Annotated in this window: 42 protein-coding genes, 2 tRNA genes and 1 pseudogene; 33 read left to right on the top strand and 12 right to left on the bottom strand. The window is 57.8% G+C overall.

The features are described from left to right. The first annotated feature begins 410 nt into the window (after window positions 1-410). The 4 genes from VC35_RS16845 to VC35_RS16830 are packed head-to-tail and all read left to right on the top strand — an operon-like array spanning window position 411 to window position 5,988. The gene (locus VC35_RS16845) at window positions 411-3,242 is read left to right on the top strand and encodes a xanthine dehydrogenase family protein molybdopterin-binding subunit (RefSeq protein WP_046041605.1); all 2,832 of its coding nucleotides are present in this window, start codon (window positions 411-413) and stop codon (window positions 3,240-3,242) included. Beyond that, window positions 3,235-3,774: a (2Fe-2S)-binding protein gene (locus tag VC35_RS16840; RefSeq protein WP_007982256.1), complete on the top strand. Its 540-nt coding sequence runs from the start codon at window positions 3,235-3,237 to the stop codon at window positions 3,772-3,774. The genes VC35_RS16845 and VC35_RS16840 overlap by 8 nt, the downstream gene beginning before the upstream one ends. Before the next feature lie 2 nt (window positions 3,775-3,776). After that, on the top strand, window positions 3,777-5,015 hold the full coding sequence (locus tag VC35_RS16835; protein ID WP_046041604.1) for a cytochrome c: 1,239 nt from the start codon (window positions 3,777-3,779) through the stop codon (window positions 5,013-5,015). Window position 5,016: 1 nt separating this feature from the next. After that, complete coding sequence (locus tag VC35_RS16830) at window positions 5,017-5,988, top strand: XdhC family protein (protein ID WP_046041603.1); 972 nt, start codon at window positions 5,017-5,019, stop codon at window positions 5,986-5,988. A gap of 118 nt (window positions 5,989-6,106) precedes the next feature. Here the strand turns inward: VC35_RS16830 and VC35_RS16825 are convergent, their stop codons facing one another. Continuing rightward, complete coding sequence (locus tag VC35_RS16825; RefSeq protein WP_046041602.1) at window positions 6,107-7,390, bottom strand: NAD(P)/FAD-dependent oxidoreductase; 1,284 nt, start codon at window positions 7,388-7,390, stop codon at window positions 6,107-6,109. A gap of 184 nt (window positions 7,391-7,574) precedes the next feature. Between VC35_RS16825 and VC35_RS16820 the strand changes: the two genes are divergently transcribed. Then, a tRNA-Val gene (locus tag VC35_RS16820) sits at window positions 7,575-7,651 on the top strand. 160 nt (window positions 7,652-7,811) lie between these two features. On the opposite strand, the gene VC35_RS16815 is transcribed toward VC35_RS16820, so the two are convergent. Both VC35_RS16815 and VC35_RS16810 read right to left on the bottom strand, forming a co-directional pair. Next, window positions 7,812-9,236 (bottom strand): DUF1254 domain-containing protein, encoded by a 1,425-nt coding sequence (locus VC35_RS16815; protein ID WP_052960568.1) that lies wholly within the window; start codon window positions 9,234-9,236, stop codon window positions 7,812-7,814. Window positions 9,237-9,716: 480 nt separating this feature from the next. Beyond that, on the bottom strand, window positions 9,717-9,923 hold the full coding sequence (locus VC35_RS16810) for a hypothetical protein (protein ID WP_046041601.1): 207 nt from the start codon (window positions 9,921-9,923) through the stop codon (window positions 9,717-9,719). Window positions 9,924-10,174: 251 nt separating this feature from the next. On the opposite strand from VC35_RS16810, the gene VC35_RS16805 reads away from it, so the two are divergent. Further along, on the top strand, window positions 10,175-10,369 hold the full coding sequence (locus VC35_RS16805; protein WP_046041600.1) for a hypothetical protein: 195 nt from the start codon (window positions 10,175-10,177) through the stop codon (window positions 10,367-10,369). A 76-nt stretch (window positions 10,370-10,445) separates the two neighbouring features. On the opposite strand, the gene VC35_RS16800 is transcribed toward VC35_RS16805, so the two are convergent. Then, window positions 10,446-11,198: a carbonic anhydrase gene (locus VC35_RS16800; protein ID WP_046041599.1), complete on the bottom strand. Its 753-nt coding sequence runs from the start codon at window positions 11,196-11,198 to the stop codon at window positions 10,446-10,448. Between the two features lie 203 nt (window positions 11,199-11,401). On the opposite strand from VC35_RS16800, the gene VC35_RS16795 reads away from it, so the two are divergent. Next, window positions 11,402-11,857 carry a DUF2214 family protein gene (locus VC35_RS16795; RefSeq protein WP_046041598.1) on the top strand — a complete coding sequence of 152 codons (456 nt, stop codon included), beginning with the start codon at window positions 11,402-11,404 and terminating at the stop codon, window positions 11,855-11,857. Between the two features lie 185 nt (window positions 11,858-12,042). On the opposite strand, the gene csrA is transcribed toward VC35_RS16795, so the two are convergent. Then, on the bottom strand, window positions 12,043-12,234 hold the full coding sequence (gene csrA, locus VC35_RS16790; protein WP_007975691.1) for a carbon storage regulator CsrA: 192 nt from the start codon (window positions 12,232-12,234) through the stop codon (window positions 12,043-12,045). A 250-nt stretch (window positions 12,235-12,484) separates the two neighbouring features. On the opposite strand from csrA, the gene VC35_RS16785 reads away from it, so the two are divergent. Further along, a complete protein-coding gene (locus VC35_RS16785) occupies window positions 12,485-12,850 on the top strand; it encodes a hypothetical protein (protein ID WP_046041597.1) in 366 nt (121 codons plus the stop codon). 84 nt (window positions 12,851-12,934) lie between these two features. On the opposite strand, the gene VC35_RS16780 is transcribed toward VC35_RS16785, so the two are convergent. From VC35_RS16780 to VC35_RS16770, 3 genes are all read right to left on the bottom strand, one after another. After that, the gene (locus VC35_RS16780; protein ID WP_046041596.1) at window positions 12,935-13,624 is read right to left on the bottom strand and encodes an endonuclease; all 690 of its coding nucleotides are present in this window, start codon (window positions 13,622-13,624) and stop codon (window positions 12,935-12,937) included. A 4-nt stretch (window positions 13,625-13,628) separates the two neighbouring features. Next, complete coding sequence (locus VC35_RS16775; RefSeq protein WP_046041595.1) at window positions 13,629-13,898, bottom strand: DUF1654 domain-containing protein; 270 nt, start codon at window positions 13,896-13,898, stop codon at window positions 13,629-13,631. Between the two features lie 182 nt (window positions 13,899-14,080). Continuing rightward, window positions 14,081-15,169, bottom strand: a complete 1,089-nt coding sequence (locus tag VC35_RS16770) for an asparaginase (protein ID WP_046041594.1) — start codon at window positions 15,167-15,169, stop codon at window positions 14,081-14,083. 352 nt (window positions 15,170-15,521) lie between these two features. Here VC35_RS16770 and VC35_RS16765 point away from each other — a divergent pair, with 352 nt between their 5' ends. From VC35_RS16765 to VC35_RS16730, 8 genes are all read left to right on the top strand, one after another. Next, complete coding sequence (locus tag VC35_RS16765; protein ID WP_046041593.1) at window positions 15,522-15,983, top strand: hypothetical protein; 462 nt, start codon at window positions 15,522-15,524, stop codon at window positions 15,981-15,983. Window positions 15,984-16,176: 193 nt separating this feature from the next. Next, a complete protein-coding gene (locus tag VC35_RS16760) occupies window positions 16,177-17,133 on the top strand; it encodes a sugar ABC transporter substrate-binding protein (protein WP_046041592.1) in 957 nt (318 codons plus the stop codon). 55 nt (window positions 17,134-17,188) lie between these two features. Next, a complete protein-coding gene (locus tag VC35_RS16755) occupies window positions 17,189-18,742 on the top strand; it encodes a sugar ABC transporter ATP-binding protein (protein WP_046041591.1) in 1,554 nt (517 codons plus the stop codon). Next, window positions 18,739-19,716 carry an ABC transporter permease gene (locus VC35_RS16750; protein WP_046041590.1) on the top strand — a complete coding sequence of 326 codons (978 nt, stop codon included), beginning with the start codon at window positions 18,739-18,741 and terminating at the stop codon, window positions 19,714-19,716. The genes VC35_RS16755 and VC35_RS16750 overlap by 4 nt, the downstream gene beginning before the upstream one ends. A 3-nt stretch (window positions 19,717-19,719) precedes the next feature. Then, window positions 19,720-20,739 carry a LacI family DNA-binding transcriptional regulator gene (locus tag VC35_RS16745; RefSeq protein ID WP_046041589.1) on the top strand — a complete coding sequence of 340 codons (1,020 nt, stop codon included), beginning with the start codon at window positions 19,720-19,722 and terminating at the stop codon, window positions 20,737-20,739. A 92-nt stretch (window positions 20,740-20,831) separates the two neighbouring features. After that, window positions 20,832-21,749, top strand: coding sequence for a ribokinase (rbsK, locus tag VC35_RS16740; protein ID WP_046041588.1), 918 nt, complete (start codon window positions 20,832-20,834; stop codon window positions 21,747-21,749). Further along, on the top strand, window positions 21,746-22,150 hold the full coding sequence (gene rbsD, locus VC35_RS16735) for a D-ribose pyranase (RefSeq protein ID WP_046041587.1): 405 nt from the start codon (window positions 21,746-21,748) through the stop codon (window positions 22,148-22,150). The genes rbsK and rbsD overlap by 4 nt, the downstream gene beginning before the upstream one ends. A 43-nt stretch (window positions 22,151-22,193) precedes the next feature. Next, on the top strand, window positions 22,194-23,222 hold the full coding sequence (locus tag VC35_RS16730) for a nucleoside hydrolase (RefSeq protein ID WP_046041586.1): 1,029 nt from the start codon (window positions 22,194-22,196) through the stop codon (window positions 23,220-23,222). 54 nt (window positions 23,223-23,276) lie between these two features. On the opposite strand, the gene VC35_RS16725 is transcribed toward VC35_RS16730, so the two are convergent. Further along, window positions 23,277-23,468: a hypothetical protein gene (locus tag VC35_RS16725; RefSeq protein WP_046041585.1), complete on the bottom strand. Its 192-nt coding sequence runs from the start codon at window positions 23,466-23,468 to the stop codon at window positions 23,277-23,279. Between the two features lie 132 nt (window positions 23,469-23,600). Here VC35_RS16725 and VC35_RS16720 point away from each other — a divergent pair, with 132 nt between their 5' ends. Continuing rightward, window positions 23,601-23,906, top strand: a complete 306-nt coding sequence (locus VC35_RS16720; protein ID WP_007975706.1) for a hypothetical protein — start codon at window positions 23,601-23,603, stop codon at window positions 23,904-23,906. Window positions 23,907-24,339: 433 nt separating this feature from the next. Continuing rightward, window positions 24,340-24,660, top strand: a complete 321-nt coding sequence (locus VC35_RS16715) for an I78 family peptidase inhibitor (protein WP_046041584.1) — start codon at window positions 24,340-24,342, stop codon at window positions 24,658-24,660. A gap of 70 nt (window positions 24,661-24,730) precedes the next feature. Here the strand turns inward: VC35_RS16715 and VC35_RS16710 are convergent, their stop codons facing one another. Together VC35_RS16710 and VC35_RS16705 are read right to left on the bottom strand one after the other, a co-directional pair. Beyond that, window positions 24,731-24,943: a cold-shock protein gene (locus VC35_RS16710; protein ID WP_003179963.1), complete on the bottom strand. Its 213-nt coding sequence runs from the start codon at window positions 24,941-24,943 to the stop codon at window positions 24,731-24,733. A gap of 292 nt (window positions 24,944-25,235) precedes the next feature. Then, the gene (locus tag VC35_RS16705) at window positions 25,236-25,535 is read right to left on the bottom strand and encodes a hypothetical protein (protein ID WP_046041583.1); all 300 of its coding nucleotides are present in this window, start codon (window positions 25,533-25,535) and stop codon (window positions 25,236-25,238) included. Between the two features lie 383 nt (window positions 25,536-25,918). On the opposite strand from VC35_RS16705, the gene thrS reads away from it, so the two are divergent. From thrS to VC35_RS16660, 9 genes are all read left to right on the top strand, one after another. Continuing rightward, window positions 25,919-27,841, top strand: a complete 1,923-nt coding sequence (gene thrS, locus VC35_RS16700) for a threonine--tRNA ligase (RefSeq protein WP_046041582.1) — start codon at window positions 25,919-25,921, stop codon at window positions 27,839-27,841. Next, the gene (infC, locus tag VC35_RS16695; protein WP_172668659.1) at window positions 27,841-28,392 is read left to right on the top strand and encodes a translation initiation factor IF-3; all 552 of its coding nucleotides are present in this window, start codon (window positions 27,841-27,843) and stop codon (window positions 28,390-28,392) included. Before thrS ends, infC begins: the two co-directional genes overlap by 1 nt. Window positions 28,393-28,452: 60 nt before the next feature. Further along, window positions 28,453-28,647: a 50S ribosomal protein L35 gene (rpmI, locus tag VC35_RS16690; protein WP_002553160.1), complete on the top strand. Its 195-nt coding sequence runs from the start codon at window positions 28,453-28,455 to the stop codon at window positions 28,645-28,647. A 28-nt stretch (window positions 28,648-28,675) separates the two neighbouring features. Continuing rightward, the gene (gene rplT / locus VC35_RS16685; RefSeq protein ID WP_007905879.1) at window positions 28,676-29,032 is read left to right on the top strand and encodes a 50S ribosomal protein L20; all 357 of its coding nucleotides are present in this window, start codon (window positions 28,676-28,678) and stop codon (window positions 29,030-29,032) included. 109 nt (window positions 29,033-29,141) lie between these two features. Then, window positions 29,142-30,158 (top strand): phenylalanine--tRNA ligase subunit alpha, encoded by a 1,017-nt coding sequence (gene pheS, locus VC35_RS16680; RefSeq protein WP_007975711.1) that lies wholly within the window; start codon window positions 29,142-29,144, stop codon window positions 30,156-30,158. A 26-nt stretch (window positions 30,159-30,184) separates the two neighbouring features. Continuing rightward, complete coding sequence (gene pheT, locus VC35_RS16675) at window positions 30,185-32,563, top strand: phenylalanine--tRNA ligase subunit beta (RefSeq protein WP_046041581.1); 2,379 nt, start codon at window positions 30,185-30,187, stop codon at window positions 32,561-32,563. Between the two features lie 3 nt (window positions 32,564-32,566). Then, window positions 32,567-32,869, top strand: coding sequence for an integration host factor subunit alpha (gene ihfA / locus VC35_RS16670; protein ID WP_002553164.1), 303 nt, complete (start codon window positions 32,567-32,569; stop codon window positions 32,867-32,869). Continuing rightward, window positions 32,850-33,206, top strand: a complete 357-nt coding sequence (locus tag VC35_RS16665) for a MerR family transcriptional regulator (protein WP_003179985.1) — start codon at window positions 32,850-32,852, stop codon at window positions 33,204-33,206. Before ihfA ends, VC35_RS16665 begins: the two co-directional genes overlap by 20 nt. Before the next feature lie 89 nt (window positions 33,207-33,295). Next, window positions 33,296-33,372 (top strand) — tRNA-Pro (locus VC35_RS16660). 210 nt (window positions 33,373-33,582) lie between these two features. On the opposite strand, the pseudogene VC35_RS29000 reads toward VC35_RS16660, so the two are convergent. After that, window positions 33,583-34,037 (bottom strand): annotated as a pseudogene (locus tag VC35_RS29000) (IS3 family transposase); the annotation flags it as partial. 169 nt (window positions 34,038-34,206) lie between these two features. On the opposite strand from VC35_RS29000, the gene VC35_RS16650 reads away from it, so the two are divergent. From VC35_RS16650 to VC35_RS16625, 6 genes are all read left to right on the top strand, one after another. Further along, window positions 34,207-34,752, top strand: coding sequence for a fimbrial protein (locus VC35_RS16650; protein WP_046041579.1), 546 nt, complete (start codon window positions 34,207-34,209; stop codon window positions 34,750-34,752). 94 nt (window positions 34,753-34,846) lie between these two features. Further along, window positions 34,847-35,617 carry a fimbria/pilus periplasmic chaperone gene (locus VC35_RS16645; protein WP_046041578.1) on the top strand — a complete coding sequence of 257 codons (771 nt, stop codon included), beginning with the start codon at window positions 34,847-34,849 and terminating at the stop codon, window positions 35,615-35,617. 149 nt (window positions 35,618-35,766) lie between these two features. Next, window positions 35,767-38,352, top strand: coding sequence for a fimbria/pilus outer membrane usher protein (locus VC35_RS16640; RefSeq protein WP_221174491.1), 2,586 nt, complete (start codon window positions 35,767-35,769; stop codon window positions 38,350-38,352). Between the two features lie 11 nt (window positions 38,353-38,363). Next, on the top strand, window positions 38,364-39,518 hold the full coding sequence (locus VC35_RS16635; protein ID WP_185754803.1) for a fimbrial protein: 1,155 nt from the start codon (window positions 38,364-38,366) through the stop codon (window positions 39,516-39,518). A 176-nt stretch (window positions 39,519-39,694) separates the two neighbouring features. Beyond that, window positions 39,695-40,915 (top strand): EAL domain-containing response regulator, encoded by a 1,221-nt coding sequence (locus tag VC35_RS16630; RefSeq protein ID WP_046041575.1) that lies wholly within the window; start codon window positions 39,695-39,697, stop codon window positions 40,913-40,915. 89 nt (window positions 40,916-41,004) lie between these two features. After that, on the top strand, window positions 41,005-42,849 hold a 1,845-nt coding region (locus VC35_RS16625; protein ID WP_046041574.1), incomplete at its 3' end, for a histidine kinase dimerization/phospho-acceptor domain-containing protein.

The raw sequence follows: 42,849 nt of genomic DNA, 5'->3' as shown, positions 1-42,849 counted from the left end.
CCGTACGTACGGTGGTGTGAGAGGACGGCGGATGTAAATCCGCCTCCTACTCGATCTGGAATTCAGTTTTTTCTCCTCTCGCCTTTTTCCAGTCGGACCTTTCTGCGCACCTCTTTGCAGGACTGGCCGATTGGGTGCTGACGACGCCGTCGTTCAGCGGCACCTCTGACCTCGCGCTACCGAGATTCACGGCTACTATTACTGTGCTGCGTCGAATCGTCGCGTTTTTTTGATTTGCTGGTCAGTTTTTAGTTTTCCGTAAGGCCATAAGCCTATAAACTTAACCTTTCGGTCAGCTTTGCACTGTCAACAACAGCCCTTTGTATCGTCAAAAGGGGCTTCTGCAAGACTCGAGATTTTCCAGTACATAATCAGAAGGGCGGACCCCATAACCGCCCAGAGGATGATCCATGTCCAACCGTGATATATCCCGGCGCTCGTTCCTTCAGGGCGGGCTGGTAGCGGGCGTGAGCGTGACGCTCACGCCATTGAGCAGCCAGGCGCTGGCCGCCTTGATGGAAAACAGCGTGACCGTGCCGTCCGAGCAGTGGCTCGGCAACAATGGCAAGGCGCGCGCCCGTAACGATGCCTTGTCCAAGGTCTGCGGCAGCAAAGTCTTTGCCCGCGACATCCGCGCCAAGGACATGCCGGGCTGGCCGCAGCAGCAAGGCCACGCCATGCTGCTGAAAACCATCAAGGCCGACCACATCTTTGCAGGCATCGACCTGTCGTGGCTCGGTGTCGAGTTGCAACCGGACCGCATCGTCACCGCCGAAGACCTGGTCAAGGACGGTATCGTGTTCCCTGAGGAGCACGCCCCGGATCCGCTGTTGCCGGCCGGCAAGGTGCCGATGTTCATCGGCCACCCGGTGGCGATCCTGATCTGGAACGATTTCGAGCGCTTCCGTCAGGCCAAGAGCCAACTCAAATTCAATGACAAGGCAATCCGCTACGGCGATAAAGCGCCGTTTTATGAAGGCGATCCTTACGGCAGCTTCCGCTACGTGCGTGTTGGCGGCGCGACCTCGGCAGATGAAGACGAATTCGCCAGCCTCAAGGATTCGATCCTGTTCCCGATGCTGAAAAACCGTCGTCCGGTGTGGAACTCCCAGCCCAACCTGCACGGTAACCTGACCGAGCGTGGGTTGTTCTACGCCGACCGCATGAAGCAGCAGATCGATGCGCCGCCGGACAACTGGCTGGTGTTCGATGAGCGCTACAAGACGCCGTCGATCGAGCCGGCCGCCATGGAGCCGGACAACGGCAACGGCTGGTACGACCCGGCCACCAAGACCCTGCATTTCGTCGTCGCCACCCAGTGTCCGCTGGAAGCGGCAACCGAAACCGCGAAGATGATCGCGCCGTCGCGTTTCGGCCTGGCCAACCTGAACATGCACCCGGGTTACACCGTCGGTTACGGCTCCAAGGACCACAACATTTTCGTCTACTACGCAGCGTTGGCCGCGTTGTACGGCGCCGGTGTGCCGGTGCGCCTGGCCAACGACCGCTACGAGCAGTTCCAGAGCGGCATCAAGCGTCACCCGTTCGACATCCGCTACCAGTTGGCGGTGGACAAGAACGACCACAGCTTCAAGATTTTCCGCTCCGAGATGAGCGTCGACGGTGGCGGGCGAATCAACTACAGCCCGTCGGTGGCAGCGGTGGGCGCCACGGCGGCACAGTCGATCTACTACATGCCGCAGAACGATCTGCAGGTCACGGCCTATCACTCCCGCGCCGTTGAAGCCGGGTCGATGCGTGGCTACGGCACCCTGCAAAGCATGGCAGCGACCGAGATGATGGTCGATGAAATCGCCGGTCGCCTGGGTGTCGATGCCATTGAACTGCGCCGCAAAAACGCACTGCGCTCGGGCATGAAAAACACCCAGGGTGCGATCCCGGCCGGTGCCTTGCGCCTGCACGAGATTCTCGACAAGGCGGCCGTCCACGACACCTGGAAAAACCGCGAGGCGATCAAGAAGCAACGCGAAGCCGCCGACCCGGACAACTGGTACGGGGTGGGGTTCGCCATCTGCCAGAAAGACTTCGGCACCGGTTCCGAAGCGCCGATGGCCAGCATTGAATTCACTGCCGAAGGTCGCATCAGCCTGCGCCACATCGGTATCGAAATCGGCACCGGCATGTCCACCTCGCAAGCCATGGTCGTGGCCGACTTCCTTGGTATTCCAGCGCACGAAGTGAAGACCGGCGAAACCGAATGGAAAGAGTTGCAGCTGGTCAGTGGCGGTAACCCGTACATCATGAGCCAGGCCGAGCAGGACAATTTCCTGCGCAACCCACGCTGGGTCGGCAAGGTCGCTTCGGCTTCGTCGGCCACCAACTCGGCGTACTACTTCAGCCACGCCACCCGTGAAGCGGCGCGCGTGCTGTTCAACCACGGCCTGTGGCCGGCGGCGCTGGAGATCTGGCGACAAGGCCCTTACGGAGGTCAGGCCAACCCTTACGTAGTGCGCCGCGAAGACGCCCATTGGGTCGACGGCAAGCTCACGGCCAACGGGATGGAGCCACTGCCATTCGCCATGCTGGCCAAGCGCGTTCACGAGCGTGGCCTGGTGAGTGGCGCCACCGTGCACGGTTTCAACCGCTGGAGCTGGGCCGAGGCCGAGTTCAGCATCGACGGCGTGCGTGAGCGCTTGCCGCTCGACGGCCTGGCGGTGAAGTACGGCGACGGTGCACCGAAGGCGAAGAAGGCGCAGATGAATAGCGCCGGTTTCCATCTGCTGGATCGGCAGGGCATCGCCTACCCGGCGACCCAGCTGAACAACGCGGCGGTGACTTACTACAGCCCGGTCGCGACGCTGGTGGAAGTGAAGGTCAACAAGGGTTCGAACGAAGTGTCGGTGCTCAACCATCACTCGTGGGTCGAGTGCGGTCGGGTGCTGGTGGAAGAACTGGTCAGGGGCCAGCTCGAAGGCGGTATCGCCATGGGCATCGGCCATGCGCTGATGGAAGAGATGCCGCTGTACGAAGGCGGGCCGGGGGAGGGTGACTGGAACTTCAACCGTTACCGCCTGCCGATGGCGCGTCACGTCGCAGTGTGGAAACAGACGGCGGACATCCTGCCGCCACTGTCGCCAAGCGACCCATCCAAGGGTATCGCCGAGGTGGTGATGATCCCGGTGGTCGGTGCCATCGGCAACGCCGTGGCCCATGCCATCGGTAAACGTGTCCGCGACCTGCCTATCACTTCTGCACGCATCAAGGAGGCCCTCAATGGCTAACCGTCCGCTTCAACTGACCCTCAACGGTCAATCCGTCGGCCCGGTGGACATCCCTGATGACCTGCCGATGATCGACTACCTGCACGAGTACAAGAACCTCACCGGCTCGCGCCTGGGCTGCGGCCAGGGCATCTGCCACGCCTGCGTGGTGATCGTCGACAACCCGGACGGCACCAGCGAAGAAGTGCGCACCTGCATCACCGGCGCGCACTATTTCGAAGGCAAGAAGGTTCGGACTATCGAAGGCCATGCGACCCGCGACGAGCAGGGCAAGGTCACCGAGCTGAACCCGATCCAGCAGCGTTTCGTCGATGAATTCGCCTTCCAGTGCAGCTACTGCGCTCCGGGCTTCGTCAATGCCGCAACCGTGCTGGTGGAAAAACTGCAGCGTCAGCCCATCGTCAAAAGCCAGCTGGAAAAAGTCATCGAGGACAGCCTGGGTCATCACATCTGCCGTTGCACCGGGTACGTGCGCTACTACAGCGCCACCCGCAACGTGCTGACCGATCTCGGCCTGGTCAAGGAGGGTTAAGCATGAAGCTTCTACTTAGCCGCCTGGCGTTGGCGGTTGGTCTGGCTGCGCCTGTGGTGGCGGCTCACGCGGATGATGCACAGGCCAAGCAAGGCGAGTACCTCGCCCGCGCCGCCGACTGCATGGCGTGTCATACCGCACCGGGTGGTGCGCCGTACGCGGGCGGCCTGCCGATCGTGTCGCCGTTCGGCACGATCTACGGCACCAACATCACCCCGAGCAAAGAGCACGGCATCGGCCTGTACAGCGATGACGAGTTCTTTGTCGCGCTGACCGAAGGCAAGCGCCGCGATGGCGCGAACCTGTATCCGGCGATGCCCTACACCTCGTATCACCTGATGCCGCGAGCAGATTCCGACGCGATTCATGCCTACCTGAAAACCGTCGAGCCGATCGAGCGCGCTGCGCCGGTCACCAGTCTGAGCTTCCCGTTCAACGTGCGCCTGGGCCTGATGGCCTGGAACATGATGTACGGCAAGGACGTGAAGCTGGAGCCTGCCGAAGGCAAGAGCGAAGCCTGGAAGCGCGGCCAATACATGGTCGACGTGCTGGGTCACTGTGGCGAGTGCCACACCCCACGCGGCTTGCCTGGCGCGATGCAACAGGACAAGCGCATGACCGGTGGCATTCTCAATGGCTATCTGGCACCGAGCCTGCTGGCCACTGACCTGGCGGCCCGTGGCTGGAATCATCAGGACCTGAGCTCGTTCCTCAAGCACGGCATGAGCGCCCAGGGCACGATGTTCAACGAGATGTTCCCGGTGTTCCACAACAGCACCCAGGGCCTCAGCGATCCGGATCTGGCGGCGATGGCGACTTTCCTGCTCGGCGATCAGCCGCCTGCGGCGAAAGTGCTCACCGAAGTGCCGCTGGACAAGCTGAGCCCGAGCGCGCAGCGCGGCCGTCAGGAATATTTGAATGTCTGCGCCGGTTGCCATGCGCCGGGCGGTGAGGGCAAGCCGCACATCGCGGTGGCCATGCGCGGCAACACCACGCTGCGCCTGGAAGATCCGCGCAACCTGGTACGGGTGATCGACGACGGTATCGGTGAGCAGAAGTTCTCCGGTTTCGAACACATGCAACCGATGCCAGGGTTCGCCGCGAAATTGAGCGACGAGCAACTCACGGATCTACTGAACTACCTGCGTCAGGGGTGGGGCGGTCAGCCGAGCGACCTGGCAGTGAACGACGTGCAAAAGTTGCGGGCCGATGCGCCGCCGCTCGAGCACAAGGCCCACTGACATGCAGCATCTCGATCTGCAAGTGATACGCCGGGCGCTGGAGTGGTCGGCGGCCGGACAGCGCATCTGGCTGTGTACGGTGCTGGCCACTTACGGCTCGGCACCGCGCGCACCGGGTTCGCTGCTGGCGGTGAACACGCAGGGGCACTGGATTGGCTCGTTGTCCGGTGGCTGTGTCGAGGAAGACTTTCTCGAGCGAGTCGCCGAAGGCGCGTTTCTGGATCCGGTCAACGTTGTTCGTTACGGCGAAGGCGACGACCCACGCTCGCGCGTCAGCCTGCCATGCGGCGGGGTGCTGGACGTGCTGGTCGAGAAGCTTGATGGCGATTGCGAAGTGCAAGCGCATCTGCGGGAACTGGAGTCGGCGCTGCTGGGCCGACGTCGGTTGATCCGCGAAGTCGACCTGCAAAGCGGTGCGCGTAGCCTGTTCGATGACCGTGAGCAGGGTGTGCGTATCGAGCGTGAAATCGACCGGGTGCGCGTGCGCGTCGGCGCGGCACAGCGCTTGCTGCTGGCGGGGTATTCCAGTGTCGCCCAGGCCTGTGCGGAGTTTGCCGTGGGGCTTGGGTTCGAGGTGATTTTGTGTGACCCGCGGGACGAAGTGCTGGAAGGTGTCGTGCTGGAAAACGTGGAGATTCGTCGCCAACTGCCGTCGGTGTTCATCGCCGACGGCGGCTGTCACAGCGATACGGCGGTGGTGGCGTTGACCCATGATCCACGTATCGATGACCTGGCGATGATGGAGGCTGTTCGCACCGAGGCGTTTTACATCGGTGTGATGGGCTCCATGCAGACCTCGCAAAAGCGCTTCGAGCGCCTGCGGCGCATTGGTGGTCTGGGGGAGGTCGAGTTGGGGCGGATTCACGCGCCGATCGGGCTGAACCTGGGCAGCAAGACGCCAGCAGAGATCGCCCTGGCGGTGCTGGCGGACATCCTGCGGATTCGCAGCGGTATCGCGCGGGATCGTCTCTAACCCCCCAAAACTTGTGGGAGCGTGCCTGCTCGCGATGAGGTCGTAACATCCAACATGTTCGTTGGCTGCTAGACCGATATCGCGAGCAGGCTCGCTCCCACAATGTATTGCGTGCCGCTTAGTACCCGAACCTGTCCCGCAATCCGTAATACCAGGCGCCTAGTGCCGCGAACGGGGTACGCAGCATTTGTCCGCCAGGGAACGGGTAGTGTGGCAGGTCGGCAAACGCATCAAAACGCTCGGCCTGGCCGCGTAGCGCTTCGGCCAGGACCTTGCCCGCCAGATGCGTGTAGGTCACGCCGTGGCCGCTACAACCCTGGGAATAGTAGATGTTGTCGCCCAGGCGTCCGACCTGGGGCAGGCGCGACAGGGTCAGCAGGAAATTGCCCGTCCACGCGAAATCGATCTTCACGTCCTTGAGCTGCGGGAATGCCTTGAGCATCTTCGGTCGAATGATTGCTTCGATGTTCGCCGGATCCCGCGCGCCATACACCACGCCACCACCGAAAATCAGGCGCTTGTCGCCGCTGAGGCGGTAGTAGTCGAGCAAGTAATTGCAGTCTTCGACACAGTAATCCTGAGGCAGCAGGGTCTTCGCCAGTTCTTCACCCAGTGGCTCGGTGGTTATCACCTGTGTGCCACAAGGCATCGACTTGGCGGCCAGTTCCGGCACCAGATTGCCCAGGTAAGCGTTGCCGGCGACGATGATGAACTTGGCCCGGACCTTACCCTGCGGCGTGTGCACCACCGGATTCGCGCCGCGCACGATGCGCACAGCGGGCGACTGCTCGTAAATCGTGCCACCCAGGGACTCGACCGCCGCCGCTTCACCCAGTGCCAGGTTAAGCGGATGGATGTGGCCGCCACTCATGTCGAGCATCCCGCCGACGTACTGATCGCAAGCAACCACCTCGCGGATGCGGCGTTGATCCATCAACTCAAGCTGGGTGTGCCCGAAACGCTCCCACAGGCGCTTCTGGGATTCGAGATGCCCCATCTGCTTGGCGGTCATCGCGGCGAACACGCCTCCGTCCTTCAAGTCGCACTGAATGTTGTACCTGGCGACCCGCTCACGAATGATTCGCCCACCCTCGAACGCCATCTGCCCCAGCAATTGGGCCTGCTTGGGACCGATCGTGCGCTCGATGACATCGATATCGCGGCTATAGCTGTTAACGATCTGGCCGCCATTACGCCCGGACGCCCCGAAACCCACCCCGGCGGCTTCGAGCACCGTGACCTTGAAGCCGTTCTCCAGCAGAAACAGGGCAGAGGACAGCCCCGTATAACCGGCGCCAATCACACAGACATCGGTCTCCACGTCATCCTGCAACGCCGGGCGCGGTGGAACCGCATTGGCCGATGCGGCGTAGTAGGATTCTGGGTAGGGAGTGTTAGCCATCCTGCAGCCTCTGTTTAATATATTTTACGAGTGCGTTGATCCTACCCGAGTTGAAAATCGCCCGCCAGCCACCCGGAAAATCTTCTTTGTACCGGCAAAATTAAATATTTTGCATATTCATAGGGTTAGCTCGAAAAAAGGTGTTGACACCCCTCCGGAATTCCGTAGAATGCCGCCTCACAGCAGGCACGTAGCTCAGTTGGTTAGAGCACCACCTTGACATGGTGGGGGTCGTTGGTTCGAGTCCAATCGCGCCTACCAAACAAAATCCGCTCTGCTGGGCGGTCTAGAAAGGCTCACCGAAAGGTGGGCCTTTTTTTGTTGTCTTGGATTTCTTCAGAACGTTGTCCCGTCCTGAATAAGGTTTGCACCTGTTTCAGGGCTAGACAGGGTCATGATTGACGTATGACCCTGCGTCCGGTCAATTGGCTTTGACGATCTCGGGCGGACTCCAGGTTCCCTTGCCAGGCGGCAGGATGGACGGCGCTTCTGTCTTCGGCCAATACAGCCGCATCACCAGGTAGATCAGATCATTCGGTGCAGGCAGCCAGTTGCTTTCCTTGTCTGCGCCGGGCGAATCCTTCTGGATATACAGCGTCAACGAGCCGTCCGCATTCTTCTTCATCTCGGGCAGCATGGGCGAGTTGATGAGGTAGCGATTGATCGGGTTCTTGGTGAGCAGTTGCGTCTTGCCGTCGTACATGGTCACTGACCAGAAGGCGTTGACCGGCGGGAATTGTCCGGCGGGAAGGGTGATGGTGTAGCTGTGCTTGCTGCCGTCAAGCGGCTCGCCATTGGTCAGGGTCTTGGACAGCGGATACGTGGCTTCCTCGGCATCGTTGGCATAAATGCCTGCTTGCGCGACGGCAGCACGCTTCAGCCAGTCGCCGTTGTAGAAGGCGCTGTCGCCGCCGGCACCGACAATGTTCCAGCCATTGATCTTCGTGCCGAGATTCTTGATCCCTTCCTCGACCTGCGCGTGCCCGGCCTGCATGCCCTGAACCACTGCGGCCTTTTGCTCGGCGGACAGATCCTGGAAGTTGAAGTCCTTGCCGGCGCCAATGCCGATCCGGGCAAGTTTCGCCCGGATCGCCACTTCATCCAGTGCGGCCGGGGCGTACTGCAAGGCAAAGTCGAGATACTTGAAGAAGCCGGTCTTTGCGAGGTCCGTGTTGATCTTCGGGAAGTCGATCGCCGGCGCGGCAGGCGGCGCAGGTTGCTTGAGAAAGGCTGATAGCGGCTGTGCCTTGTAGCCTGACTGGACCTTTACCACGTTCGGCAGGTCATCCGGGTTGAAGAGTTGGGTGCGAAAGAGCGCGAAGGGGAATTGCGTGCCGGAACGAAACACCTTCTTGATGCCCGGTGGGGTCGCGCCCTTCCATTCGGGTCCGACTACCATGTAGTCGCCGGCTTCGTTGCCGGTGGCGCGGCTGCCGATGTAACCGTAGTTGTAGGTGCTGCCGTCGATGAGTTGTACCGAGTAGTACCGTGGTTTCTCTACCGCCGGTACCGATAACACCATCGGCTCGCTGCGCAGGTCCATGAATATCATCGAATAGGGCGTGTCGCTGTTTGGTGAAATAACAGCTGTGTCCTTGTAAGTCGCGACATGGTGCAGGCTATGAATCTGGTTGAACGGCGCCTTGAACTGTCCGGAGTTTTTGTCTACGGCGTAGTCGTACATGATCGCATAGTTCATCACGATGGGCAGGCCGTAGATGTAGCCTTCCGTGGCGATAGCCTTCATTTCAGCGGGAGTGATATCTGCTGCGTGTGTGAAAGTGGATATGAATGACGCCAGCAATATCACCGTACCGCCAAGGGCTCTCGGTAGTGGGTTTTTCATGAACATGCATCTCCATTCGTCAAGCCGGATAAGTGAGTGGATCAACTAACTGCGAATCAGGCGCTAGTGTTTGCTCAAGGCATGAGCTCGCATAACGCACTTTGTTTTATCCAAGGATGCTCACTGCTACAGACAGCGCCTGCTGTAGTGCCAGGCTTAACAATTTCGATGCGCTGAAGGACTTCGTTTTTTTGCTCGTATGGCAAGGAGCATAAAACCCTTGTTAGTACCAAGAATCATTATCGATTTTCAGGGAAGCTGACTGTGGAGTTATGTCTAGTTCATGGATTTTCAATCAACAAGTCATTGCGTGTTATTTGCTGAACCTTGCATCCAGCTGGCAATCACTTCGCTGTATTTGAAAGATGAGATGCCCGGATCAGAAAAGCAGTGTCGGGTTATCTAGGCGCGACGATTGCTGAACGGATACCGGATGATTACCGAGTAAATCGTTCAGGTCGTCGCCAGCTTCAGTAGACGTCAGAGGGCAAAGGTCGCTGCGAGGCCATGGTGGCTTTCCTGTGCTCCAGCGATCAGGTGCAGCGGGATGTTCTGCTGTTCTTCAATGGACGGTACTTCGAAGCTCCCTACGATCTGGAGGTGGCGCTCGCTCAGTTCGGTCGACTTTCCTGCTTTTTCCTTGGCCATTCTCGCGTGGTTCATTGCGATTTCGTTGAGCGTTGACACGTTACATCTCCCGGTGACTGACCAAGCGTATCGCTGGAGTCCTTAAGCATTGATTGAATGGCTGCGGCGTCAGAATCCTGTCATTCCGGCGCTGCTACGCGCGATCTTAGCAAGCCTCAAGCCACGGATACGGGCGAATTCATCGTGGTGTTCTGGCAGGCGACGAATGGCGAGCCACTGTGAGTGTTGGCCCGGATTTTTTGTCATTCAGGCGTAAACTAGCGAAGCGACCTCATCAAAAGGAGCCGCCTATGAACACCGATCAAGTGAGCAAGCAGGCACCTGTGGACTCGGCTGTCTGGGATCGATATTTCTGCGCTGCATTGATTGCCGAAAGCAATCTGACTGCTCCGATTGTGGGTGGAGCTACCCACGAGGACAGGCAGAACCTGTTGATCGAGAGGGCCAGAACCCTAGCGGATAAAATGATGCAAAACCGAAGATAACCAGAGCCCAGCCGTCGCGCTGGGCTCTTTGCATGCGAGGTCATGCACCGATGCTGGGGGGCGTGCGCGTTGCGGATCAAACGATCAACTCTACCTTGCCGCTCGCCAGGCGATAGATACCGCCCACGATCTTAAGCATGCCTTTGCTCTGCGCATCGGTCAGCAATGGCGAGGCCTGTTTCAGGCTGTTGACCGAGTTTTTGACGTTTTGCACGGTGGCGTTTTCCATCAAGTTCCCGGGCTGCTTGAGTACTGCCTCGACTGCCGACTTGAGTGCGTCAGTCAGTTTTGGGATGTGGCCGGGGAAAATCGTCTGATCCTTGACGGCCTTGATGCCGGCCTCGATGGCGCCGCAGCTCTCATGCCCTAGTACGAGAATCAGTGGGGCGCCCAGTACGGCAACTCCGTATTCAAGACTGGCCAGGCCTTCCGGCGTAACGAAGTTGCCCGCGACGCGGATTGAGAAAAGATCGCCGCGCGCGGTGTCGAACGCATATTCCGGGGCGATCCTCGAGTCGGAGCAGCTCAGCACGGCCACGAACGGATTCTGGCCGGACACCAGGGCCTCTCGCTCTGCCTTGAAATCGTGCGTTGTGGAAGTACCGCCTACATATCGTGCATTGCCCTCCATCAGTCTTTTCAACGCCATGTCGGAACTGATTACGTTTTGTGGTTTGGGTGGGGCTGACGCTTTTTCGGCTGCCTGGATGATCTTGCCGGGCAGTGTGCCGGTCAGCAGCAGGGCGCCTGCGCTCAATCCGGCAAGTTGAAGAAAACGACGACGGCCTGTTGTGTTTGAAGCAGAGCTTGAATCACATGATTCACACATGATTTTGTTTACTCAGTTCAATGCGGTGGGAGTGAGTTGCTGTTGGGGCGGGCACTGCCGCGGACGCTCAATACCGGCGCAGTGGAGTCTAGTTGGTCTGTCATATTGTGTTTCGAGCATTGTCGACGGACACCGTGCACACAGCCATTTCATGGACTACTACTGACTGGCTCATACAACTTCGACCTGGCAGGAGTTTCTCGATGCTGACTCACTGGTTTCTGGCGGCGGTTCATCTTCTGGCATTTGCCTTGGGATTCTGGGCGGTGTTGGTTCGGGGCACGGCTTTTCGGCGTTTGGCCGACGGGGCCGCAGAGGTGCGCAGTGTTCTGATGGCGGACAATATCTGGGGAATTTCAGCTGTCGTTCTATTGATCAGTGGGGGGATGCGAGCGTTTGGCGGGTACGAGAAGGGTACGGACTATTACCTGCATCAACCGCTGTTTCATCTGAAGATGACGCTGTTTGTCCTGATCTTGCTGCTGGAAATCGCACTCATGGTGACGCTGATCAAATGGCGGATAGCGCTTGCCCGTAAAGTGACGATCGATACTGGCCGTGCGAAGCTGTTTGCACGGATCAGTCATATCGAGGCGCTGTTGGTACTGCTGATGGTAGTAGCGGCGACGGGCATGGCACGGGGCGTAATGCTTGGTTAACCACGGAGCGAACGCATCCTTCCCTGGGGTAAACCAGAAAAGTCTGACAGCAATAGGGTAAAGCTTGCCGCTAGTATCGGCCCCTAGGGGGTGCGGGGGGGTAAATGCGCAGGGCGATGGGATGCTGAATCTTTAGCCAGCCGTGATTCCGGACTGAACGGGCTGGCTACTGACTGCAACAGGATTCAGGATTGCGGCTTTTCCGGGGCGGTCAGGCCGGCCTGAATGCGCTGGTAAATTTCTTCACGATGCACTGCAACGTCCTTCGGGGCGTTGATACCGATCCTGACTTGCTGGCCGCTTACGCCCAGGATGGTGATCGTAATGTCATCACCTATGTTTATGCTTTCACCGACTTTGCGGGTGAGTATCAGCATGGTCTTCTCCTTGATTGCTTTGTGGGGCACCTGATTCGGACAGTGCAGAGGTCGGTGTTATGTATAGATTAGTGCGAAGTCTCGCGGTTTGGGTGCCTCTTTCTGACGCGCAGATGCGGCATTAATTCCCAAGGCGTAACTATACAGAGGCCGTAACCATCATTCTCGTTGTTTTGAGCCCATTTTACGGCACTCTTGAAGTATTCATGGGTGTTAAAATCGCCGCTTTATGCATTTAGAGGGAAGCGTCGTGCGCAAAATGGTTTTGGTCATCGCGATATTGGCACTGGCAGGGTGTGGTGAGGGCAGCAGTGTGGATGCGCCGAAGCCCAAGCCGGCCATGGCTGCTGTACCCGCTCCAGTGTCCGGTCCGCAATGGGATCTTGAAGTGCGAGGTGAAACCCCTCAGGCGGTCAGCGATCTGAGTGGCTGGCTGATCGAGCACAGTTTCATGTCCAGCGTCGTCAAGGAGAATGGCAATACCCGAATCCTGATGGGGCCGTTCAACTCGAAAACCGAGGCCGAAGCCAAACAGGATGAAGTCCGCGCGGCGCTCACTCGCTCGAAGAAACAGAACATCGAATTGCTGGTGCTTGAGCGTCCAGTCGCTCAATAACGTAGCGCAGACGTTGAAGAAACGACAAAGGCCTCGGGTGTTTAGCCCCGAGGCCTTTGTCGTTTCAGGTGTCCTGTTCTGGATTCAGCTGCAGGCCTTCATGTCTACCGGGCCGACGAACTCGTTGCCGCGCCCCATGACGCAACCCACGCTCTGATTGCGTTGGCGCTCCCAGGCCTGTACCGGATAGGTCTTGTCCCAGGCTTCGTAGAGTTGCCGATCCTGTTTCGACAGGCGCAAGCCATACTGCTTGCTCATGTAGAAGTAGGTCCGGGCGATCATGCCGCGAATGGAAGGGCGGGGCATGACTTTCTTGGCCTTGAAGTCGACCTGGGTCAGGCAGGAACCATATTGCCCCGACTGCTCGGGCAACCAGCCAAAGCTGAAGTTACTGCGATCGCCATTGACCTCGCCAATGCTGGGCACCAGGTTGTGCAAATCAGCCTCGGCCTTCTGGTAAACCGGGTCGTAGCGGGTGCAGTTCTTGCGACCGCCCGCTTGCCAGCACTGGCGTTGATGACCGATTTGCCATGCGGGAACAATATGCTCCCACTCGATGCGGGCTGCGCGTTTGGCATTTTTACGGGGCACATAACCGCAGGCGGCAAGGTTCACCCGGTTGCCGGTGTATTTGCAGCCACAGTAAAACTCGGTGGATTGGGGCGCGTAGAGCTTCCAGGCCACCTTTTTCGCTTCGGTGAAGGTGCGCGGCGCGTCGGCTTGCGCACCCACGACAAAAAACAGAAACAGCAAAGCAAACCAGCGGACACTCATCGACTCAATCTTCCTTCGGCACAACCCAGAAAATCTGCACGCCGCCATCGTCGCGATAGGCGAGGGTGACGTTGTCGTTTTCGTCGATTTCTTCCAGCAAGCGTTCCCATTCATCCACCGGTTCGTCAGGCAGGCGGAAGATCAGCGCTGCCCTGGCCTTTTGTGCGGTGGGAGAGTTGATGATTTTCTGAACGCGCAGGCCCATGCGTACATAGGTGTCAGGAGAGGCAGAGGTGGTGTCCACGGAATTATCCTTATTAAGCTGTACGTGCATACAGTATTTAACTGTAGGCCATTTCGCAACTGCTTAAAAATCAAGAAAATCCTCTGACAGCGATTTGTTCCGTTTGGCGTAAGGCGAAGGGAGTTTTTATGTAAGTTCCAGCGGCAGCCACTCGCCAAGGCTGGCGAATGGCGCACGGGGTGCCCGACCGGATCCGGTCGGGCGAGGGCGAATCAGTACTCCCAGAACATCCGTTGCAGTTCTTTGCTGTCATTGGTTTTGGTCAACGCGACCATCGCCAGGATCCGCGCCTTTTGCGGGTTCAGGTCGTGGGCCACGACCCAGTCGTATTTATCGTCAGGCTGTTCGGCGTTGCGCAATACAAAGCCACCTGCGTTGACATGGGAGGAGCGAATGATCTGCACGCCGTCCTTGCGCAGGGCTTGCAGGGTAGGAACTACCCGCGACGATACCGAGCCATTGCCGGTGCCTGCGTGGATGATGGCTTTGGCGCCCGATTGAGCCAGGGCCTTGTAGGCGGTATCGCTGACGTTGCCGTAGGAGTAGGCGATCTCGACGTCAGGCAGGCTCTTGATGGTCTTGATGTCGAACTCGGAATCCATGGTGTGGCGCTTGGCTGGCAGGCGGAACCAGTAGGATTTGCCTTCTACCACCATGCCCAGCGGACCCCAGGCGCTTTTAAACGCTTCGGTCTTGATGTTGATCATTTTGCTGACGTCGCGACCCGACTGGATTTCATCGTTCATGGTCACCAGCACGCCTTTGCCCCGCGCGTCTTTGCTGCTGGCCACGGCCACTGCGTTGTACAGGTTCAGCATGCCATCGGCGGACATCGCGGTGCCTGGGCGCATGGAGCCCACGACGATGATTGGCTTCTCGGTTTTTTCCACCAAGTTCAGGAAGTACGCCGTTTCTTCCAGGGTGTCGGTGCCGTGGGTGATCACGATGCCATCGACGTCTTTGCTGTCGGCCAGTTCGGCTACGCGGCGACCCAGTTGCAGCAGGTTTTCGTTGGTGATGCTTTCGGAGGCGATTTGCATGACCTGTTCGCCGCGAACGTTAGCCAATTGGCTCAGTTCAGGAACGCCGGCGATCAACTGTTCAATGCCGACTTTCGCCGCTTGATAGGTTGCGCTGTTGGCGGCGCTGGCCCCTGCGCCGGCAATGGTGCCACCGGTGGCGAGGATCACCACGTTGGCCAGTTTCTGTTGTGTTTCGGCTTCTTTGGCCTGAAGGGCAGTAGGCAGAAGCAGCAGGAGGGCCAAGGCGCCCGGAACAAAGGTCTTAAGTGCAGATGTCATTATTTTTCTCTTCTAGTTGTGAGACGGTGCAGATGCAGGTTCATCTAGATACGCCCCGGGCGAATCTGAACGCCGGGGGTGCGAGGGGAAGAGCAGGATCTGTACCAGTAATACTCTGAATCGAAAAACACACTTAACTTAATGATTTGTAACGGTATTGCTGTTTGTGTCCAGGGCGGTTTCGGGGGCGGGGCGTCCGGAATGCCGAACATGTTTAGCTTTCGCGTTCGGCTCTCCGAAACGGATCGCGATCTTGTTTAAGATTTCAACGGGTCAAATCATCCCTAACGACTAAAGAAACGCCCGCGCCGGTCGATGCTCCCTCAAGGGATCTTTTACTTCAGGAGTTCACATGTCGTTATCCGTTGGCATTCCCAATGCCGCCGGCATCACCATCGGTGGCAAATCGGCCACTACCCTTCGTGCCTTGAGCGACGCAGCAGCTGATGCGGCTGCTCAAGCGCTGGGTGCAAATAAAAGCGACGGCACCCAGGACAAGACGGGCCCGGTCGGTCTGGGGGAGAGTGCCGGCTTACAGGCCGAATCGGAAACCAGCGATAACACCAGCGTTGCGGTGAAGGTCTTGCTCAAGCGTCTGAAGGAGTTGCAGCAGCAATTGCGCGAGCAACAGCAGCAACTGGCGCAAGCCCAGGCGGCGTCCTATCCGACGCCGGAAGCCAAGACCACCGCGGTAGCGGCCATTCAGGGGCAGGTGGCCGACACCAACGGCGCCATCCTGCAAGTGAGTGCGAGCCTGGTCAAGGAGCTGGCCAAGGGTTCCGGCACGGGATCGGTGCTCAACACCACGGCATGATTTGAATGCCGTTTTTTCGCCACGCATCTGTGAAAGCGCTTTTCAGGTCGTTGACAAATATCGGCAGGGTTCGCATAGTTTGGTTCACGCAAACGTTTGCGCGGCTCCAATGATGGCTTTTCATCGTGGTGGGCCGTGAAGCTTACGCCAGCGCAAGCGTTGCTCACAATAATCATAAGAACGGAGTGAACCCATGAAGCTGCCATTCGCTGGACGTCTTCTCGCTGTCGCTATGCTGGCTGCCGCATCCGCTGCATTGCCTGTCTCTTCGGCTTTTGCTGAAACCGCTGAAAAGCCGAAAGTCGCATTGGTCATGAAATCCCTGGCCAACGAGTTCTTCCTGACCATGGAGGACGGCGCCAAGGCCTACCAGAAAGATCACTCCGGCGAGTTCGAGCTCATCTCCAACGGCATCAAGGATGAAACCGACACCGCAGGCCAGACGCGCATCGTCGAGCAGATGATCCTGGCCAAGGTCAATGCACTGGTGATTGCACCGGCAGACTCCAAGGCCATGGTCCCGGTGATCAAGAAGGCCATCGATGCCGGCATCACCGTGATCAACATCGACAACCAGCTGGACCCAGCCGTCGTCAAAAGCAAAAACATCAGTGTTCCGTTCGTAGGCCCGGACAACCGCAAGGGCGCACGGCTGGTGGGGGATTACCTGGCCAAACAGCTGAAGGCCGGTGACGAAGTCGGCATCATCGAAGGTGTGTCCACCACCACCAATGCCCAGCAGCGAACCGCAGGTTTCAAGGATGCGATGGAGGCGGCGCAGATCAAGGTCGTGTCCCTGCAATCCGGTGACTGGGAGATCGACAAGGGCAACAAGGTCGCCGCGTCGATTCTCAGCGAATACCCGCAAACCAAGGCCCTGTTGGCCGGCAACGACAGCATGGCGGTCGGCGCGGTGTCTGCGGTGCGCGCCGCGGGCAAGGCCGGCAAGGTGCAAGTGGTCGGCTACGACAACATCAATGCCATCCAGCCGATGCTCAAGGATGGTCGCGTGCTGGCCACCGCGGACCAGTTTGCGGCCAAACAGGCGGTGTTCGGCATCGAGACTGCATTGAAGATTCTCAAGGGCGAGAAGGTCGACGGCGGCGCCAATGGCGTGATCGAAACGCCGGTAGAGCTGGTCACCAAGTAGCCTTCTGGCGACGTAACGGCGCTCGTCCAGCCGGACGAGCGCATGGAGAGTTTTTATGTCAGTTTGCGCTCCGAACGCTGTCCTCTCGGTCAGCGGTATCGGCAAGACCTACGCCCAACCGGTCCTGGCCGGCATCGACCTGACGCTCATGCGCGGGGAAGTGCTGGCGTTGACCGGCGAGAACGGTGCGGGCAAAAGCACGCTATCGAAAATTATTGGCGGGCTGGTCACGTCGACCACCGGCCAGATGCAGTTTCAGGGGCAGGACTATCGTCCGGGTAGCCGGGCTCAGGCTGAAGCGCTGGGTATCCGCATGGTCATGCAGGAGCTCAATCTGCTGCCGACCCTGTCGGTGGCGGAAAACCTGTTTCTCGACAACCTGCCCAGCAAGGGCGGGTGGATCAGTCGCAAGCAGTTGCGCAAGGCTGCCATCGAGGCCATGGCTCATGTCGGGCTCGACGCCATTGACCCGGATACACTGGTCGGCGAACTGGGCATCGGCCACCAGCAAATGGTCGAGATCGCCCGCAACCTGATTGGCGATTGTCATGTGCTGATTCTCGACGAGCCGACCGCGATGCTCACTGCCCGCGAAGTCGAAATGCTGTTCGAGCAGATCACCCGCCTGCAGGCGCGCGGCGTATCGATCATCTACATCTCCCATCGCCTCGAAGAACTGGCGCGGGTCGCGCAGCGCATTGCCGTGCTGCGCGACGGCAACCTGGTCTGTGTCGAGCCGATGGCCAACTACAACAGCGAGCAACTGGTCACGCTGATGGTCGGTCGCGAGCTCGGCGAACACATCGATATGGGGGCGCGCAAGATTGGCGCTCCGGTGTTGACGGTCAAGGGCCTGAGTCGTGCCGACAAGGTTCGCGACGTGTCGTTCGAAGTCCGTGCTGGAGAGATTTTCGGGATTTCCGGTTTGATCGGCGCGGGGCGCACCGAGTTGCTGCGTCTGATCTTCGGTGCCGATATCGCCGACAGTGGCACGATTGCCTTGGGTTCGCCGGAGCAGGTCGTCAGTATCCGTTCACCAGTGGACGCGGTCGGTCATGGCATTGCCTTGATCACCGAAGACCGCAAGGGCGAAGGCCTTTTGTTGACCCAATCGATCGGCGCCAATATCGCCTTGGGCAACATGCCTGGCATCTCCAGCGCGGGCTTTGTCGACAACGATGGCGAAAACGCTTTGGCCCAGCGTCAGATCGACGCCATGCGCATTCGCAGCTCCGGTCCGGCACAGTTGGTGTCCGAGCTGTCCGGCGGCAATCAGCAGAAAGTCGTCATCGGCCGTTGGCTGGAGCGCGATTGCTCGGTGTTGCTGTTCGACGAGCCGACCCGCGGCATCGACGTCGGCGCCAAGTTCGATATCTACAACCTGCTCGGTGAATTGACCCGCCAGGGCAAGGCGCTGGTGGTGGTCTCCAGCGACTTGCGCGAGCTGATGTTGATCTGCGACCGGATCGGCGTGCTTTCGGCGGGGAGGCTGATCGATACATTCGATCGCGACAACTGGACCCAGGATGAGTTGCTCGCCGCTGCTTTCGCCGGCTACCAAAAACGTGATGCGCAGCTCTTTGAAGCCGCGCCTAGGGATCTTCCATGAATACCGCTTCTTTCGCCGGCAAACGCAGTGGCAACTTCTACGGTCTGGGCACCTATCTGGGCCTGGCGGGGGCCTTGTTGGCGATGATCGTGCTGTTCTCGGTGCTGAGCAGTCATTTCCTGTCCTACGATACGTTCAGCACCCTGGCCAACCAGATTCCGGACCTGATGGTGCTGGCGGTCGGCATGACCTTTGTGCTGATCATCGGTGGTATCGACCTGTCGGTAGGTTCGGTGCTGGCTTTGGCGGCCTCGACCGTGAGCGTGGCGATTCTTGGCTGGGGCTGGGGCGTGCTGCCGGCGGCGCTGCTGGGCATGGCCGTCGCGGCGCTCGCCGGTACCATCACCGGTTCGATCACTGTGGCCTGGCGGATTCCGTCGTTTATCGTGTCCCTGGGCGTGCTGGAAATGGCCCGTGGGGTGGCGTACCAGATGACCGGTTCGCGTACGGCTTACATCGGCGATGCGTTCGCCTGGTTGTCCAATCCGATTGCCTTTGGCATTTCGCCGTCGTTCATCATCGCCTTGCTGATCATTTTCGTCGCCCAGGCCGTGTTGACCCGCACGGTGTTCGGTCGCTACCTGATCGGTATCGGCACCAACGAAGAGGCCGTGCGATTGGCGGGGATCAATCCGAAGCCATACAAGATCCTGGTCTTCAGCCTGATGGGGTTGCTGGCCGGTATTGCCGCGTTGTTCCAGATTTCTCGCCTGGAAGCCGCCGACCCGAATGCTGGCTCCGGTCTTGAGTTGCAAGTGATCGCCGCCGTTGTGATCGGCGGGACCAGCCTGATGGGCGGGCGCGGTTCGGTGATCAGCACTTTTTTTGGCGTCCTGATCATTTCCGTGCTGGCCGCGGGGCTGGCGCAGATCGGGGCAACCGAGCCGACCAAACGCATCATTACCGGCGCGGTGATCGTGGTGGCGGTGGTGCTGGACACTTATCGCAGTCAACGCGCAAGCCGGCGGACCTGAGTCATGGCGACCATCAAAGATGTGGCAGCCCTTGCCGGCATTTCCTACACCACGGTTTCCCATGTGGTGAACAAGACCCGCCCGGTCAGTGAAGAAGTCCGGATCAAGGTCGAGGCGGCAATCCAGACCCTCGACTACGTCCCCAGTGCCGTGGCCCGTTCGCTCAAGGCCAAGACCACGGCGACCATCGGCCTGTTGGTGCCCAATAGCCTCAACCCGTATTTCGCCGAATTGGCCCGGGGTATCGAGGATTACTGCGAGCGAAACGGTTACTGCGTCATCCTGTGCAACTCCGACGACAATCCGGACAAACAGCGCAGTTACCTGCGTGTGCTGCTGGAAAAACGCATCGACGGCCTGATCGTCGCCTCGGCCGGTGGCGACCGTGGCCTGGTACAAGGTCTGAAAGGCGTCCGTACGCCCATGGTGATCGTCGACCGAGGACTGGACGGTGTCGATGCGGACCTGGTGCGCATCGACCATGAATACGGCGCGTACCTGGCGACCCGGCACCTGCTGGAGTTGGGGCACCGGGATATCGCCACCATCAGCGGGCCGGAAAACACCAGTGTGGCGCAGATGCGTCTGGCGGGTTATCGCCGGGCCTTGAAGGAGGCGGGCGTCGAAGTCTCTCCCGAGCGCACGCTGGAAAGCGATTTCACCAGCACCGGCGGTTACAGCGCCGCCGCGATTCTGCTGGCAAGCAATCCGCCTACCGCTATTTTTGCCGCCAACGACATGATCGGCATCGGCGTGCTACGGGCCGCCGCCGAGCGCAACATTCGCGTGCCGAGCGAGTTGTCGGTGATCGGCTTCGACGATATCCAGATGAGTCGCTATGTCTACCCGTCGTTGACCACGGTCGGGCAATCGATCCTGCAGCTCGGCGAAATGGCCGCCGAAGTGCTTTTGCGGCGAATCGCCACGCCGGGCCTGGCGACCGATCAGCGGATCGTGACGCCGAGTATTGTCATACGTGAATCGACGGCGCCGCTGGCCGGCGTGTTTGCCTACTTCCGTTGAAAACAGAAAGCCGTTGAAAGCAGAGAGCCGTTGAAAACAGAAAGCCGCTGAATCAACAGCGCCGCCGAAACAGAATCGATGAGTAGCAATGTATGCCAGCAAAAGTAGTGGTAATAGGCAGTTTGAACATGGACCTGGTGACCCGGGCACCACGCTTGCCCAAGGGCGGTGAAACGCTGATCGGTCAGTCGTTTACCACCGTCTCCGGCGGCAAGGGTGCCAACCAGGCCGTGGCTGCGGCGCGGCTGGGGGCCCAGGTGTCGATGATCGGCTGCGTGGGCAATGACGCTTATGGTGAGGCGTTGCGCGGGGCGCTGTTGGCCGAACAGATCGATTGCCAGGCGGTGAGCACCATTGACGGCTCCAGCGGCGTGGCGTTGATTGTGGTCGACGACAGCAGTCAGAACACCATCGTGATCGTCCCCGGTGCCAACGGGGCGTTGACCGCTGAAGCCATTGACCGTTTTGATTCGGTGATACGCGCGGCGGACGTGCTCATCTGCCAGCTGGAAGTACCTGATGCTTCTGTTGGTCATGCGCTCAAGCGCGGCCGCGAACTGGGCAAGACGGTCATCCTCAATCCGGCACCGGTCAGCCGCCCGCTGCCACCGGACTGGTACGCGTCTATTGATTACCTGATTCCCAACGAGAGCGAGGCATCGGCCCTGAGCGGTCTGTCGGTGGACTCCCTGGACACCGCGCAAGCCGCGGCGACCCGCCTGATTGCCTTGGGCGCCGGCAAGGTGATCATCACCCTCGGTGCGCAAGGTTCGCTGTTTACCGATGGCCAACGCTTCGAGCATTTTCCCGCGCCCGTGGTAAAGGCTGTCGATACCACGGCGGCTGGCGATACATTCGTCGGCGGTTTCGCTGCGGCACTGGCGGCGGGTAACGATGAGGCACAGGCGATCCGCTTCGGGCAAGTGGCTGCGGCACTGTCGGTCACCCGTGCCGGCGCGCAACCTTCGATTCCCGCCTTGAGCGATGTACAGGCGTTTAAAACTCCATGAAAAAGACACCTCTGCTCAACATTGCGCTGTCGCGGCTGATCGCTTCATTGGGGCATGGCGACTTGGTCGTCATCGGGGATGCGGGCCTGCCGGTTCCAACGGGCGTTGAATTGATCGACCTGGCCTTGACCCATGGCATTCCGGACTTTGTCAGCACCTTGAAGGTCGTGCTCAGTGAGATGCAGGTCGAAAGCCACGTGCTGGCTCAGGAAATTTTCGATAAAAAGCCGTCAGCCCTGGTCGCGCTGGAAGAGCTGAACGGCGAAGGCGTGTTGGGTCGTCGTGAGTTGCTCACCCATGAACAATTCAAGGTCTTGAGCCGACAAGCGAAGGCGATTGTTCGTACAGGCGAATGCCAGCCGTACTGCAACATTGTGCTGGTCGCCGGCGTTACGTTTTGACTGGCTGTCCGCGTTTTGATGTCCCATGCACAAGGAGTGCGCCATGTATCGCTATGCTCAGAAACTGCACCCACTGCTCCGGAGCCTGCTGCTTTTGACCCTGATGACCGCAACCAGCGCCCACGCGGCACCAAAGATCAACCTGATCATCGACACCGATCCGGGGGCTGACGACGTTGTTGCCCTGTTGTTCGCCCTGGCATCGCCAGACGAACTGAATGTTCGGGCATTGACCACCGTTGCCGGCAACGTTCGCCTGGACAAGACCTCGCGTAATGCGCGACTGGCACGGGAGTGGGCGGGGCGCGAAGAGGTTCCGGTCTATGCGGGGGCGCCCAGGCCCCTGATGCGCACACCCATCTACGCCGAGGACATTCATGGCAAGGAAGGGTTGTCGGGCATTGCCGTGCATGAGCCCAAGAAGGGTCTGGCCAAGGGCAGCGCTATCACCTATCTGATCGATACCCTGAAATCTGCCGAGCCCCACAGCATTACCATCGCCATGCTTGGCCCGCAGACCAACCTGGCCCTGGCGCTGATCCAGGAGCCGGGTATCGTTCAGGGCATCAAGGAAGTGGTGGTCATGGGCGGTGCGCACTTCAACGGCGGCAACATCACGCCAGTGGCCGAGTTCAACCTGTTCGCCGACCCGCAAGCGGCCGAAGTGGTGCTCAAGAGCGGTGTGAAGCTGACCTACCTGCCGCTGGATGTGACCCACAAGATCCTTACCAGCGAAGCGCGCCTACAACAGATTGCCGCGCTGAATAACAATGCCAGCCGATTGGTGAGCGACATTCTCAATGAGTACATCAAGGGCGACATGGAGCACTACGGCATTCCAGGCGGTCCGGTGCATGACGCCACGGTTGTCGCTTACCTGCTCAAGCCGCAATTGTTCAGCGGCCGTTCGGTCAACGTGGTGGTCGACAGCCGCGAAGGACCGACCTTTGGACAAACCATCGTCGACTGGTACGACGGCTTGAATGCGCCAAAGAACGCCTTTTGGGTAGAAAGCGGCGACGCCCAGGGCTTCTTCGATCTGCTGACCGAGCGCCTGGCCCGTCTGAAGTAAGCATCACCTCCCGCAGGTGCTTGCCTGCGGGCTTCACTCCCTCGCGCTAACCGCTTAGGTCTTCTGGTCCGATAGATGTTTCTCGAAAATCTGCTCGATGAACGATTGGGCGGCTTCGGTTCCAAGGTCCCTGACCAGAAGGTCGATACCGATAATGGCGAGCTCTTCCGTGCTGCTGGGGCTGTAGGAGCTGTGGCCGTCTTGCCACTTGGCCTTGATGTCAGCGTCGATGCTTACGGTGGTCATGATGGCGCTCGTGAGGTCGGGGAAGTCTGAGTGCCGAGTTAACCATTTTGCGGGGCTTTTGACACGTCGACTTAGGCAGTAAAGGAGGGCTGTGCGACACTTGGTCTCTGACGAATATTCAAGGAACACGCTGTGCAGATCGATTTGAACTCCCCGGATGGCCTGACTCTTGAGGCGGTGCGTCAGTTGCTGGCCGGCGCCAGTGACGATGAGCACACCCAGTTGCGAGTCACCAAAGGCGGCATTGCCTACATTTCCTCGGGTGTCGTGGGTGGCACCGATATCGACGGGTTGTTGTTCCGGCTCGAAACCTGGGCCAAGGGCTCCGGTTATGTCGGGCGGGTCGCGGCCAGCGATGAAGTCTGGGTCATGCAAATCTTCAATGCCTTGAAAGAGAACTGGCCCAATCCTCCTTACGACTACATCGACGTCTATTGAGCGTCGTTCATATTCAGTCACGATTCAGTGGTTAAGGGCAGGGCGACGCTCAGGCAGAATCGCGGCTCGTCCGGATCATGGGCAGGGTGCTAGGGGGCGTTCTCAATTAGTTTCCCCACCGCGTTGTCGCCTTAAAGCTGGCCAGGCAAGGCGTAGGCCGCTGGGAATGGTTGTTCCCTTTCCAAGGCCTGCAACGCAGCATGGCCAGCTTTAAGGCACAGCCCGAAGGGCCGGGCCTGCTGTTGTGCAGGGCTGTGTTGCTCGAAGCTGATTTGGAATGACCAAACTGCACTTCTCACGCCTTGCCCTGCACAACAGCAGACCCGGCGCGGTAGGGAAACTAATTGAGAACGCCCCCTAGTGCTCCCTGTGAAACCAAACGCGAGTCTGGTTGTCGCACGATCTCAGCTTAATCATTGAATAAGGAGGCTTCATGCCTTGGAAGCTCGCGTCATTGGGTACTTTGTTGGCCGTTGCCACACTGGCCGGTTGCAGCACTCCCTCTACGGAGTCGGCAACACCGGATGTTGCTACGACTGACACGGGTCACAGTCGTTGTGAGGCAAAGGCTGCCGAGTTCACCATCGGCAAACAGGCATCGCCGCAACTGCTTGAGCAGGCGCGTACCCGGGCAGGGGCGCAAAGTGCACGGTTCCTGCTGCCAACCGATATGGTGACGCTGGAGTACCGTTCCGATCGCCTGAACCTGAACACCGATGCCAGCCGGGTAGTGACCCGCGTCAACTGCGGCTGATCGTTCGGCTTTTGTTTCACCCATAAAAAACCCCGTCACATGGACGGGGTTTTTTTAGTGCGCCTGGAAATTACTCTGGGCGAACTTGAGCAGCTTGCATACCCTTTTGGCCTTTCTCAGCCACGAAGGAAACAGTCTGGCCTTCTTTCAGGCTTTTGAAACCGTCGCTTTCGATAGCTTTGAAGTGTACGAACAGGTCGTCACCGCCACCTTGAGGAGTGATGAAGCCGAAGCCTTTTTCATCGTTGAACCATTTAACGGTGCCGGTTTGGCGATTAGACATGGTGTATCTCCAAGAAACATATATTTTCAGTAGTACTGTGCTGCTCAGGCCAACTGGGCACACCCGGGTATCATAGTCGAAATGTTCGCTTTGGGAGCCCCCCGGGCGAGCTGTTTGCTCTGCTATCGCACACTTTTCGTTGCGCTGAATGGCTGAAGGCCCCGGTTTAAGCGGCTTTGCGCCTGAAAAGGGGCGATTAAAAAAAGCCATAAAAGCTGCATAAATTATGTGAATCAGCGGTTTTTGGGCTGATTTTGGCCTTCGAAACCTTCAAAACCTCTACTTGAACGCGTTATTTCTTGGCTTTGCACACGGAGATTTCGGTCAGTGCACGCTGCGCCAATTCGTTTGATGGCGGTGTTTTCGGGTCCATCAGTTGCGCGATCTCTTGCGTGGTGAATTTCTTGTCCAGGACGTCGGCGCCGCACGCGCAGTGCTTTTGTGCTTCGGACGGGTTGATGCTTTTGCTGGCAGCCGCCGAGCAATCTGTCATGTATTTGGCTTTCAGGCCCGCTGGCCAGGCAGCGTGGGCGCTCAGTGGCAGCAGCAGGGCAAGCGGGGCGGCAATGGCAAAAAGACGGGTAAGGCGCATGACAGGAACTCCTTGGGGTCGATATCTGTGGCGATTCTCAGTCAATTTGAGGCGGCTCGTATATCTCAAGTTCACTCGGCGCCTGAAAAGTGAGGAAATCTTCACGGCCTGAATGCGTGCAAGTCGACAACCGTTCATCTGTGCTAGCATGCCCCGCTCGGGCGTTTGCAGGCTCCGACGGACCTTCAGTCCCGGTGGCGGCAGATGCACGATTAACCCTGATTTGAATCCCAGTCACTCTGGTTCGGTTTTCCGGTTGGCCGCAAGGCTCCTGCCGCTGTAAGGCAGGCGTTCGTCATTGAATGGCCTGGACCGGATCTTGTACTGGCTCATCCCAACCCACGTGACCTTTGGTAGGGGTCACCACTAGGAGAGGAGGCGCCATGCCAACTATTACTCTTCCCGACGGCAGTCAACGTTCATTCGATCACCCGGTTTCCGTAGCCGAGGTCGCCGCATCCATCGGTGCAGGCCTGGCCAAGGCCACCGTTGCCGGCAAGGTCGATGGCAAGCTGGTCGACGCCAGCGACATCATCGACAGCGACGCGTCGCTGCAAATCATCACGCCAAAGGATGAAGAGGGGCTGGAGATCATTCGCCACTCTTGCGCCCACCTGGTTGGCCACGCGGTCAAGCAGCTGTACCCGACTGCCAAGATGGTCATCGGTCCGGTCATCGATGAAGGTTTCTATTACGACATCGCCTTCGAGCGTCCTTTCACTCCGGACGACCTGGCGGCCATCGAACAGCGCATGCAGCAGCTGATCGAGAAAGATTACGACGTGATCAAGAAAGTCACTCCGCGCGCCGAAGTGATTGAAGTGTTCAAGGCCCGTGGCGAAGACTACAAGTTGCGCCTGGTCGAAGACATGCCGAACGAGCAGGCCATGGGTCTGTACTATCACGAAGAATACGTCGACATGTGCCGCGGTCCGCACGTGCCGAACACCCGCTTCCTGAAATCCTTCAAACTGACCAAGCTGTCCGGCGCCTACTGGCGCGGCGATGCCAAGAACGAGCAATTGCAGCGCGTCTACGGCACCGCATGGGCGGACAAGAAGCAACTGGCGGCTTACATCCAGCGCATTGAAGAAGCCGAAAAGCGCGACCACCGCAAGATCGGCAAGCGCCTGGGCCTGTTCCACACCCAGGAAGAGTCGCCGGGCATGGTGTTCTGGCACCCGAACGGCTGGACTTTGTACCAGGTGCTCGAGCAGTACATGCGCAAGGTTCAGCGCGACAACGGCTACCTGGAGATCAAGACGCCGCAAGTCGTTGACCGCAGCCTGTGGGAGAAATCCGGGCACTGGGCCAACTACGCCGACAACATGTTCACCACCCAGTCGGAAAACCGCGACTACGCGATCAAGCCAATGAACTGCCCGTGCCACGTGCAGGTGTTCAACCAGGGCCTGAAAAGCTACCGCGAGCTGCCGATGCGCCTGGCCGAGTTCGGTGCATGCCACCGTAACGAGCCATCGGGTGCCTTGCACGGCATCATGCGCGTGCGCGCGTTCACTCAGGACGACGCCCACATCTTCTGCACCGAAGAGCAGATGCAGGCCGAGTCCGCCGCGTTTATCAAGCTGACCATGGACGTCTACGCCGATTTCGGCTTTAAAGATGTCGAAATGAAGCTGTCCACTCGTCCGGAAAAACGCGTCGGTTCCGACGAGCTTTGGGATCGCGCCGAAGCTGCGCTGGCCGCAGCCCTTGATAGCGCGGGCCTGCCGTACGATCTGCAGCCGGGCGAGGGTGCGTTCTACGGTCCGAAGATCGAGTTCTCGCTGAAAGATTGCCTCGGTCGCGTCTGGCAATGTGGTACCCTGCAGCTCGATTTTAACCTGCCTGTCCGTCTGGGAGCCGAATACGTCTCCGAAGACAACAGCCGCAAGCACCCGGTCATGTTGCACCGGGCGATCCTGGGGTCCTTCGAACGTTTCGTCGGAATTCTGATCGAGCACTACGAGGGTGCATTCCCTGCGTGGCTGGCGCCGACCCAGGCAGTGGTGATGAATATCACTGATAAACAGGCCGATTTTGCCGCTGAAGTTGAAAAAACCCTCAACGAAAGCGGATTTCGTGCCAAGTCTGACTTGAGAAATGAAAAGATCGGCTTTAAAATCCGCGAGCATACTTTGCTCAAGGTTCCTTATCTCTTGGTTATCGGAGATCGGGAAGTCGAGATGCAGACTGTCGCTGTGCGTACTCGTGAAGGTGCTGACCTGGGCTCGATGCCCGTCGCCCAGTTCGCTGAGTTTCTCGCGCAAGCGGTTTCCCGGCGTGGTCGCCCAGATTCGGAGTAATTATTATTAAGCGTGAAATGAGACAAGATAAACGAGCTGCACCGAAAGCCCCGATCAACGAGAATATCTCGGCACGCGAGGTTCGGTTAATTGGGGCTGAAGGTGAACAGCTTGGGATTGTGTCAATTGAAGACGCGCTTCTTAAGGCTGAAGAGGCCAAGCTGGATCTGGTGGAGATTTCCGCCGATGCAGTACCCCCTGTTTGCAAACTGATGGACTACGGCAAGTCGATCTTCGAAAAGAAGAAGCAGGTTGCTGCGGCCAAGAAAAACCAGAAACAGATTCAGGTTAAAGAAATCAAGTTTCGTCCAGGGACGGAGGAAGGGGATTACCAGGTAAAACTGCGCAACCTGGTACGTTTCCTGAGTGATGGGGACAGGGCCAAGGTATCCTTGCGATTCCGCGGCCGTGAGATGGCCCACCAGGAGCTGGGGATGGAACTCCTCAAGCGAGTTGAAGGTGACTTGCTCGAGTACGGTTCGGTCGAACAGCATCCTAAGATGGAAGGACGCCAGCTGATCATGGTCATCGCCCCGAAAAAGAAGAAGTAATCAACAGGGCACGGCAGGCCTTCTGATTATGTTTATCAACTGAATGCGGAGTATCCGAACATGCCAAAAATGAAGACCAAAAGTGGTGCTGCTAAGCGGTTTCTGAAAACTGCTAACGGTATCAAGCACAAGCACGCTTTCAAGAGCCACATCCTGACCAAAATGTCGACCAAGCGTAAGCGTCAACTGCGCGGTAGCAGCTTGCTGCATCCGTCTGACGTGGCAAAAGTCGAGCGCATGCTGCGCCTTCGTTAATTTTAGTCAAGAATAGAGGAAGTAACTCATGGCTCGTGTAAAGCGTGGCGTCATTGCCCGTAAGCGTCACAAAAAAATTCTGAAACTTGCTAAAGGCTACTACGGCGCACGCTCCCGCGTATTCCGTGTTGCCAAGCAAGCGGTAATCAAGGCAGGCCAATACGCCTACCGTGACCGTCGTCAGAAAAAACGTCAGTTCCGCGCTCTGTGGATCGCTCGTATCAACGCTGGTGCTCGTATCAACGGTCTGTCCTACAGCCGTTTCATCGCCGGCCTGAAAAAAGCGTCCATCGAGATCGACCGTAAGGTTCTGGCTGATCTGGCAGTGAACGAAAAAGCGGCGTTTGCTGCGATTGTCGAGAAAGCTAAAGCCACCTTGGCTTAAGTACCCCCGACAGTTACCCGGCCTCGCATCTGTGGGGCCAGGTGTTAAACGTCATAAATAGGGGAAGAGCCTTCAAGCTCTTCCCCTATTTTGTATCTGGAGTCTGTACATGGAAAACCTGGATGCGCTCGTCTCTCAAGCCCTAGAGGCTGTGCAAAGCGCTGAAGATATCAATGCCCTGGAGCAAATCCGGGTTCACTACCTTGGCAAGAAGGGTGAATTGACTCAGGTGATGAAGACCCTGGGGAATTTGCCGGCAGAAGAGCGCCCGCAGGTCGGTGCGCTGATCAACGTTGCCAAGGAACGTGTCACAGAGGTCCTTAATGCGCGCAAGGCATTGTTTGAAGAAGCCGATCTGGCTGCCAAACTCTCTGCCGAGTCCATTGACGTGACCCTGCCTGGCCGTGGTCAGACCTCCGGTGGACTGCATCCGGTCACCCGCACTCTGGAACGCGTCGAACAGTTCTTCACCCGTATTGGCTACGGCATCGCCGAAGGCCCTGAGGTCGAAGACGATTATCACAACTTCGAAGCGCTCAACATCCCAGGCCACCACCCGGCCCGGTCGATGCACGACACCTTCTATTTCAATGCGAACATGCTGTTGCGCACCCATACCTCGCCGGTACAGGTCCGCACCATGGAGTCGAAACAACCGCCGATCCGCATCGTCTGCCCAGGCCGTGTATACCGCAGCGACTCCGATATCACCCACTCGCCGATGTTCCACCAGGTCGAAGGCCTGCTGATCGATCGCGACATCAATTTCGCCGACCTCAAAGGCACCATCGAAGAGTTCCTGCGGGTGTTCTTCGAAAAGGAACTGGCGGTGCGTTTCCGTCCTTCGTACTTCCCGTTCACCGAGCCATCCGCTGAAGTCGACATGGAATGCGTGATGTGCAGCGGTAAAGGCTGCCGCGTCTGCAAGCAGACCGGCTGGCTGGAAGTGATGGGCTGCGGCATGGTTCACCCGAACGTGCTGCGCATGTCCGGTATCGACCCGGAAGAGTTCTCGGGCTTTGCCTTCGGCATGGGCGTAGAGCGTCTGGCCATGCTGCGTTACGGCGTGAACGACTTGCGTCTGTTCTTCGACAACGACTTGCGGTTCCTTGCGCAATTTCGCTAGTCGTAACGAATTCTTAGGAGAGCAGGATGAAATTCAGTGAACAATGGCTGCGTGGCTGGGTTAGCCCGCAGGTAAGTCGCGACGAGCTGGTTGCTCGTCTGTCGATGGCCGGTCTTGAGGTCGATAGCGTTACGCCGGCCGCCGGTGTTTTCAGTGGCGTGGTCGTTGGTGAGGTGCTGAGCACCGAGCAGCACCCGGACGCCGACAAACTGCGCGTGTGCCAGGTCAGCAACGGTTCGGAAACCTTCCAGGTAGTTTGCGGTGCGCCAAACGTGCGCCCGGGCCTGAAGATTCCTTTCGCCATGATCGGTGCCGAGCTGCCAGGCGATTTCAAGATCAAGAAGGCCAAGCTGCGTGGCGTTGAGTCCAACGGCATGCTGTGCTCGCAATCCGAGCTGCAGGTCGGTGAAGGCAATGACGGCCTGATGGAACTGCCGGCCGATGCGCCGGTGGGCGAGGATTTCCGCGTTTATCTGGACCTGGAAGACGCCAGCATCGAGGTCGATCTGACCCCGAACCGTGGTGACTGCCTGTCCCTGGCCGGTCTGGCCCGTGAAGTCGGTGCCCTGTACGCCGCTGCGGTGGTCCGTCCGGTAGTGGCTTCGGTTACTGCCGCGCACGACGAAGTGCGTTCGGTAGAAGTGCTGGCGCCCGCCGCGTGCCCGCGCTACCTCGGTCGTGTGATTCGTAACGTCGACCTGTCCAGGCCTACGCCACTGTGGATGGTTGAGCGCCTGCGTCGTGCAGACGTGCGCAGCATCGACGCTGCCGTCGACATCACCAACTACGTGATGCTGGAACTGGGTCAGCCGCTGCACGCCTTCGATCTCGCTGAAATCAACGGTGGCATCCGTGTGCGCATGGCTGAAGACGGCGAGAAGCTGGTGCTTCTCGACGGCCAGGAAGTCAGCCTGCGTAGCGATACGCTGGTGATTGCCGACCACTCCCGCGCTCTGGCAATCGCCGGCGTCATGGGTGGCGAGCACAGCGGTGTTTCCGCGACCACGCGCGATGTGTTCCTGGAAAGCGCTTTCTTCGACCAGATCGCCGTAGCGGGCAAGGCCCGTTCCTATGGCCTGCACACCGATGCATCCCATCGCTATGAGCGCGGTGTGGACTGGCAACTGGCCCGCGAGGCCATGGAGCGCGCGACTGGCTTGCTGCTGGACATCACGGGTGGTGAAGCGGGTCCGATCATCGAGACCGTCAGCGAACAGCACCTGCCGAAAATTGCTCCTATCACCCTGCGTGCCCAGCGCATTACCCAGATGCTGGGTATGGAGATGGATTCGGCCGAAGTGGAGCGTCTGCTCAATGCCTTGGGCCTGACCATTACTGCCGACGGGGCAGGGCAGTGGCGTGTAGAAGTGCCAAGCCATCGCTTCGATATCAGCCTGGAAGTCGACCTGATCGAAGAACTGGCACGCCTGTACGGCTACAACCGTTTGCCGGTTCGTTACCCGCAAGCGCGTCTGGCGCCGCAAGCCAAGGCAGAAGCCCGTAGCGATCTGCCTGAACTGCGCCGCCTGCTGGTTGCCCGTGGTTATCAGGAAGCAATTACCTACAGCTTCATCGATCCGAAACAGTTCGAACTGTTTAATCCGGGTGTCGAGCCGTTGCTGCTGGCCAATCCGATCTCCAATGACATGGCTGCCATGCGTTCGTCGCTGTGGCCGGGTCTGGTCAAGGCGCTTCAGCACAACCTGAATCGTCAGCAGGACCGCGTGCGTCTGTTCGAAAGCGGCCTTCGTTTCGTTGGTCAGCTCGAAGGTCTTAAGCAAGAGCCGATGTTGGCGGGTGTTGTTTGCGGCAGTCGCCTGCCGGAAGGCTGGGCGCAGGGGCGCGATACCGTCGACTTCTTCGACGTCAAGGCTGACGTGGAAGCGGTGCTGGGCTTCGCCGGTGCCCTGGATGCGTTCACTTTCGTGCCGGGCAAGCACCCAGCGCTGCACCCGGGTCAAACCGCGCGCATCGAACGTGACGGTCGTCTGGTCGGCTTCATTGGCGCGATCCACCCTGAATTGTCGAAAACCCTCGGCCTCGACCGTTCGGTCTTCGTCTTCGAGTTGGTTCTGGCGGAAGTAGCGTCGGGCAAAATGCCAAAATTCCACGAGTTATCGCGCTTTCCTGAAGTGCGTCGTGACCTTGCACTGATTGCTCACAAAGACGTTGCAGCCACGGCTGTACTGGACGTAATCCGTGAAAATGCAGGCGAATGGCTGACAGACCTCAGGCTATTTGACGTGTATCAGGGTAAAGGCATTGATCCTGATAGAAAAAGCCTTGCAGTCGGCTTGACCTGGCAGCATCCATCGCGCACTCTTAATGACGATGAGGTGAATACCGCAACGCAAAACATCCTCACCTCGCTCGAACAAAGGTTGAACGCCACGTTAAGGAAGTGACGTATGGGGGCTCTGACGAAAGCTGAGATGGCGGAACGTCTGTATGAAGAGCTGGGCCTGAATAAACGGGAGGCCAAGGAATTGGTCGAACTGTTTTTTGAAGAAATCAGGCACGCTCTTGAAGACAACGAACAAGTCAAATTGTCCGGTTTCGGCAATTTCGACCTTCGGGACAAACGCCAGCGGCCTGGCCGCAATCCGAAAACGGGGGAAGAAATCCCGATCACGGCTCGCCGTGTGGTCACCTTTCGTCCAGGGCAGAAGTTGAAGGCCCGAGTTGAGGCTTATGCTGGAACCAAGTCATAACGACGAGCTCCCCGTCATCCCGGGCAAACGCTACTTCACCATTGGTGAAGTCAGCGAGCTGTGTGCGGTCAAACCACACGTGCTGCGCTACTGGGAGCAGGAGTTTCCTCAACTCAACCCTGTCAAACGCCGCGGAAACCGCCGGTATTATCAGCGCCAGGACGTGCTGATGATCCGGCAGATCCGCGCGCTTCTTTACGATCAGGGGTTCACCATCGGCGGAGCGCGCCTGCGCTTGTCCGGTGATGAAGCCAAAGACGACACCACCCAATACAAACAAATGATCCGCCAGATGATCGCCGAGCTCGAAGATGTTCTGGTGGTACTCAAGAAATAAAATCTCGCTTTTAAATACTTCCAGTTTTCAAAAGCTTGCGATATATTCTTGAGCGTTCCTCGAGATGAGGGATGAGTTTCACGCCTAGTCGGGGCGTAGCGCAGTCCGGTAGCGCACTAGCATGGGGTGCTAGGGGTCGAGTGTTCGAATCACTCCGTCCCGACCATATAATTCAAGGGGTTGCGAGATTTTATCTCGCGACCCCTTTTTATTTTTAGGCGTTTTTACCCCTACAAAAAGACTGGCTTTCAGTGGAATCCTCACTGTATTCGTAGGAGTTCATGCCTTATTTGGCAGACGCTTCATGAGGACGGCCGTAAAAATTTTTACGTTTTTTTTACAGTGAGTTTTGTCACTCTGAATCGCCCCGGGTTTTCTAGACACGATCCAAGCTCGCTGTGTAACGCTTTTCAAACTCTACCGGTGACAGCTGATTGTTGAAACTATGACGTCGTTTTGGATTGTAAAACATCTCGATGTAATCGAATACATCACTACGAGCATCTTGCCGCGTGGTGTAGATTTTTCTCTTGATTCGTTCCCGTTTCAGCAGCTGGAAAAACTCTCAGCTACGGCGTTGTCGTGGCAGTTACCTCGACGGCTCATGCTGGCGACCAGGTTGTTGGCCTTTAAAAAGCTGCGCCAATCAGAGCTGCTGTACTGGCTGCCCTGATCAGAGTGAACCATTACCTCCTGCTTCGGCTTACGCCTTCACACTGCTATCAGCAGTGCATCAATGGCCAAGTCGCTAGTCATTTGTGACTTCATTGACCAGCCAACGACTTGGCGTGAAATCAGATCGAGCACCACGGCCAAATACAGCCAGCCTTCATTTGACTCACCCCTGTCCCTCAGGGCGAATGGCTTTGATTTCGTCGATGGTGAATGATCTTCTTCGCATGAGCATTTTTGAGATTCCTCTGATACTTTCATCGGAGCGCTCCGACTAAATTGGCTTCGTTGTCCACGAGGACACGATTTCTTTCTAGCGGAACTCATCATGAAAAACTCAAAAATCCTCACCGCGTCGATCTTTGCCGTCAGCGCCATGGCCTCCCAGTTCGCGTCGGCCACGCCAACGACCGGCACGATCACATTCAATGGTGCGCTCATTGCCGATACCTGCATCGTCAACGGCGGTGGTAGCAACGACTTTAGCGTGACCCTGCCATCGACTCATACCTCCAGCTTGGTGGCGGCTGGAGCAACCGCTGGCGACACGCCTTTCAGCATAGAGCTGACCGGTTGCTCGCCTTCGGTTCCTGTGCGCGCATTCTTCAGTTCGGCAAGCAGCGGCATTGATGGCGCCACCGGTCGACTGAAAAATACCGGCCTGGCCACTAACGTAGAGGTGCAGTTGCTCAACAGCGCGAGCGCGCCGATTGCACTCAATGGTGCAAATGCCACCGCCCAGGGCGATACGCTGAAAACCACCAATGCAACGGGTGCTGCCACGCTGAGCTACACCGCTCGCTACTTCGCAAGCGGCGCCACTGGTGCAGGTTCGGTGAACTCCAGCGTGATGTACGAGATTGTTTACAACTAAGGCCCGCAACTGGCCAACGTTGTATCGATCCGGATGATCGCGGTTTTTGTCGCCGCGTTCATCCAGCCTTCTCAGGCAATATCAGTGACAGGTCATGAATATCAAAAGCAAATTTCACGTCGTTCTGGGTGCCAGCTTGTTGGTGCTGGGTCTGGTGGCAGGTACTGCTGCAAACGCGTCGGTGGTGATTGCTGGAACCCGGGTTATTTACAACGCACAAGAGCACGAAACCACGCTGAAAATCAGCAATAAAGGCAAGGAACCGGCACTCATTCAGGCGTGGGTGGACAAAGGAGAGGCCAATGCGGACCCTTCCGAAATCGACGTGCCTTTTACGGTGACTCCACCGTTGGCCCGCCTCGACTCTCAGAGGAACCAGACGTTGCGTATTTTCTACACGGGTGAAGCACTGCCCAAGGATAAAGAGTCGGTCTTCTGGCTCAACGTTCTGGAGGTTCCGCCCAAGCCTGCGGCAGATAAAGAGGATAAAAACTTCCTTCAGCTTGCAATCCGTTCGCGGATCAAACTGTTTTTCCGTCCTGTCGGTCTCAAAGGCAATGTCGGGGACACGCTGACCAGCATCACGTGGCGATTGATTCGGGATGCCGGTGGCGCAGCCCTTGAAGTGCGCAACCCAACCGTTTTCCACGCATCGTTCGCCAGTGTTGATGTCTCCAGTGGAGGCAAGACGGCCACGTTTGAAGACGGTGGCATGGTCGCGCCCGGCGAGACTCGCAGTTTCCCGTTGAAAGGGCAGATCACCCCGGGGGTCGATGCCAAGGTTCATTACCGCGCGATCAATGATTACGGCGGTATCACCGAGGGTGATGCAACCCTGAGCAGCGCGGCCAACCCGGCCAAGTGACAATGGACGTCGTGCAGCCACTGGCTGCTGACTGAGCCTTCCCAAGCACCCAAGGAATTGCTGAACGCTAGCAGCGTGTTGCGCTGTGACGGCTTTGCTGTTCCTGCCATTTCGGTAGTACTGCGATGCACATCCGTGTGAGTCCTCGTTTGTTCGTTCGCCAAGGCTCGATCAGCCTTCTGACGCTGTCCCTTTGCACCAGTGGCCTGGTAATGGCCGCCGAGCCTGCAAACACGGCGAAGGAAGTCCAGTTCAGCGATGACTTTCTGCGTACCGGGAAGCAGGCGATCGACACCAGCCGTTTTACCAAGGGCAACGTCGCACCGCCGGGGCAGTACCGGGTTGATTTGTACATCAACAAGAGCTGGCTGGCGAAGGTCGACATTACCCTGCGTGCGGTGGGCGAGGACAAGAGCGATGTGCAGCCGTGTTTCGACCGTGATTTGCTTGACCGTATCCACGTAGACCTCGGCAAACTCAGCCCGCAAGCCAACGCGCTCCTGGCCCAAGGAACTGCATGCGTGGCGTTGCCGGCGTTGATCCAGGACGCGACGGCGGTCTTTGACTTCGGTGAGCAAAGGCTGGATGTCAGCGTGCCTCAGGTCGCCATGAGTCGCAGTGCGCGCGGTTATGTCGACCCACAGTTCTGGGATGAGGGCGTGACGGCGGCGCGTCTTGGTTACAACGCGAACCTGTATCGCAGTGATTCAGCAGGCAAGTCATCGACACAAAGCTATGTGGGTTTGAATGGTGGCGTGAACGTGGGTGCCTGGCGGCTTCGCCATAATGGCAGCTATAGCAAGAGCCCTTATCTGGGTGGCAAGTATCAAAGTATCCAGACCAATCTACAGCGCTCGGTTGCGCCGCTCGATAGCCAGTTGGTGATCGGGCAGGCATACACCGATGGTTCCATGTTCGATAGCGTCGGTTTCCGTGGTGTGCAACTGGCGACCGACGATCGCATGCGTCCCGATTCCCAGCGCGGGTACGCTCCGATCATCCACGGTATTGCCCGCAGCAACGCCGTGGTACAGATCCGCCAGAATGGCAATCTCATCTACGAAACCAATGTTGCCCCCGGCGCTTTTGAAATCAACGATCTTTATCCCACTGGCTACGGTGGCGACCTTGAGGTTGTGGTGACCGAAGCGGATGGCAGCGTGCACATATCCAAAGTGCCTTATGCCGCACCGGTCAACTCGGTTCGCGAGGGCGTCACACGCTACAGCGTCACCAGTGGCAAGTACGACAACCCGGGCGTTGACGAAGCGCCCTGGCTGATGCAAGGCACGCTCCAGCACGGCTTTACCAACATGCTCACGGGGTATGGCGGTGTGCAGGCGGCAGACGGTTACTCGGCGGTTCTGGGTGGCATGGCGCTCAATACCAGTCTGGGCGCGTTCGGCGTGGACATCACACATGCCGCGGCTCAACTGAACAATCAGCCTGACCAGGCCGGCAGAAGCGTGCGCTTGAGCTACAGCAAACTCCTGGCACCTACCAATACCAACATTGCCGTCGCCGCCTACCGCTATTCAAGCAGTGGTTATCTCGGTTTGCAGGACGCGGTGATGATGAACGATGCCGAAGGCAAGGGTACAGCCCAGACCTGGGACACGCTGATGCGTCGTCGAGGGCAGATGCAAGTCACGGTCAATCAGAGTCTGCCAGAGGGCTACGGAAGCTTCTATGCCTCAGGTAGCAGCCAGGACTACTGGGACCGTAGCGGTCGTGATGTGCAGTACCAATTCGGCTACAGCAACAATTACAAGCAGGTCAGTTACAGCGTTTCGGCCTCGCGGCAGCTGGATGTCACCAATGCCAAATGGGACAACACCCTGATGTTGACGGTCGGTTTTGCACTCGGGTCCGGTGAGCACCAGCCGTACTCGACAACCTCCGTACAGAAGAGCTCCACCGGCAGTAGCAGCATCCAGGAAGGGGTCAGCGGCACCTTGGGCAAGGACAACAATTTCAGCTACGGGGTGAACGCCAACCGCAGCAGCAGTGATGGTGCTTCGAGCAGTACCAATGTGGGCGGCAATGCCAGCTACACCTCATCGATGGCTCGGGTCAGTGGCAGCGTCAGCCAAAGCAACAACTACAACCAGGTGGGGGCCAACGTATCTGGCGGGATCGTCGCCTACGAGGGCGGCGTGGTGTTTACGCCGAGCCTGGGAGAGACCAGTGCCATCGTGGAGGCCGACGATGCGGTCGGTGCACGCATCACCAACGCCAGCGGTTTGCGCGTAGACCCATGGGGCCATGCGGTGGTGTCGAGCCTGACGCCTTTTGCGCGCAATCAGGTGGAGATCGATCCGAAAGGCTTATCCGTCAACGTAGAGATGAAGTCAACCATGGAGCAAGTGGCGCCGACCGCAGGGGCGGTGGTCAAGCTCAAGTTTGAAACCGCCAACAGCGGTCGCGCGGTGTTCCTGCGCTTGACCACACCGCAAGGCAAGTCGCTGCCATTCGGTGCGCAAGTGTTCGCGGCAGATGGCAGCGCCGTCGGTACGGTTGCCCAGGGCGGTCGCCTCCTCGCGAGAGGCCTGAAAGCCGACAAGGGCGTGTTGAACGTCAAGTGGAGCGACGCGAGTCCGCACGCCTGTCGAGTGGATTATCAATTGCCGGCAGTGGTCAAGAGCGACGAGCCGAGCGCTGTCGCCATCAGCGCGATGTGCGAGCCCATCGCAGCAGAGGCCGACGTTGCGTTGGCTACTCAACCGAACCAGTGAAGGGGTAGATCATGCTTATGCAGACCACCGATATGAATCAGACCGCTGACAGATTGCCGAAACAGGCACTGGCTATTCGCACTCATCTTCAACGCTGGATCCTCGCGGTATTGTTGATCCTCAGTTGTGGCGTCGCACAGGCTTATCAGTGCGGGGGCGGCTATGCGCTGGACCCTAACATTCCCATTACCGCGGGCGGCGGCGTCATCACCACGTCTGCGGATGTGCCTGTCAACGGCTGGATCGGCGATTGGTCCGCGTACAGCAAAACTTACCGAAACTGGTGGTGCTATGCCTCCACGGGCGATGTGCTGCGACCGCAGCTCATGGGCACCGGGCAACTGGCTTCGCCGTCATCACTGACACTTGATGGTGTCACTTACAGTGTCTTCAAGACCGGGGTTGCCGGGCTCGGTATCGTGTTTCAGTGGCACCCGATCTACGGGACTGCAGATACCTCGGGCAACTACACCGGTACGGTCTATGAGCCGGTCACCGATGTGCCATTGACCAACGCGTATAACAATTCGGCGCCGGCCTGGAACTTCTCCCTGGCGTATCAACCAACGGATATCGGTATTGCCATCAGTGCGCGCTACGTCAAGATCGGCACCATCGCTGCGGGAAGCACCCTCGTGGCGCAAGGTGGTGTGACCATTGGCACCGCTACGATCCAATACAACGGGGCCGTATTCGGTACTAACAACATTGTATTGACTCAACTCAAATCCACGTTTCCAGTACTCGGTTGTACACCCACGACCAGCGTGCCCGTGAACATGGGCATTCATGCAGCGTCGGAGTTTAAGGGAATCGGCAGCATTACCGGAAAACACAGCTTCACCCTCCCGTTGACCGGTTGTCCGGCGGGCATGGGCGCGATCATGTTCTCATTGCACCCGGTCAGTGGCAGCGTCGGGGCGAGCACGAATGGTGTCGCACAGTTGACCCCGGGGACGGGTGTGGCCACTGGCATCGGGTTGCAAATCACGACGACGGGAACGGGGACGGTGGTGGGGTTTGACGTGAACACACGCTTTGCCGGTTATACCGGTATGGCTGGCAATTATCAGATCGGGCTGGACGCGGCCTACTACCAGACACAGGCCAGTGTCACTGCGGGAAGTGCCAATTCACTGATCGAATTCACCATCCAGTATCAATAGAGGGTGCAGGCTCGGGCCTGCCTTGGGTGGTGGCGCCACCCAGATTGCGAACTGTCTCATTTTTACCCGTCAGACCACAGCTTAGGCTGGGGGGAATGTTGATCTTGCATGCATGACACTGATACGGCACATGCGGGAATTCTTAACCAGTAACGGGTACCCAGAAGGTGCAATGAATGAGTCAGGACAATGTAACAAACATCTTGCATAGGGCAGAGTCGACCTCCGTGCTTTTGGTCGAAGATCATGTTTTCCAGCGTGAGTACGTGGCGCAACAACTGCGCACAGACATCGGTGTTGAGGTGGAGTGTGCTTCGAATGGTATTCAGGCATTGGAGATGTTGAGGGTCAAGCGCTACGACCTGGTTATCTGCGATCTGGCCATGCCCGACATGGACGGGATTGTGTTTATCAAACGCCTGGCGGAACTGAACGAAAAGCCTGACCTCGTCGTGCTTTCGTCGCAACCGGCTTCGCTTATTCAGTTGGTAGAGCGTCTGGCGACCTCATTGGGCTTCCGGCAATTGAGTGCGTTGAGCAAACCGCTCAATACGGGCGAGCTCAGTGCGGCCATGCGTCGTTTCGATAGCACGCGTAGCCCGTTGGAAGTGGTTTCGCATGACAGTGCGTCATCACCAATGTCCGCTGACGCTGTCGATGTGCTGGAAGGGTTGATCGGCAAGCAGTTCACCGCGTGGTATCAGCCGCAACATGATATTGAGACTTCCAGGATCGTTGGAGTCGAGGTGCTTGCGCGCTGGAATCATCCTTCGAGAGGCATTTTGTTGCCTTCGGTATTTTTGAGCACGATCATCTCGTCGGGCTGGATCAATCACCTGAACTCGATGCTGTTGGAGAAAGCACTGAGGGCCCAGGCTGCGTGGCGCAAGATGGGGTGGCCGCTGACCTTGTCGTTTAACATTCCGGTTTCACTCCTTTCAGAGGAGTCGCTTCCTGAGCGTTTGCTGGCTATTGTCGAGCGCTGTGGAGGCGACCCGGGGACACTGATGCTGGAGTTGACCGAGACGACCGAGACCGACGACTACAGTGATTACCTGGCGGGGGCTGCACGGCTCAAGTTAAAGGGTTTCAAATTATCCATTGACGATTACGGGACAGGTTATTCGTCGTTGTTGAATTTGATGTCGGTTCCCTTCGATGAAATCAAGATCGATCGTGTTTTTGTTCATGGTGCACATAAAAGCCCTGTGGCTCAGGTCGCGCTTGAAAGTAGCATTTCCCTGGCCAAGCAGCTAAATATAAAAGTGGTTGCAGAGGGCGTGGAAGATGCTCGGGACTTGACGTTACTTAAAAAACTGGGTTGCAGTACCGTGCAAGGCTACCTATTCAGCAAACCCATGGCGGAGTCTGCATTGGAGCAGCTATTGCTTGGGTGAGGCTGTGTCGAAAGCAGGCTGTTTGTTATTTGGCCGATTATAAGAATCCTCTCATATAAGGCGATTGGTGTGACGGATAGTATTTCGTCATGACCAAGCATACGCATACTCAATGTCTTTCGAATAATTGGATTCTAGATCCAGAATTTGCTTATAAACTGATTGGTTGCTTGTCTATTGCATTTGTACTCGGTGTGCTGGGTGCTGTCGCGATGTACTTTTATGCATCCGTGATGTCCGAAACATCAGAGTATCGTAAGAATTTTAACAATGGTTACACCCAAAGCCGAGACTTCTTTGAAAAAAACGAGATGCTGCTTGCAGGAATGATTAAGGGAGTCGATTTTGTACCCGGTTCGGCTGCTCCCGCTTCAGCCTCGGAAAGAAAGAGTTTCTATTTGGAGTCCCTTTCAGCGCTTGATGGTCGCAAGGGCATTTTGAACCTGTCTGCGCAGATGCGTCAGGAACTTCGTGAGTCGAATGTCAATATCATTTATATGGACAGGGCAGCGGGTGTGGCACGTTATGTATTAAACTCTGGCACAAACAGGGGCAATAAGTTAAAGGAAGTGTTTGAACAGTTGCAGGGTGTTGACTGGGCCAAGAATGTGGGCAGTGGGTTGCAGGTCTTTCAGTTAGGGACTGGCAGCGAGAAAAAATCATATATATTTGAATCGTTTTCGCCTCGATTGATGCCCAATGCCTGGCTTGGATTAGAGATCCCTCATGCGCGAGTTCAGGAATCAATAATGAGCGAAATGACCGCGGCGCCGGAGTTGGGTGTCAAATACCTTATTCTGGATAAAGGCGGGCGAGTCGTGAGTGGTGTTCCAGAACCGGATCCGGGCAAGCGTGGTAGTAGTGATTTTTTGAATGCGCTGAGTAGTAAGGGTGATGGGTTTGAGAGTTATGGTGCCCCTGTATTTAAACTGTCCCTGAAGAAAGAATTGGGCGGCGGTCAGCGCTGGATTGTTTATTATGCAAGCTATGATGATGTGTTATGGCGGATGCGTTATTCGGTGGTGTTTGGTTGTTTGGTTTTTTTAGCCTCGGTCGTGTCGGCCTATATTATCATGCGGTATGTGAGACGTGCGGTTTTTCTTCCTGCGCAAGAGCAGGCAGTGCAACTCCTGGAGAGAGAAGAATTTAATCGTACGATGCTGAAGTTGGCCCCGGTGGGTATTTGTGTGTTCAGTCGGAAAAGTGGGGAATTATTGGTTCAGAGTGAAAAAGCCAAGGCCATGCTTGCATCGTATGTTGAAATGGGTGGGTGCCGTGCAACCCTGCGCGACTTCTTCATGAGCATACAGTTTACAGACGGTGAAGTTCCCTACCGTACGGGAGTGACCACCTTCACCACCAATGAAAATACACCTCGGTACATTCATGTTTCGTTGGCGGAGTTGCAATATAACGAGCAGCCTGTTCTGTTTTGTTCGTTTGTCGATGACAGCGAGCGCAGGAATGCAGAGTTAATGCTGGCCTCTGCGAAAGAAGCCGCCGACGAGGCAAATGCGGCCAAATCCACGTTCCTGGCGATGATGAGTCATGAAATTCGCACCCCGCTGTACGGCGTACTGGGCACGCTGGAGCTGCTGGCAAACACTACGTTGCTACCGCCTCAGCGGGGCTATCTGAACACCATCGAGCACTCCTCCAGTAACCTGTTGCACATCATCGATGACATTCTGGATTTCTCCAAGATTGAGGCAAGTCAGCTCGCATTGGAGTCAGGGCAATTCAACCTGATTGAACTGGCACAAGACGTGGCCAGAAGTTTTGTATCGCTGGCGCGAAAAAAAGGCGTGGAACTCTACTGTTGTCCGCAACCGGATCTACCTCTGCTGCTCGGTGATCGCAATCGTCTGCAGCAAGTGCTGAATAACCTGTTGAGTAACGCGGTGAAGTTCACCGACAGCGGCAAGATCGTCATT

Origin of the sequence: Pseudomonas fluorescens, from assembly GCF_000967965.1 — a bacterium.
Classification (GTDB): Bacteria; Pseudomonadota; Gammaproteobacteria; order Pseudomonadales; family Pseudomonadaceae; genus Aquipseudomonas; species Aquipseudomonas grandcourensis.
Note: the sequence above shows the minus strand (reverse complement) of the source record. Positions and strands in the feature narration are given on the sequence as shown.

Coding starts and splice junctions, on each gene's coding strand:
- VC35_RS16795 (WP_046041598.1), top strand. CDS start 11,402: ATGCTGACTCACTGGTTTCTGGCGGCGGTTCATCTTCTGGCATTTGCC.
- VC35_RS16650 (WP_046041579.1), top strand. CDS start 34,207: ATGAAAAACTCAAAAATCCTCACCGCGTCGATCTTTGCCGTCAGCGCC.
- rpmI (WP_002553160.1), top strand. CDS start 28,453: ATGCCAAAAATGAAGACCAAAAGTGGTGCTGCTAAGCGGTTTCTGAAA.
- pheS (WP_007975711.1), top strand. CDS start 29,142: ATGGAAAACCTGGATGCGCTCGTCTCTCAAGCCCTAGAGGCTGTGCAA.
- VC35_RS16805 (WP_046041600.1), top strand. CDS start 10,175: ATGAACACCGATCAAGTGAGCAAGCAGGCACCTGTGGACTCGGCTGTC.
- VC35_RS16815 (WP_052960568.1), bottom strand. CDS start 9,236: ATGAAAAACCCACTACCGAGAGCCCTTGGCGGTACGGTGATATTGCTG.
- rbsK (WP_046041588.1), top strand. CDS start 20,832: ATGCCAGCAAAAGTAGTGGTAATAGGCAGTTTGAACATGGACCTGGTG.
- VC35_RS16835 (WP_046041604.1), top strand. CDS start 3,777: ATGAAGCTTCTACTTAGCCGCCTGGCGTTGGCGGTTGGTCTGGCTGCG.
- csrA (WP_007975691.1), bottom strand. CDS start 12,234: ATGCTGATACTCACCCGCAAAGTCGGTGAAAGCATAAACATAGGTGAT.
- VC35_RS16800 (WP_046041599.1), bottom strand. CDS start 11,198: ATGTGTGAATCATGTGATTCAAGCTCTGCTTCAAACACAACAGGCCGT.
- thrS (WP_046041582.1), top strand. CDS start 25,919: ATGCCAACTATTACTCTTCCCGACGGCAGTCAACGTTCATTCGATCAC.
- VC35_RS16665 (WP_003179985.1), top strand. CDS start 32,850: ATGCTGGAACCAAGTCATAACGACGAGCTCCCCGTCATCCCGGGCAAA.
- ihfA (WP_002553164.1), top strand. CDS start 32,567: ATGGGGGCTCTGACGAAAGCTGAGATGGCGGAACGTCTGTATGAAGAG.
- VC35_RS16725 (WP_046041585.1), bottom strand. CDS start 23,468: ATGACCACCGTAAGCATCGACGCTGACATCAAGGCCAAGTGGCAAGAC.
- VC35_RS16705 (WP_046041583.1), bottom strand. CDS start 25,535: ATGCGCCTTACCCGTCTTTTTGCCATTGCCGCCCCGCTTGCCCTGCTG.
- VC35_RS16710 (WP_003179963.1), bottom strand. CDS start 24,943: ATGTCTAATCGCCAAACCGGCACCGTTAAATGGTTCAACGATGAAAAA.
- rplT (WP_007905879.1), top strand. CDS start 28,676: ATGGCTCGTGTAAAGCGTGGCGTCATTGCCCGTAAGCGTCACAAAAAA.
- VC35_RS16770 (WP_046041594.1), bottom strand. CDS start 15,169: ATGACATCTGCACTTAAGACCTTTGTTCCGGGCGCCTTGGCCCTCCTG.
- pheT (WP_046041581.1), top strand. CDS start 30,185: ATGAAATTCAGTGAACAATGGCTGCGTGGCTGGGTTAGCCCGCAGGTA.
- VC35_RS16780 (WP_046041596.1), bottom strand. CDS start 13,624: ATGAGTGTCCGCTGGTTTGCTTTGCTGTTTCTGTTTTTTGTCGTGGGT.
- VC35_RS16760 (WP_046041592.1), top strand. CDS start 16,177: ATGAAGCTGCCATTCGCTGGACGTCTTCTCGCTGTCGCTATGCTGGCT.
- rbsD (WP_046041587.1), top strand. CDS start 21,746: ATGAAAAAGACACCTCTGCTCAACATTGCGCTGTCGCGGCTGATCGCT.
- VC35_RS16750 (WP_046041590.1), top strand. CDS start 18,739: ATGAATACCGCTTCTTTCGCCGGCAAACGCAGTGGCAACTTCTACGGT.
- VC35_RS16630 (WP_046041575.1), top strand. CDS start 39,695: ATGAGTCAGGACAATGTAACAAACATCTTGCATAGGGCAGAGTCGACC.
- VC35_RS16635 (WP_185754803.1), top strand. CDS start 38,364: ATGCTTATGCAGACCACCGATATGAATCAGACCGCTGACAGATTGCCG.
- VC35_RS16765 (WP_046041593.1), top strand. CDS start 15,522: ATGTCGTTATCCGTTGGCATTCCCAATGCCGCCGGCATCACCATCGGT.
- VC35_RS16745 (WP_046041589.1), top strand. CDS start 19,720: ATGGCGACCATCAAAGATGTGGCAGCCCTTGCCGGCATTTCCTACACC.
- VC35_RS16825 (WP_046041602.1), bottom strand. CDS start 7,390: ATGGCTAACACTCCCTACCCAGAATCCTACTACGCCGCATCGGCCAAT.
- VC35_RS16755 (WP_046041591.1), top strand. CDS start 17,189: ATGTCAGTTTGCGCTCCGAACGCTGTCCTCTCGGTCAGCGGTATCGGC.
- VC35_RS16840 (WP_007982256.1), top strand. CDS start 3,235: ATGGCTAACCGTCCGCTTCAACTGACCCTCAACGGTCAATCCGTCGGC.
- VC35_RS16730 (WP_046041586.1), top strand. CDS start 22,194: ATGTATCGCTATGCTCAGAAACTGCACCCACTGCTCCGGAGCCTGCTG.
- VC35_RS16715 (WP_046041584.1), top strand. CDS start 24,340: ATGCCTTGGAAGCTCGCGTCATTGGGTACTTTGTTGGCCGTTGCCACA.
- VC35_RS16830 (WP_046041603.1), top strand. CDS start 5,017: ATGCAGCATCTCGATCTGCAAGTGATACGCCGGGCGCTGGAGTGGTCG.
- VC35_RS16645 (WP_046041578.1), top strand. CDS start 34,847: ATGAATATCAAAAGCAAATTTCACGTCGTTCTGGGTGCCAGCTTGTTG.
- VC35_RS16845 (WP_046041605.1), top strand. CDS start 411: ATGTCCAACCGTGATATATCCCGGCGCTCGTTCCTTCAGGGCGGGCTG.
- VC35_RS16775 (WP_046041595.1), bottom strand. CDS start 13,898: ATGCACGTACAGCTTAATAAGGATAATTCCGTGGACACCACCTCTGCC.